At 42.3% G+C, this 57,671-nt stretch carries 50 protein-coding genes, 2 pseudogenes and 1 riboswitch; of the genes and pseudogenes, 17 read left to right on the forward strand and 35 right to left on the reverse strand.

The features are described 5' to 3' along the window. Window positions 1–155 precede the first annotated feature (155 nt). The 4 genes from msuE to FTU34_RS09405 all read left to right on the forward strand — a co-directional run bounded on the left by msuE (window position 156) and on the right by FTU34_RS09405 (window position 4,687). Window positions 156–887, forward strand: coding sequence for an FMN reductase (gene msuE / locus FTU34_RS09390; RefSeq protein ID WP_078190544.1), 732 nt, complete (start codon window positions 156–158; stop codon window positions 885–887). A 39-nt stretch (window positions 888–926) separates the two neighbouring features. Continuing rightward, window positions 927–2,033, forward strand: a complete 1,107-nt coding sequence (gene sfnG, locus FTU34_RS09395) for a dimethylsulfone monooxygenase SfnG (protein WP_180035442.1) — start codon at window positions 927–929, stop codon at window positions 2,031–2,033. Window positions 2,034–2,529: 496 nt separating this feature from the next. After that, window positions 2,530–3,948 carry a deoxyribodipyrimidine photo-lyase gene (locus FTU34_RS09400; RefSeq protein ID WP_180035441.1) on the forward strand — a complete coding sequence of 473 codons (1,419 nt, stop codon included), beginning with the start codon at window positions 2,530–2,532 and terminating at the stop codon, window positions 3,946–3,948. A gap of 124 nt (window positions 3,949–4,072) precedes the next feature. Next, complete coding sequence (locus FTU34_RS09405) at window positions 4,073–4,687, forward strand: riboflavin synthase subunit alpha (RefSeq protein WP_180035440.1); 615 nt, start codon at window positions 4,073–4,075, stop codon at window positions 4,685–4,687. Window positions 4,688–4,758: 71 nt separating this feature from the next. On the opposite strand, the gene FTU34_RS09410 is transcribed toward FTU34_RS09405, so the two are convergent. Together FTU34_RS09410 and acs are read right to left on the reverse strand one after the other, a co-directional pair. Beyond that, window positions 4,759–5,937, reverse strand: coding sequence for an acyl-CoA dehydrogenase family protein (locus FTU34_RS09410; RefSeq protein ID WP_180035439.1), 1,179 nt, complete (start codon window positions 5,935–5,937; stop codon window positions 4,759–4,761). 305 nt (window positions 5,938–6,242) lie between these two features. Then, window positions 6,243–8,186: an acetate--CoA ligase gene (gene acs / locus FTU34_RS09415; RefSeq protein ID WP_180022761.1), complete on the reverse strand. Its 1,944-nt coding sequence runs from the start codon at window positions 8,184–8,186 to the stop codon at window positions 6,243–6,245. 284 nt (window positions 8,187–8,470) lie between these two features. Here acs and FTU34_RS09420 point away from each other — a divergent pair, with 284 nt between their 5' ends. After that, window positions 8,471–9,049 carry a DUF805 domain-containing protein gene (locus FTU34_RS09420; RefSeq protein WP_078193199.1) on the forward strand — a complete coding sequence of 193 codons (579 nt, stop codon included), beginning with the start codon at window positions 8,471–8,473 and terminating at the stop codon, window positions 9,047–9,049. 123 nt (window positions 9,050–9,172) lie between these two features. Then, the gene (locus FTU34_RS09425; RefSeq protein ID WP_078193200.1) at window positions 9,173–10,144 is read left to right on the forward strand and encodes a mechanosensitive ion channel family protein; all 972 of its coding nucleotides are present in this window, start codon (window positions 9,173–9,175) and stop codon (window positions 10,142–10,144) included. Here FTU34_RS09425 and FTU34_RS09430 read toward each other — a convergent pair. From FTU34_RS09430 to prfB, 5 genes are all read right to left on the reverse strand, one after another. After that, on the reverse strand, window positions 10,130–10,840 hold the full coding sequence (locus FTU34_RS09430) for a 16S rRNA (uracil(1498)-N(3))-methyltransferase (RefSeq protein ID WP_180035438.1): 711 nt from the start codon (window positions 10,838–10,840) through the stop codon (window positions 10,130–10,132). The genes FTU34_RS09425 and FTU34_RS09430 overlap by 15 nt on opposite strands. Before the next feature lie 227 nt (window positions 10,841–11,067). Continuing rightward, window positions 11,068–12,348: a 3-deoxy-D-manno-octulosonic acid transferase gene (locus tag FTU34_RS09435; protein WP_180035437.1), complete on the reverse strand. Its 1,281-nt coding sequence runs from the start codon at window positions 12,346–12,348 to the stop codon at window positions 11,068–11,070. 87 nt (window positions 12,349–12,435) lie between these two features. Beyond that, on the reverse strand, window positions 12,436–13,524 hold the full coding sequence (locus FTU34_RS09440; protein WP_180035436.1) for an alkene reductase: 1,089 nt from the start codon (window positions 13,522–13,524) through the stop codon (window positions 12,436–12,438). 37 nt (window positions 13,525–13,561) lie between these two features. Continuing rightward, the gene (locus tag FTU34_RS09445; RefSeq protein WP_078190555.1) at window positions 13,562–13,861 is read right to left on the reverse strand and encodes a helix-turn-helix transcriptional regulator; all 300 of its coding nucleotides are present in this window, start codon (window positions 13,859–13,861) and stop codon (window positions 13,562–13,564) included. Window positions 13,862–14,015: 154 nt separating this feature from the next. Beyond that, a protein-coding gene (prfB, locus tag FTU34_RS09450) for a peptide chain release factor 2 (RefSeq protein WP_168379411.1) occupies window positions 14,016–15,111 on the reverse strand; the annotation gives its coding sequence in 2 pieces (ribosomal slippage) (window positions 14,016–15,038 and window positions 15,040–15,111; 1,095 coding nt in all). A 181-nt stretch (window positions 15,112–15,292) separates the two neighbouring features. Here prfB and FTU34_RS09455 point away from each other — a divergent pair. Together FTU34_RS09455 and FTU34_RS09460 are read left to right on the forward strand one after the other, a co-directional pair. Then, window positions 15,293–16,144 carry a putative porin gene (locus FTU34_RS09455; RefSeq protein ID WP_180035435.1) on the forward strand — a complete coding sequence of 284 codons (852 nt, stop codon included), beginning with the start codon at window positions 15,293–15,295 and terminating at the stop codon, window positions 16,142–16,144. A 325-nt stretch (window positions 16,145–16,469) separates the two neighbouring features. After that, the gene (locus tag FTU34_RS09460) at window positions 16,470–17,246 is read left to right on the forward strand and encodes a putative porin (protein ID WP_180035434.1); all 777 of its coding nucleotides are present in this window, start codon (window positions 16,470–16,472) and stop codon (window positions 17,244–17,246) included. Window positions 17,247–17,316: 70 nt separating this feature from the next. On the opposite strand, the gene recJ is transcribed toward FTU34_RS09460, so the two are convergent. From recJ to FTU34_RS09495, 7 genes are all read right to left on the reverse strand, one after another. Beyond that, entirely contained in the window at window positions 17,317–19,020 is a 1,704-nt protein-coding gene (recJ, locus tag FTU34_RS09465; RefSeq protein ID WP_180035433.1) for a single-stranded-DNA-specific exonuclease RecJ, read from the reverse strand. Beyond that, the gene (gene pdxH / locus FTU34_RS09470) at window positions 19,021–19,677 is read right to left on the reverse strand and encodes a pyridoxamine 5'-phosphate oxidase (RefSeq protein WP_180035432.1); all 657 of its coding nucleotides are present in this window, start codon (window positions 19,675–19,677) and stop codon (window positions 19,021–19,023) included. Between the two features lie 18 nt (window positions 19,678–19,695). Continuing rightward, complete coding sequence (gene glmM / locus FTU34_RS09475) at window positions 19,696–21,027, reverse strand: phosphoglucosamine mutase (RefSeq protein WP_180035431.1); 1,332 nt, start codon at window positions 21,025–21,027, stop codon at window positions 19,696–19,698. A gap of 118 nt (window positions 21,028–21,145) precedes the next feature. Beyond that, a complete protein-coding gene (gene guaB, locus FTU34_RS09480) occupies window positions 21,146–22,612 on the reverse strand; it encodes an IMP dehydrogenase (RefSeq protein WP_078190562.1) in 1,467 nt (488 codons plus the stop codon). A gap of 219 nt (window positions 22,613–22,831) precedes the next feature. Then, complete coding sequence (locus FTU34_RS09485) at window positions 22,832–23,197, reverse strand: YkgJ family cysteine cluster protein (protein ID WP_078193208.1); 366 nt, start codon at window positions 23,195–23,197, stop codon at window positions 22,832–22,834. 98 nt (window positions 23,198–23,295) lie between these two features. After that, the gene (locus tag FTU34_RS09490) at window positions 23,296–24,093 is read right to left on the reverse strand and encodes an MBL fold metallo-hydrolase (protein ID WP_078190564.1); all 798 of its coding nucleotides are present in this window, start codon (window positions 24,091–24,093) and stop codon (window positions 23,296–23,298) included. 194 nt (window positions 24,094–24,287) lie between these two features. Then, entirely contained in the window at window positions 24,288–24,866 is a 579-nt protein-coding gene (locus FTU34_RS09495) for a TMEM165/GDT1 family protein (protein WP_078193209.1), read from the reverse strand. A gap of 74 nt (window positions 24,867–24,940) precedes the next feature. Beyond that, window positions 24,941–25,083: riboswitch (yybP-ykoY riboswitch) on the reverse strand. A 58-nt stretch (window positions 25,084–25,141) separates the two neighbouring features. Here FTU34_RS09495 and FTU34_RS09500 point away from each other — a divergent pair. Next, window positions 25,142–25,852, forward strand: a complete 711-nt coding sequence (locus FTU34_RS09500; protein ID WP_180035430.1) for a methyltransferase type 11 — start codon at window positions 25,142–25,144, stop codon at window positions 25,850–25,852. A 48-nt stretch (window positions 25,853–25,900) separates the two neighbouring features. On the opposite strand, the gene FTU34_RS09505 is transcribed toward FTU34_RS09500, so the two are convergent. The 3 genes from FTU34_RS09505 to FTU34_RS09515 all read right to left on the reverse strand — a co-directional run bounded on the left by FTU34_RS09505 (window position 25,901) and on the right by FTU34_RS09515 (window position 31,568). Continuing rightward, window positions 25,901–27,886: a 2-oxo acid dehydrogenase subunit E2 gene (locus FTU34_RS09505; RefSeq protein ID WP_180035429.1), complete on the reverse strand. Its 1,986-nt coding sequence runs from the start codon at window positions 27,884–27,886 to the stop codon at window positions 25,901–25,903. 2 nt (window positions 27,887–27,888) lie between these two features. Then, window positions 27,889–30,591: a pyruvate dehydrogenase (acetyl-transferring), homodimeric type gene (aceE, locus tag FTU34_RS09510; RefSeq protein WP_180035428.1), complete on the reverse strand. Its 2,703-nt coding sequence runs from the start codon at window positions 30,589–30,591 to the stop codon at window positions 27,889–27,891. A gap of 281 nt (window positions 30,592–30,872) precedes the next feature. After that, complete coding sequence (locus tag FTU34_RS09515; protein ID WP_078193213.1) at window positions 30,873–31,568, reverse strand: M23 family metallopeptidase; 696 nt, start codon at window positions 31,566–31,568, stop codon at window positions 30,873–30,875. Window positions 31,569–31,674: 106 nt separating this feature from the next. On the opposite strand from FTU34_RS09515, the gene FTU34_RS09520 reads away from it, so the two are divergent. Then, window positions 31,675–32,115 (forward strand): DciA family protein, encoded by a 441-nt coding sequence (locus FTU34_RS09520; RefSeq protein ID WP_111884464.1) that lies wholly within the window; start codon window positions 31,675–31,677, stop codon window positions 32,113–32,115. 97 nt (window positions 32,116–32,212) lie between these two features. Here FTU34_RS09520 and lpxC read toward each other — a convergent pair whose 3' ends face one another. The 8 genes from lpxC to gshB all read right to left on the reverse strand — a co-directional run bounded on the left by lpxC (window position 32,213) and on the right by gshB (window position 41,576). Then, on the reverse strand, window positions 32,213–33,115 hold the full coding sequence (lpxC, locus tag FTU34_RS09525; RefSeq protein ID WP_078193215.1) for a UDP-3-O-acyl-N-acetylglucosamine deacetylase: 903 nt from the start codon (window positions 33,113–33,115) through the stop codon (window positions 32,213–32,215). Between the two features lie 125 nt (window positions 33,116–33,240). Then, window positions 33,241–34,431 (reverse strand): cell division protein FtsZ, encoded by a 1,191-nt coding sequence (ftsZ, locus tag FTU34_RS09530; RefSeq protein ID WP_111884463.1) that lies wholly within the window; start codon window positions 34,429–34,431, stop codon window positions 33,241–33,243. A gap of 159 nt (window positions 34,432–34,590) precedes the next feature. Continuing rightward, on the reverse strand, window positions 34,591–35,853 hold the full coding sequence (gene ftsA / locus FTU34_RS09535) for a cell division protein FtsA (RefSeq protein ID WP_111884462.1): 1,263 nt from the start codon (window positions 35,851–35,853) through the stop codon (window positions 34,591–34,593). Window positions 35,854–35,921: 68 nt separating this feature from the next. After that, window positions 35,922–36,776 (reverse strand): cell division protein FtsQ/DivIB, encoded by an 855-nt coding sequence (locus tag FTU34_RS09540; protein WP_078193218.1) that lies wholly within the window; start codon window positions 36,774–36,776, stop codon window positions 35,922–35,924. 3 nt (window positions 36,777–36,779) lie between these two features. After that, window positions 36,780–37,709 carry a D-alanine--D-alanine ligase gene (locus FTU34_RS09545; protein WP_180035427.1) on the reverse strand — a complete coding sequence of 310 codons (930 nt, stop codon included), beginning with the start codon at window positions 37,707–37,709 and terminating at the stop codon, window positions 36,780–36,782. 59 nt (window positions 37,710–37,768) lie between these two features. Beyond that, on the reverse strand, window positions 37,769–39,217 hold the full coding sequence (murC, locus tag FTU34_RS09550; RefSeq protein WP_078190576.1) for a UDP-N-acetylmuramate--L-alanine ligase: 1,449 nt from the start codon (window positions 39,215–39,217) through the stop codon (window positions 37,769–37,771). 14 nt (window positions 39,218–39,231) lie between these two features. Further along, complete coding sequence (gene murG, locus FTU34_RS09555; RefSeq protein ID WP_180035426.1) at window positions 39,232–40,329, reverse strand: undecaprenyldiphospho-muramoylpentapeptide beta-N-acetylglucosaminyltransferase; 1,098 nt, start codon at window positions 40,327–40,329, stop codon at window positions 39,232–39,234. Window positions 40,330–40,631: 302 nt separating this feature from the next. Then, a complete protein-coding gene (gene gshB, locus FTU34_RS09560) occupies window positions 40,632–41,576 on the reverse strand; it encodes a glutathione synthase (protein WP_078190578.1) in 945 nt (314 codons plus the stop codon). Between the two features lie 326 nt (window positions 41,577–41,902). On the opposite strand from gshB, the gene FTU34_RS09565 reads away from it, so the two are divergent. Both FTU34_RS09565 and FTU34_RS09570 read left to right on the forward strand, forming a co-directional pair. Continuing rightward, the gene (locus tag FTU34_RS09565; RefSeq protein ID WP_180035425.1) at window positions 41,903–42,805 is read left to right on the forward strand and encodes a sensor domain-containing diguanylate cyclase; all 903 of its coding nucleotides are present in this window, start codon (window positions 41,903–41,905) and stop codon (window positions 42,803–42,805) included. 126 nt (window positions 42,806–42,931) lie between these two features. Next, window positions 42,932–43,135, forward strand: a complete 204-nt coding sequence (locus FTU34_RS09570) for a DUF3565 domain-containing protein (RefSeq protein WP_180035424.1) — start codon at window positions 42,932–42,934, stop codon at window positions 43,133–43,135. Window positions 43,136–43,172: 37 nt separating this feature from the next. On the opposite strand, the pseudogene FTU34_RS09575 reads toward FTU34_RS09570, so the two are convergent. Both FTU34_RS09575 and FTU34_RS09580 read right to left on the reverse strand, forming a co-directional pair. After that, a pseudogene (locus FTU34_RS09575) lies at window positions 43,173–44,506 on the reverse strand (ISNCY family transposase). A 180-nt stretch (window positions 44,507–44,686) separates the two neighbouring features. Then, window positions 44,687–45,295 (reverse strand): FMN-dependent NADH-azoreductase, encoded by a 609-nt coding sequence (locus FTU34_RS09580; RefSeq protein ID WP_180035423.1) that lies wholly within the window; start codon window positions 45,293–45,295, stop codon window positions 44,687–44,689. Between the two features lie 98 nt (window positions 45,296–45,393). On the opposite strand from FTU34_RS09580, the gene FTU34_RS09585 reads away from it, so the two are divergent. Then, complete coding sequence (locus FTU34_RS09585) at window positions 45,394–46,305, forward strand: LysR family transcriptional regulator (protein WP_078194112.1); 912 nt, start codon at window positions 45,394–45,396, stop codon at window positions 46,303–46,305. A gap of 332 nt (window positions 46,306–46,637) precedes the next feature. Here the strand turns inward: FTU34_RS09585 and pyrE are convergent, their stop codons facing one another. Beyond that, a complete protein-coding gene (gene pyrE / locus FTU34_RS09590; RefSeq protein WP_078190583.1) occupies window positions 46,638–47,288 on the reverse strand; it encodes an orotate phosphoribosyltransferase in 651 nt (216 codons plus the stop codon). Between the two features lie 40 nt (window positions 47,289–47,328). Between pyrE and FTU34_RS09595 the strand changes: the two genes are divergently transcribed. After that, on the forward strand, window positions 47,329–48,147 hold the full coding sequence (locus FTU34_RS09595) for an exodeoxyribonuclease III (RefSeq protein WP_078193225.1): 819 nt from the start codon (window positions 47,329–47,331) through the stop codon (window positions 48,145–48,147). Window positions 48,148–48,775: 628 nt separating this feature from the next. Continuing rightward, window positions 48,776–49,123 (forward strand): Spx/MgsR family RNA polymerase-binding regulatory protein, encoded by a 348-nt coding sequence (locus FTU34_RS09600; protein WP_180035422.1) that lies wholly within the window; start codon window positions 48,776–48,778, stop codon window positions 49,121–49,123. 103 nt (window positions 49,124–49,226) lie between these two features. Here FTU34_RS09600 and FTU34_RS09605 read toward each other — a convergent pair whose 3' ends face one another. Continuing rightward, entirely contained in the window at window positions 49,227–49,664 is a 438-nt protein-coding gene (locus FTU34_RS09605; RefSeq protein WP_078193227.1) for a DUF2147 domain-containing protein, read from the reverse strand. A gap of 155 nt (window positions 49,665–49,819) precedes the next feature. On the opposite strand from FTU34_RS09605, the gene FTU34_RS09610 reads away from it, so the two are divergent. Then, window positions 49,820–50,731 (forward strand): alpha/beta hydrolase, encoded by a 912-nt coding sequence (locus FTU34_RS09610; protein WP_078190587.1) that lies wholly within the window; start codon window positions 49,820–49,822, stop codon window positions 50,729–50,731. Between the two features lie 85 nt (window positions 50,732–50,816). Here the strand turns inward: FTU34_RS09610 and FTU34_RS09615 are convergent, their stop codons facing one another. After that, complete coding sequence (locus FTU34_RS09615) at window positions 50,817–51,386, reverse strand: FMN-dependent NADH-azoreductase (protein WP_078190588.1); 570 nt, start codon at window positions 51,384–51,386, stop codon at window positions 50,817–50,819. Window positions 51,387–51,640: 254 nt separating this feature from the next. Between FTU34_RS09615 and FTU34_RS09620 the strand changes: the two genes are divergently transcribed. Further along, window positions 51,641–52,834, forward strand: a complete 1,194-nt coding sequence (locus tag FTU34_RS09620; protein ID WP_180035421.1) for a GGDEF domain-containing protein — start codon at window positions 51,641–51,643, stop codon at window positions 52,832–52,834. A 34-nt stretch (window positions 52,835–52,868) separates the two neighbouring features. Here FTU34_RS09620 and FTU34_RS09625 read toward each other — a convergent pair. From FTU34_RS09625 to FTU34_RS09645, 5 genes and pseudogenes are all read right to left on the reverse strand, one after another. Next, window positions 52,869–53,535 (reverse strand): annotated as a pseudogene (locus FTU34_RS09625) (glutathione S-transferase family protein). 2 nt (window positions 53,536–53,537) lie between these two features. Continuing rightward, window positions 53,538–55,334 (reverse strand): protein-disulfide reductase DsbD, encoded by a 1,797-nt coding sequence (dsbD, locus tag FTU34_RS09630; protein WP_180035420.1) that lies wholly within the window; start codon window positions 55,332–55,334, stop codon window positions 53,538–53,540. A gap of 54 nt (window positions 55,335–55,388) precedes the next feature. Next, window positions 55,389–56,159, reverse strand: a complete 771-nt coding sequence (locus FTU34_RS09635; RefSeq protein ID WP_180035419.1) for a transporter — start codon at window positions 56,157–56,159, stop codon at window positions 55,389–55,391. 14 nt (window positions 56,160–56,173) lie between these two features. Then, window positions 56,174–56,716 carry an ankyrin repeat domain-containing protein gene (locus FTU34_RS09640; protein WP_180035418.1) on the reverse strand — a complete coding sequence of 181 codons (543 nt, stop codon included), beginning with the start codon at window positions 56,714–56,716 and terminating at the stop codon, window positions 56,174–56,176. A gap of 128 nt (window positions 56,717–56,844) precedes the next feature. Further along, the gene (locus FTU34_RS09645; protein WP_111885127.1) at window positions 56,845–57,210 is read right to left on the reverse strand and encodes an HPF/RaiA family ribosome-associated protein; all 366 of its coding nucleotides are present in this window, start codon (window positions 57,208–57,210) and stop codon (window positions 56,845–56,847) included. Window positions 57,211–57,671 lie beyond the last annotated feature (461 nt).

Below are 57,671 nucleotides of genomic sequence, written 5' to 3' on the forward strand. Positions count from 1 at the left end.
ATCAACAGTTTAAAATTTGAAATTTCACGAATCTTGTGGTTTTTCCAACATATCTAAAAATCAGATAACTTTTCTGATTTTCGTTATTTTACAGTGATCCACCCATCGGGATTAATAAAAGGCATTCCGAGAAACCACACTTTTAGGTTTAAAAAATGTCTCAAGTTAATCTACAAAAACCCCTGAATATTGTTGCTGTGTCAGGTGGTCTAAACAATCCATCTAAAACTGAAGCTTTGGTGCAAGCCATTGTTGATGAACTCGGTGATGCAACTCCAATCAATGTGCATTTTATTAAGTTTAGTGAAATTGGCAATTTATTAGGTGGCGCGATTTACCGTAACCAATTGCCACAACGTGTACAAGATGACCTTGCTGCCGTTGAAGCTGCTGATGCACTGATTGTTGGAACGCCAGTTTACCGTGCTTCATTTACAGGCCTGTTTAAACACTTCTTTGACTTTGTCGAACAAACTGCATTGGTGGATGTACCTGTCTTGCTTGCAGCTTCAGGTGGTTCTGAACGCCATGCCTTAGTGCTTGAACATCAACTGCGTCCATTGTTCAGTTTCTTCCAAGCTCAAACATTGCCGATAGGGGTCTATGCAACAGATCGTGATTTCACCCCTGAATACACCATTCATAGTGAATTACTCCGTGACCGCATTACTTTAGCAGTAGCACGTGCACTGCCGATTTTGGAATGGGCTCCAGCCAAAGGTCAGCGTGCTGAAGTGGTGAAAGCCAAGTCTCAACAAGCCAACCAAAACTTGGGCATTAATAAGCAAATCGAGCAAGAAGAAGTCCTTCCTTCTGCAGCTGTTCCAAGTTTGGATGCCGCTGAAGCTCGACTGCATAGTAAAAAGCCAAAAACGCAAGTGGCCTAAACACCACAGCATAACAATTCGATCCCGAGGGTTTGCAAAATGTCAGTACAAGAAAAAAAGATTACATTTGCGTATTGGGTACCAAACGTCAGTGGTGGTTTGGTGGTCAGTAATATTGAACAGCGTACCGATTGGAGCTATGACTATAACGTGCGTTTGGCACAAGCTGCAGAAAAAAGCGGCTTTGATTATGCGCTGACTCAAATTCGTTTTACCGCAGGCTATAACGCCGAAAATCAACATGAATCGGTTAGTTTCAGTCATGGTATTTTAGCCAAAACCGAAAAGCTCAAAGTCATTGCAGCGATTTTACCCGGCCCTTGGAAACCAGCTCTGGCTGCGAAACAATTGGCGACCATCGATCATCTCACCAATGGCCGTATTGCGATTAATGTCGTGAGTGGTTGGTTCCGTGGTGAGTTTGATGCGATTGGAGAAGAATGGCCCGAGCATGATCAACGCTATGCGCGTTCTGAAGAATTCATTCGTAGCCTAAAAGGCGTTTGGACGCAGGATAACTTTAGTTTTGATGGTAAATACTATCAATTTAAAGACTACACTCTATCTCCGAAACCGGTGCAAAAACCGCATATTGAAATCTTCCAAGGTGGCAGTTCACGTGCAGCACGTGACATGGCATCACGTGTTTCCGATTGGTACTTCACCAACGGCAATACCCCTGCTGAGTTGAAAAAGCAGATCGATGATATTCGTGAAAAAGCCAAGGCCAATAACCATCAGGTCAAAATCGGGGTGAATGCCTTCATCATTGCCCGAGATACTGAGGAAGAAGCCCAAGCGGTGCTTCAAGCTATTATCGACAATGCCAATACTGAAGCGGTCAATGCCTTTGGCGATGCAACTCGTGAAGCAGGTGCATCCACAAAAGAAGGCGAAGGTAACTGGGCAAAATCTACTTTTGAAGATTTGGTTCAATACAACGACGGCTTTAAAACCAATCTGATTGGCACACCACAACAAATTGCCGAACGCATTGTGGAACTCAAAAGTGTAGGTGTCGATTTGGTTCTCTCAGGTTTTCTCCACTTCATTGAAGAAGTGGAATACTTTGGCGAAAAAGTGTTGCCACTGGTTCGTGAACTGGAAGCTCAACAGCAGCAAGTTGTGCAGGCTAAATCAGCATAATTGTTGATGCAGTCACAGCTCATGTAATCAGCATAATAATCACAACCGGCTCACTTCACTTTCCTCCCCTAAGGCTCGGCTTAGGGGATTTTTTATCTCGAGTACCATTTAAAGACATGCTCTGATTCTAGAAAAATGAGCTGACCTGTAGACAAAGAAAAAGCCCGACATCCTGTCGGGCTTTTTCTATATGGATACTTAAGCATGACTCCTGTCTTGCTTCACAGTCCTGATGGTGAACACTTTGTTATTGTTTTATGTTCCGGAACGTCCTGTTCCTGTATGAGTTCATCTTAGGTAAAATTTAAAAGTGCGCATAGCGTCTAAAAACTTCGTTACTTGTACGCTTAAGCTGATAGGATTGTGCGCAATCGGTTAAGTTAAACCATAGATATTATATGGTTTTTTTATAGAAATCTATTTTTTAGATAATTTCATTACCAATAGATACCCCCGTAATTCTGGTGTTATTTCCAACAAAAACGAGGCAATAAATATGCAACTGGTTTGGTTTCGACAAGATTTAAGACGACATGACCATAGCGCACTGTGGCAGGCGACACAGTCTGGTCCAACGATTGCCTTTATTGCGCTTTCTCCTGAACAATGGGCAAGGCATGACGATGCCCCCATTAAAATCCATCGCTATCTTGCCCAACTGGAACTTTTGCGACAGCAATTGGCTGAGCTAAATATTCCACTGATTATTCAGAATATTCCCCATTGGTCAGACATCGCCACTGAGCTATTAACCCTATGTACTCAGCTCAATATACACACTGTTCATGCACATATTGAACATGGTGTGAATGAACTTAAACGAGACCGCGAAGTACAACAGTTATTAGAACAGCAGCACATCTCTGTTGAGCTGTACCATGACCGCACCCTGTTTCCTGTTGGCAGTATTCGCAATCAATCTGGACATCCTTATCAAGTTTTCGGTGCATTTAAGAAAAATTGCTACGAAAAATTGAGCATCAGTCTGCCTACTTGTTATCCCACTATTGAAGCCCAAGCGGCTCTCGAACCGCATCCGCTGTGGCAAAATCAATTTGATTTACGTCCTTTTTATCCCGCAGGGCTGTTAGCTGCTCAAATCGAGCTTTGGCCGATTGGAGAAGATCACGCAATACAGTGCTTAGATGAATTTATTGAACAACATCTGCATCGTTATGCTGATGATCGGGACTTTCCTGCGCTCAATGGAACCAGTCGAATTGGTATGTATTTAAACTTGGGCATCTTGTCTATTCGCCAATGTCTGCAAGCCCTGTTTCGTGAACAAGGCGGCTATTTCCAGATCGACCACAGAGGACAACAAACTTGGCTCGATGAGCTGCTTTGGCGTGAATTTTACCAGCACATTTTATTTGACTACCCGCAAGTTTCTCAGCACCAGCCGTTTCAAACCAAAACCTTAAAAATAAAATGGCGCCATGCACCACAAGACTTTGCTGCGTGGCAATACGGCCAGACGGGCATTCCGATCGTCGATGCAGGGATGCGTCAACTACTGGCTACGGGTTGGATGCATAATCGGGTGCGGATGATTTGTGCCATGTTCCTTAGTAAGAATCTACTGATCGATTGGCGGTTGGGGGAGCAATGGTTTATGCAGCACCTTGTCGATGGCGACTTAGCGGCCAATAATGGCGGTTGGCAATGGTGCGCCTCGACGGGTACAGATGCTGTACCTTATTTTCGAATTTTTAACCCGATCAGCCAATCTCAGAAATTTGATCCGAACGGGGATTATTTACGTCAATGGCTACCTGAACTGGCAGATTTGGATGCCAAACAAATTCACCAACCCTTTGCCAAAAATCCTCAACTGGAATTGAACTACCCTCAGCCGATCGTTGATTTAAAGCAGTCTCGCCTAGCGGCAATTGAAACATTCCGAGCATTGTAGATATTGCCAAGATCGAACTGTTAGAGATCAAAACACTGTACTGAAATGGTCACTGTAAAGCATAGCCGAGCGTTCGTTTTGTCCCTACAATACAGAAAACGCAAATCATTTTAGAGACGCTCCCATGTATACAGGCATCGTGCAAGGTTTAGAAAAAGTCTTAGACATTCGTCAAGGCAATGGCTTCACAACCTTAGTGATTTCAAATCATCAAAATTTTTTTCATGATGTCTTTATCGGGGCAAGTGTGGCGATTAATGGCGTATGTTTAACGGCTACACATATTGATTTGGCAGCCAACCAAGTGCATTTTGATGTCTCTGATTTGACCAATCAACTCACCACGTTAAAAGCACTCAAGGCCGGTGATGAGGTCAATGTCGAACGCTCAGCCAAAGTTGGAGCAGAAAATGGTGGTCACAATCTATATGGTCATATCGAAGGCACAGCCACGATCAAAAACTTAGAGCATCGCGGGGAAACCTTTCATCTCGATATTCACATTCCGGCAGGCAATATTAAATATTTTTTTCTCAAAGGTTTTATTGGGCTCAATGGTTGTAGTTTGACTGTGAACCGTGTTGATCGTGCCAGCAGTGAAATTTCAATCGATCTTATTCCTGAAACACTGCGCCTCACTACATGGAAAGATGTCCAAGTCGGTGATGCCGTGAATTATGAAATTGATCAAACAACGCGAACCTTAGTCGATACCTTAGAAAATATTCATCAGCGTTAAATCGACTGACAGCACATTGCAAAAAAGCCTCCAAAACGGAGGCTTTTTATTGGCTCATTTGCAATATACGTTTAAGAATAAAAACTTGGATCTGGCACTTTGGCTGTGAGCACCCATTCACCGACCTCCTGATATTTATAATCAATCGGATCGTGTAAGGTTTGGGTACGTACATTGCGCCAGAAGCGATCTAAATTTAGTTTGGCAGTTGTGGCACGTGCGCCCATCACTTGGAAAATATTTTGCGTAATGTATAGCGAGCTATTGGTGGCTGCGATTTTGGCTGTTGCAATCGCAATAGAGACTTCTCCACGTTGTTCCGCCGTCAAAGCTTCACCAATCTCCCAAGCCCATTGCAAACGCTGAACCGCTTTATCTGCCAATAAACGTACACTTTCTAATTGCACATAAAACTCAGCAAAATGCTTTTGAATAAATGGGTCATTCACAGCATTTTCAACCAATGATTTTGACCATGCTTTTTGGCTTTGTACCGTCTGTTTTGCTGTTTCAAATGCCCCTTCGGCTACCCCCAAGAACATATGCACAAAGATCAACTGTGCAATCAAAGGGCGTAAACTCGAATACGGTGTACTCAAAGGCCCCGGGTTCAGTAGTAATTCATCTTTAGAAATTTTAACTTGTTCAAAATGGCTACTTCCACTGTCGGTTTGACGTTGTCCCATATTGTCCCAATCGCCGAGAAAACTGACGCCTTCACGTGCTGTAGGAATCACCCCGATCAATAATTTTCCATCTTCATTGAAGCCAGAACACAGCAAAATGTCTGAATCCATGGAACCCGAACAAAAACTTTTATCGCCATGAAACACATATTCATGTTCAGACAGTTGCGTCGCTGTAGTACGGCGGTCTAAAGGGTTTAGGGTGTTGCCCCAAAATAAATGCTCACGTGCAGTCTGTTCAAACCACGGGCCATATTGCTCTGGCTGCGCGAACAACTGTACCGTTGCAATCAATAAATGATGGAAACCATAAACATGCGCCAATGAGCTATCTACTTGAGCAATGGTTTGAATGGTTTTAAAAATCGTCAGCCAATCTGCACCCTGTCCACCGTATTGTTTTCCAATGGAAAGTGCAAGCAAACCACTTTGACGAATCAAATCACGTTCAGCTTTGGGATTTCCCCCCTGCTTATCACGCTGAGCAGCCGTCGTGGCAAATTCTGTCGCCAGTTTTTGGGCAATATCGATCGGATCTTGAGTCAATGGAGTTGAAGCATTCATATGTCTGTCTGATTATTCTGTTACCGTTTTAGCTTAACAAAGTAGAGGCATTCAGCTTATCTCAATGCCTGCAGTCTATATCTGTAAAATCTATATCTCATGAAATCTAAGTCACCAAGATTCAGGCGACTTATAATTTGATCATTTTATACGTCGTATTTAGGATGGATAAAATGCATCATGAACGTCCCTTCATCCTAATCAACTTTTATAGGAGAAAGGACGTTCATTATTGCTTTAATAATCCTTCATATAAGCCATAGTGAACTTTCATCAGAACGTGATCACTGACGCTCAAATTGTTCTTATGACTTCGGATAAACCGTAGCAATCAAATGTTCAACCACTTGAGGTTCTGCCAAGGTCGAGGTATCACCTAAAGAGTCCAACTCATTGGCCGCAATTTTTCTTAAAATACGGCGCATGATTTTACCAGAACGGGTTTTCGGTAAGGCCGGCGCCCAATGCAATGCATCTGGCGTTGCCACTGGTCCAAGGACTTTGCGTACCCAAGCCACCAGTTCCTGACGTAACTCATCCGTCTCTGCTGTCCCTGCTTGTAAGGTCACAAAGGCGCAAATCCCTTGTCCTTTAATATCATGTGGCATCCCCACCACAGCAGACTCTGCCACAGCATCATGTGCAACCAGCGCACTTTCAATTTCAGCCGTTCCCAATCGATGCCCTGAAACGTTCAAGACGTCATCCACACGACCCGTAATCCAATAATAGCCAGACTCGTCACGACGTGCGCCATCACCTGTAAAATACGTCCCCGGATAAGTGGAGAAATAGGCTTCAATAAAGCGCTCAGGATCACCCCAAATGGTTCGCATTTGTCCCGGCCAAGAATCCTTAATCACCAAATTGCCTTCTACGGCACCTTCAAGCTCATTGCCTTCAGCATCGACAATCGCAGGTTGAACACCAAAGAATGGGCGCGTCGCCGAACCCGGTTTTAAATCGGTTGCTCCCGGCAATGGCGTAATCATGAAACCACCCGTCTCTGTTTGCCACCATGTATCCACCACTGGGCAGCGGCTTTCACCTACCACGGTGTAGTACCAATTCCATGCCTCTGGGTTAATCGGTTCACCCACCGAACCTAGTAAACGCAGACTACTGCGGTCACTTTCTCGGACAAAGGCATCCCCTTCTCGCATCATGGCGCGAATTGCAGTCGGTGCCGTATATAAAATAGTGACGTTGTGTTTATCAACAATATGTCCCGTACGTGCCCAACTTGGATATTGCGGCACCCCTTCAAACATCACGGTCGTGGTGCCATTCGACAATGGCCCATACAACACATAAGAATGTCCCGTAATCCAACCAACATCGGCAGTACACCAAAACACATCATCTTGTTTTAAGTCAAAAACTTCACGGAAAGTACAATTCACATAGGTTAAATAGCCTCCCGTGGTATGCAATACACCTTTCGGTTTTCCTGTCGAACCTGATGTATACAAAATAAATAGCGGGTCCTCGGCATTCATAGGTTCAGGTGGACAAATATCATTGACCGACATGATTTCCATGTGATACCACAGGTCACGATCCGCTTTCATTTCGATCGGGTTACCTGTACGGTGCACCACAATGACATTTTGAACCGAAGATGTGCCTTCAATGTCGAGTGCAAGATCGACATTTTCTTTGAGTGGAATGGGCTTACCACCACGCATCCCACAATCCGCAGTAATCACGACTTTCGCCTGACTGTCATCGATACGACTTGCCAATGAGTCTGGTGAGAACCCGCCAAAAACTACGCAGTGTACTGCTCCAATTCGGGTACAGGCCAACATCGCAATTGCCGCTTCTGGCACCATTGGCATATACAGCACCACACGGTCGCCTTTGCCCACGCCATGTTTTTTCAGCACATTGGCAAAACGGCAAGTTTCATCATGCAGTTCTTCAAAAGAAATGATTTTATGCCGTGAAGGATGATCACCTTCCCAAATAATGGCCGGTTTATGTGGATGTTCTTTTAAATGTCGATCGAGACAGTTGGCACTGACATTCAGTTCACCATCAGCAAACCACTCGATCTTAAAATCATCTTGCTTAAAATTTGTATTTTTAACTTGGGTAAACGGTTTGATCCAATCGATCTTTTGCGCTTGCTCCGCCCAAAACTCATCTGGTTGTTCAATCGATTTTTGATAACGCTCAAAGTACTCCGACTCGTTGATGCGTGCGGTTTTTTTGAAACTTTCAGGTACTGGATAGATCTCTTTCATATTGTATTTTCCTTGATCTGATTCATCTCATCACGAGATGCCATGCCACATTTCTACTTTTATAATTCCTGCATCACAGCAGTATGACGATTAATTTTTAATCGCAGCAATCATGCTTTGGTCGTATTATTCTTTCCCATTTAAAGCACATCTATAAGCAAAATTTCAACAAAAACATGTTTTAATTCAGTATCTGACCAGTTCAATTAAACCTATACTGCAAAGGTAATTTTACTCAGCACTCCGCTTTTTTATTCTTTCATATACGTTGAGTTGATCCGATCATGAACACCAATGACTCTTCTTTCTTTTCCCGTCAGACGACCACTACATCGGATAATCCCCTGAAACCTGATGGACGTTTTGGTCGACTGAGCATGATTGGTTGGTATGGCTTTCTCAATATCATCAGCTTTTTTGCCATAATCGCTTTAAGCCTTGCCGTAGGTATTTTTAACATCAATACCATGGCGTTAAATGAGCAATTTGTTGGCATATTCACCGGGGTATCTGGCCTCGCCTATTTGGCAATTATTATTCTCTATATCTATTTCTATTGTGTCTTTGTCGTCCGTCGACTGCATGACCTCAATAAAGCCGGTTGGTTGCTACTGCTTTTATTTATCCCCGTGATCAATTTGTTCTTTATCCTGTATTTATTATTGGCCTCAGGCACACCGACCGTAAATCAATACGGCGCGCCACGCCCTGCTGCCGTTTGGGAAAAAATTCTGGCATGGTTGATGATTTTAATCAGTGTGTTGTCGCTCTTGGCTACAGGTAGCATCACCTCGTATATGATGGGTAGCGGTGAAATTGAATCGCCGACAGAAATCATTCAACAAGGCACTGAATATTTCTAAGCCACTGACCGAATCTGAGCCTGTCTGAATTTTGATACATCTGTTCACAAGCCTGTAAATGAGGGTTATTTTCGCCACTAATTTCAGGCAAAATAGCGAAAAACCGGAACATTTGGAAAACTCGTGGCTGAAAAAGAAAATGCCTTGAGTGATGTCACTCAAGGCACGACTCAACTTTTGCAAGAGGCAACAGAAAAAACCGCACAAACCGTGCTGGAACATACCTCTAAATATAATGACGCATACTCAACGATCGATAAATTTGTCGATGGATTTTGGGAACGCCTGCCATATATTTGTATCGCATTAATTGTTTTTACGATCTTCTATCTACTGTCTAAACTCTTTAGATTCTTTGTTCGTAAAGCGCTCACTGACCGTTCTTACTCAAAACAAAATCTAGTTTTGGTCCTGAACCGTGTGGGTAGCTCAGCCATTATGTTCTTCGGTTTCCTAATTGCAATGGTCATTGCGATCCCAGGTTTCACACCGGGTCAGCTCATGAGTGCATTAGGGATTGGTTCGGTCGCAATCGGTTTCGCGTTTAAAGATATTTTCCAGAACTTACTGTCGGGTATTTTGATTCTCCTCGGTGAACCGTTCAAAATCGGTGATGACATTATTGTGTCAGGCATGGAAGGTACGGTTGAAGATATTCAGATCCGTGCAACCTTCCTACGTTCTCCAGATGGTCGTCGTATCGTGATTCCAAACGCGACGGTTTACACCAGTGCGGTAACGGTGAATACCGCTTATCAACGTCGTCGTTGTGAATTTGTGGTGGGTATTGGTTATGAAGATGACATTCAAAAAGCTAAAAATATTGTTTTGGCTATTTTGGACAAAGACCCAACCATCTTGAGCCAACCTGCGTTTACCGTAAACGTAAATGCTTTGGCTGATTTCTCAGTCAATCTGAATGTACGTTGGTGGGTAGATACCACAGAAACCACCACTGCGAACTCAATTAGTGAAGTGCAAGAACACGTTATCCAAGCATTTAATCAAAATGGTATTTCAATTCCGTACCCTGTACAGGAAGTGAAAGTTTACCGTGGTGATCAAGCTGAGACAGAAGCTTCAACAGCTAAATAATCGCCCTAAAACGTACGGAATCACAGTTTCTGTACGGATAATTCGGTTGCCTAAGCTGACTGCTTGGCAGCCGTTTTTTATGAGTAAATCCACCTCATAAGGGATAAATCCACCTTCAGGTCCAATGATGATCGTACATCCATGTTGAATCCCTGCAGGCATCACATCTTCGACATAAGGATGCGCCACATAAGCCGGATAGTCCGAGGAGATCATGCTCGGTAAAACATCCTCCACAAAGGGTTTAAAGCGTTTATACAGTTCAATTTTGGGCGCAATGGTGTCACCTGCCTGCTCCAAACCCAATGTCACATAGTGATCGAGCTGCTGTAAAAATGGTGTCTGCCAATAGCTTTTATCCACGCGATAACTGTGCAGCAAAATGATTTTTTCTACACCTAAGGTGACGGCATCCATGATCAGACGGCGCAACACTTTCGGACGAGGCATTGCCACAATTAAAGTCACCGGATGCTTTGGAGGTACTTCTTCTTCTTGTAAGGGTTTAAGTTGAATGCGCTCATCACTGATACTGACGATTTGGGTTAAATAGCGTTTTCCTTCCCGAATACCGACTTTGAGTGTATCGCCCACCTGTATATTCACATGGTTTTTTAAATGCTCAATTTGACGTTTGGCGCTAATACTCCAAAGTTCAGATTCAGTTTGACGAGGATCAAGCAAGACGATGTTCATAAATAACCATATCAATTCACGCAAAGCATATGTCATTGAGGACAGGCGACATGGATGTCGCCTGTGCGCTGAGGTACAGGAAGTACCTTCAGCGTACAGAGGATTTTTGCTAATTTTAATCCTTTAAAAGTAGATTATGCCTACGAATAGGATGTTCAACGATCACCATAAAATAAGGCCGTGATAAAACTTGCCTAATAAAAATTAATGTATCGCAAAATTAAAACTTAAAGGTACTGATCAATCACCTGAATATGCTTTTGCAGCGACCCGGTATTCTTTTGCATAATCAGCTGAGCTGCATCATTTAAAGCCTGAGCTTTCGCAGTATTTTGAATGATGTCAACCAATGCACTGGCCGCCTGCTCAAAATCCTGCACAACCACAACCGCATGGGCCGCTACAAACTCATCCACAATGGTTTGGAAGTTAAAATAATGCTGACCTAATACTGTCGGGACATGCAGCGCGATAGGCTCCAAAATATTATGTCCACCACCAGGTTCATTTAAAGACCCGCCGACAAAGCACGCCTGACTCAGTGCCAGCCAAAGCCATAATTCACCCATACTATCTGCCAAATACACTTGCGTTTCAGGCTGAATCGTTTGCTTTAAACTGCGGCGCTGTGTACGTAAATTCAGTTTCTGCGCTTCTACAAAAACTTCATCAAAGCGTTCAGGATGCCGTGGTACGACGATACATAACAGCTCAGGCTGTTGTTGCAAAATCGGCTGCAGCGCTGCGAGTAGTTTTTGTTCCTCGGGCGCATGCGTACTGGCAATGGTGATGATTTTACGATCTTGCAAAGCCCAATCTTGACGCAACTGCGCTGCTTGTTGCACAAAGCTATCAGGCGCATGAATATCAAACTTGATACTACCGACGACCTGACTGGTATGCGGGTTTGCACCCAACCCAATAAATCGCGTTAAAGTTGCCTGATCTTGCGCCAATAATTGTTTTAAACTCTTTAGCATCGGCTGCGTCAAACTCGGGACTTTGCCATAACCCTTCGCCGATTTTTCAGATAATCTGGCATTAATCAATAAACACGGAACGTTGGCCTGATCGGCTTCAATCATCAAATTTGGCCAGAGTTCAGTTTCGACCAGAGCCAACATTTTCGGTTGATATTTTTCGATAAAACGACGGACTAATTTTTTTTGATCTGCCGGCAAATACACGGCCTGAAACAGTGATTCATACGGTGCTTTTAAAAATAATTGTTTCGCACGCGCTTGTCCGGTTTTGGTGGTATTGGTGACTAAGACCGGATGACCTGCTTTGAGATAATGTTCAATCAGCGGCTGTGCAGCGTTGGTTTCTCCTACGGAAACCACATGAAACCAAATTGCATTGCGGTTTTTAACCGGCTGAAATGGCCCAAAGCGCTCAAGACACTCTTGCTGATATAGTTGGAAATCTTCAGCACGTTTTTTGATGCGCCATTGATATAGCGGCTTAATCAGCGCCAAAGCTGCGTTATACCAAAAAGGAGTAGTCAAATTATTACGCTCAAAAACGGTTTGAATCGGCAGAATATATCAGAGCATTATCCACATGTTAATGGATAATGCGTATTCAAGTGTCGATTAATAGGTTGAACGACCTGAACCAAATTTATTTTTCATGCTTGGATAATCAATATAGCCTTCGGCAACATCTGTTCCAATCATATTTTCCAACTGCAATTCATTCAGTGCAGCATTCGCCAGCAAACGTTCAAACAAATCTGGATTGGCAATATAGGCTTTACCAAAAGACACCGCATCGGCTTTACCTGAGGCCAATAAATCTACAGCATCTTCACGGCTTAAACGCATATTGGCAATATATGGCACACCATTTGAGCGCTGTTTCAGATAATTACTAATACTGTCATCCGCCAGATATTCACGGGTAAAGAAAAATGCAATCTTCCTCTGCCCCAACTGCTCTAAAGCATAGCCAAAGGTTTCACGTGGATCATGATCGCCCATGTCGTGTTCATCACCACGCGGCGCAAGATGCACACCTACACGACCTGCCCCCCACACTTCAATCAGCGCATCCACCACTTCAAGCAATAAACGTGCGCGGTTTTCGACAGAACCACCATACTCATCTTCACGTAGGTTGGTTTTGCTTTGTAGGAATTGATCGATCAAATAACCATTGGCCGCATGCAATTCCACACCATCAAACCCCGCTTCTTTGGCTTTGATCGCAGACTGTTTGTATTGTTCTACAATGCTTTTGATTTCTGCAATCTCTAATGGACGTGGCACGACATATTCACGTTTTGGGCGAAGCAGACTGACATAACCCGCCTGTTGTACCGCACTGGCAGAAACTGGTGTATCACCATTCAAAAGATCGGGATGTGAGACACGTCCGACATGCCACAATTGTGCCACAATTAAACCTTGCTGTTCATGTACGGCTTGGGTCACCAATTTCCAGCCCTGAACTTGAGCATCGGTAAATAAACCCGGCGTCTGCAAATAGCCATTAGCTGCTTCTGAAATGACTGTTGCTTCTGAAATGATTAATCCAGCACTTGCACGCTGTGCATAATATTCAGCCATCATCGGCGTTGGAACACGGTCAATGGTTGCACGACTACGGGTTAGTGGCGCCATTACAACGCGATTTTTGAGGTGTAAATCACCCAAAATGAGAGGAGTATTAAGTTCAGCCATATATGTCTCGCCTGACACTTCAAATGCGAAAAATGATTTAAAGTGAGTTCTGCAGATAATCAATATATTGCTGAATGAGTTCTTCATTGCGCGAAAAATACGACCATTGACCATATTTCTCGGCTTGAATTAAGCCCGCCTGTTGTAACACAGACAAATGATTAGACATCGTAGACTGCGAAACATTACCGAGTTTTTCGATATTGCCAGCGCATACACCACGATTAAAGCCGCCACATTGTTCTTCTGACAAAAACTGTTCTGGTGTTTTCAACCATTCCAAGATTTGACGTCGAGTCGGATTGGCAAGTGCTTTAAAAATTAAATCAATATCCATAATTTAAACGGGTTTAATTAAATAAAAATTTGGACAACAAAGTTCTATTCAGCATCTTGAATACACTATATCGTATTTTTTCGATTTTTATATCGATTTTTATAGATATAAAAATCAAAAACAGATAGAACTTTGTTTTCTATATAAATTTAAATTACAAACCTTGTTTGAGGCTGGCTTCAATAAACTTATCTAAATCGCCATCAAGCACTGCACCAGTGTTTGAACTTTCCACACTGGTACGTAAGTCTTTAATACGCGAGTCATCTAAAACGTATGAACGAATTTGGCTGCCCCAACCGATATCGGACTTGGTGTCTTCCAACGCTTGTGCCGCATCATTACGTTTTTGCATCTCAAGTTCGTACAATTTTGCACGTAACTGTTTCCATGCATGGTCACGGTTGGCGTGCTGTGAACGTTGGTTCTGGCATGCCACCACAATCCCTGTTGGAGCGTGAGTTAAACGTACCGCAGAGTCTGTTTTGTTAATGTGCTGACCACCCGCACCAGATGCACGATAGGTATCAGTACGAACATCAGCAGGATTGATTTCAATTTCAATATTATCATCAATTTCAGGCGATACAAAAACCGCTGAGAATGAAGTATGGCGACGATTACCCGAGTCAAAAGGTGACTTACGGACTAAACGGTGTACGCCAGATTCTGTACGTAACCAACCATATGCATACTCACCTTCTACACGGATCGTTGCAGACTTGATCCCTGCCACATCACCATCAGACTCTTCCATCACTTCTGCTTTAAAGCCATGACGTTCAATCCAACGTAGATACATGCGCAGTAACATGGATGCCCAGTCCTGTGCTTCAGTACCACCAGAACCCGCTTGAATTTCGACATAGCATGGGTTCGGGTCCATCGGATTACTGAACATACGACGGAATTCTAATTTCGCAAGTTCTGCTTCCGCTGAAGTTAACTCTGCTTGCACATCCACAAGTAAGCTTTCTTCTTCTGCTTCAACCGCAAGATCGAGCATCGCTTGGGCATCTTCTAGTTGAGTTGAAAGCCCTTCGAGCACGTTAATGACGTTTTCGAGTTCACCTTTTTCTTTTGCCATTGCTTGCGCACGGCTTTGATCATTCCAAATTGCTGGGTCTTCCAGCTCACGTAGAACCTCTTCTAAACGCTCTTTTTTCAGATCGTAGTCAAAGATACCCCCGTAATGTTTGACCACGGTCGTTTAAGTCTTTTAGCTGTAATAGATACGGATTAATTTCCACGTGAATTACTCTCAATCAAAAAATTTGGCTTAAATAGCCGCCTATTATATCACAGAGCATTTGCACAGTTTCAGCCAGATTGATCATCCAAATCATTGACTTCAATGCACATAATATGAACAATACGCTCGCATTACTATTTATTACATTTTTTTTAAAACAATAATGTTTCGAGGGTTTTATGAAAAAGACATTACTTGCACTAGGATTAGCTGTTATCACTTCATCAACTTTTGCTTATGACGGCCAAATTGACGCTGGCTATACTTATACGGATTGGGATGATGATTATACAGATTCAGATCATGCATTTGATGTAAAAGGCACCTTGTACTTTGATTCAGTACAAACTGGTAAAGGGCCATTAAATGAAGCTGCTTTTCTTGGTCACAACAGCAATGTTTATGCTAGTTATGGCTACAATATTGTGAAAAGCAATGAATATGCAGCTTTACTTGATAATACAATATTAGGCACTGCAAAAGACGAAGACCAATACCATACGCTTAATGTGGGCGTAGAATATTTTGTTGAACAATTTTACTTAAATGGTTCAATCGGATATCAAAAATGGGAAGGCGAATCTGAATTTAAAGCCCCTGGAATTTCACTTCGTGCAGATGATGATGCTGACCGCACAACATATAAAGCTTTAGTAGGTTACCTACCTGTTTCTAACCTATTACTTGCTGCAGGGATTGATGGCTATACTGGCGATGGTGATGACGAAGACAACCGTTTTGCTGTAAAAGCAAAATATGTTGCGCCTTTGAACAATGGTCAATACATCAACCTTGAAGCAGATGGCGCTTTTGGCGACGTTGATTCTGCAACGATTGGTGCAGACTACTACTTCGACCAAGCATTTAGCGTTGGCGCTGCGTATAGCATCATCGATGATGGTACCGATGATACTGATTACTTCTTAGTTCGTTCAAAATACTTCCTTAACCCGAACTTAGCGATTGGTGGATATGTTGGTTTTGGTGATGACGTTCAAGCGTTCAACATCAATGCAACTTTCCGTTTCTAATTTCGTTTGAATTAGAAATTTGTATAAAAAAGCACCTCAATTTTGCGGTGCTTTTTTCTTTTGGATGTAATATTTACTTTAAAAAAAGTCCAGTTGTTGACCAAATAATCTACAAATTCATAATATCTACACAGTTTTAATAAAACAAAACATTATAAATAAATACATACTTTTCAATATTTTAAATAATTTTAATTACATAAAATTACCGAATTCACAGTTCCACAACTTTGCAGCGATTGACCATCTTTAAAATTTCTCTAGACTAAAACTTGTAACAAAAAATGTATTAAATTTAGCCAAACAATTTAGAGGGGTAGTTTCCATGAAAAAACTCGCAATTGCTTCAGCACTTCTTTCTGCACTTGCTATTACAGGTACAGCTCATGCTTATCAAGCAGAAGTGGGCGCTTCAGCTGGTTACATCGACCCAGATAATGGAAGCTCTGGCAGTGAATTTGGTGTAAACGGTACTTATTACTTCAACCCTGTTCAAACTCGTAACGCTCCTCTTGCAGAAGCTGCATTCTTAGACCGCGCAAGTAACGTAAGCGCACAATATCAATATGATGAAATTGGTGACGCTGAAGCACACAAATACGGTGTTGGTGCTGAGTACTTCGTACCAAATTCAGATTTCTATTTAAGTGGTAACGTGAACGGTCACGACTTAAAAGACAATGATGACCTAGACAACGACTTAACAACCTATGGCGCTGAAGTCGGTTATCTTCCAGCACCAGGCTTCTTAGTTGCAGTTGGTGTGAAAGGTTGGGATAACGATGATGATGACGGCGTAGATCCAACTTTACGTGCTAAATACGTAACAACTTTAAGCAATGGTAAAGACATCAACCTTGAAGCGGGTGCAGCATTCGGTGATCTAGATGAATTCAATCTAGCAGCGGATTACTTCATTGACAAAACATTCAGTGTTGGTGCTGACTACTACAACAACGATGTCACTGATCGTAACGAAGTTGGGATCAATGCACGTAAATTCTTTAACCAACAAGTAAGCCTTGAAGGTCGTGTTGGTTTCGGTGAAGTTGGCAACAATGACTACAATTCATTTGGTGTAGCAGCGAAATACCGCTTCTAATCCATTGAAGTCAAAACCATAAAAAACCGCTCTTCTGAGCGGTTTTTTTATTTGCCTGTAAAAATAGAATTTATTGAGCCAAGTGTAGAACTCTCAATTGAACACTGACATTTCCTCTAAATTCATTTTTATCGAGTTCGTAGACCAAGCGGATTTTATCTTGCATAGGATTAAATTCATATTTTTCTGCCGCATTAAATGCAATTGCGTCCACCATTAAGCCATTATCTAAAGCAAGTTTTAATTTCAGATGCACATCTTTCAACCAACGATAATCTAAAACTTTAAATAGGCCTTCATAGACCGGTGCAGGGAATTTTTGTCCCCATGGACTTAAATTTTGCAAAAGATCGACGGTTTCGACATTAATGGCCGAATCGGGCAATTCGCCATCTGTCCAAATAGTGGCCTGAAATAAATTTTCATCTTGCGCAGCGATGAGTGCTTCAAAAGCGGTTTTAAATTCAGAAAAATGCTGCTTTTGAATGGTTAGTCCTGCTGCAGCAGCATGTCCACCAAAATGACTCACCAAATGCGGATGTAATTCAGCAATACGCTCAATACTGTCTCGAATATGAATACCTTCGATAGAACGCGCAGAGCCTTTAATATGTACGCCATCCTCATCTGCGGCAAAGACGATTGCAGGTCTATGAAATTGTTCTTTCAAACGCCCTGCAACAATCCCAATCACCCCTTGATGCCAATGCTGTTCAAACATGATCAAGGCTGCAGGTAAGTTATCCTGATCAAGCTGAATATGTTCTAACTCAGCCAGAGCTTCCTGTTTAATCTGCCCTTCGACTTGGCGTCTTTCAATATTGAGTTGATTCAACTGCTGCGCAATCGGATAAGCTGTACTTAAATCTGCCGCAATCAGACACTCAATCCCAATATCCATAGTCTCCATACGCCCAGCAGCATTGAGTCGCGGGCCGACTACAAAGCCTAAGTCCTGTGCTTTTAACTGTGCAGGATCACGGCCGGCGATATCCAATAATGCACTGATTCCTGGACGACATAATCCTTGCTGTATCCGCTTCAAACCAGCATCGATCAAAATCCGATTATTCAGATCTAGACTTGCAACATCGGCATAAGTACCTAAGGCCACCAAGTCCAAATATTGGCTGAGGTTGGCTGTGGATTTAGCATTTTTTTTGCGCATACTGGCCAAATTTGCCAACACATAAAATGCAACACCCACGCCAGCCAAGGCTTTGCTTGGAAATTCACATCCCAGCTGATTGGGATTTACCACCGCTTCTGCTTGTGGTGTTTCCTTTGTGGTCAGGTGATGATCGGTAATGATCACCTGCATACCATGCGCCTGTGCCTGTGCTACACCAGCATGGCTCGAAATACCATTATCGACCGTAATCAGCACATCTGGAGTAAAGCTCACGAAGGCCAAATCGGCAATGGCAGGTGTCAGACCATAACCATATTTGAAACGATCTGGAACCAGATATTCAACATCCGCGCCCATATCACGCAGTGCCAAGACCATCAATGCAGTACTGGTCGCACCATCGGCATCATAGTCGCCCACAATGACGATTTTTTTCTGTGCATCAATGGCTTGGTCGATCAACTCTATGGCTTGCTGCATGCCTTTTAAGCTCGGGGCATGTAAATGCTTAAGCTTCAATTCCAGCTCTTGTGCGGAAGAAACCCCGCGACGTGCCAATAAATCAGCAATAAACGGGGCAACGCCCTGAATATCTTCAGGGCGCGTCAAATAGGGTCTTTGTTGAATTAAAAGTTTAGACATTTATGGCATCAGTCGCTGTAAAACCCATTGACCATCCTGTAGTTTATAACTCAAGCGGTCATGTAAACGATTCGGACGGCCTTGCCAAAATTCATAATAATCCGGAACTAAACGATAGCCGCCCCAAAACTCAGGTTTCTCCAAAACGTCTTTGCTTTCCACTTGATCATGCAAATTTTGGAATCGCTGTTGTAATTCTTCACGGCTGGCAATAACACCACTTTGTGGGGTGCTAATGTGCGCTGCAATTTGGCTATCACGCGGTCGCTTATGGTAATAATCTGTCGATTCTTCGAGAGATATCTTTTCCACACGACCACTGACCCGAATTTGACGTTCCTGCTCTTGCCAATAAAACAATAATTCTGCATAAGGATTATCGAGCAGATCATTGCCTTTTTGACTGTCATAGTTGGTGTAGAAGTCATAACCTGCATGGGTCGCACCGCGCAACAAGACCGTCCGCACGTGCGGACGACCTTGGGCATTTGCCGTAGCCAAAGACATAGCATAGGGTTCATGCAATTGTGCTTCTAAGGCATGGTTAAACCATAATAAAAACTGCTCATGTGGATCACGGTTCACCTGATCTTCATGCAACTCACCTTTTTGATAAGTTAAACGCAGTTCACTTAAGTCCTTAATCACATCATTCATGCAATTTCCCCTCTTGATTTAAGCTGCATTGGCACGAACAGCATCGGCCAAATGATTTGCCAATGCGGTGACTTCTTCAAGGTCATTACCTTCAACCATGACACGAATGACCGGCTCTGTGCCTGATTTACGAATCAAGATGCGACCACGCCCTTTAAGCTGAGCTTCAGCTTTTTCAAACTCGCTCACCAGTGCAGGTACGGCGTAGGGATCAAACATCGCAGCCAAGCGAACATTCACCAAGACATTTGGTAATAACTCAAACCCTTCCACCAATTCATGCAAAGCTTTACCTTGCTCAACCATCACAGTTAACACCTGAAGTGAAGCAATGATCGCATCACCTGTGGTGCTCTTGTCCAAAGTCAAGATATGACCTGATGGTTCACCGCCCGTTACCCAGCCCTTTTCTTCTAGGCCTTGTAGAACATAGCGGTCACCAACTTTGGCACGAAGCAACGGCACTTTGGCTTGATCTAAAGCAATTTCAAGCGCCATATTGCTCATTACCGTACCCACGATACCCGCAGGTTTTTGACTCGCTTGAGTGGCTAAAATATAAAGAATATGGTCACCAGTAATTTGCTGACCGTTTTTATCGACCATAATCACGCGGTCAGCATCACCGTCAAAGGCAATCCCTAAATCCGCCTGATGTTCAACCACTGCTTTTTGTAAAAACTCAGGATGCGTCGAACCACAGTCTTTATTGATGTTTAAACCATCCGGTTCGTTAAACAGCGCAATCACTTTTGCACCCAGTTCACGATATACCGATGGACCGACGCTATAGGCTGCACCATTGGCACAGTCCACCACAATTTTTAAGCCTGTCAGGTCAAAATGGTACGGGAAGGTTGATTTACAAAACTCGATATAACGACCATTGGCATCTTTTACACGCAGACTTTTACCTAAGTTTGCAGAGTCTTCGATCACCAAGTCATTTTCAAGTTCTTTGTTTATGGCTTCTTGAATTTCATCCGGCAATTTTTTACCTTCGCTCGAGAAGAACTTAATGCCATTATCAAAATAAGGGTTATGCGACGCCGAGATCACGATGCCTAAGCTGGCATGTAATGCACGAGTTAAATGGGCAATTGCGGGTGTAGGTAATGGACCCAACAAGTGAACATAAACACCTGCTGCGTTTAAACCGGCTTGTAATGCTGACTCTAAAATATAGCCCGATAATCGGGTATCTTTACCTAGTACAACGATGGGCTTTGCTTTTTTACTGTATTGTTTTAATACTTTACCTGCGGCAAATCCTAGTTTTAATGCAAATTCAGGGGTAATAGGTAATTCACCGAATTTGCCACGAATGCCATCTGTACCAAAATAACTCATGTTGTACTCACTTCTTAATGGTGATCTTAATCATCACTTTTTACTGCAAATACTTTACACCAAAAACAAAAAGGCCGTCATATTAATGACGGCCTTTTCGGCTAAAAGCTACTAAATATCAACCAACACGGTAGTTTGGTGCTTCTTTAGTAATAGTCACGTCATGTACGTGAGATTCAGACATACCTGCCGCAGTAATTTTGACAAACTGTGCATTTTTACGTAAGTCATCGATCACCGCAGAACCGGTATAACCCATAGATGAACGTAAACCACCCATCATTTGATGAACGATGTTACCCATTGGGCCTTTGTAAGGTACGCGACCCTCAATACCTTCTGGTACAAGTTTTTCAGCGCCTGCTTTTGAGTCTTGGAAATAACGGTCAGCAGAACCTGTTGCACCTGCCATCGCACCCAATGAACCCATACCACGATAGGCTTTGTAGTAACGACCTTGGAAGAATTCAACTTCGCCCGGTGCTTCTTCTGTACCCGCCATCAATGAACCTACCATGATGGTACTCGCGCCTGCACCAATCGCTTTTGCCATATCACCAGAGAAACGGATACCACCGTCTGCGATCAATGGAATTTGATCTTTTAGTGCATTGGCAACGCTGTCAATCGCAGAGATTTGCGGCATACCAATACCAGCCACAATACGTGTAGTACAGATTGAACCCGGGCCAATACCCACTTTCACTGCATCTGCGCCAGCATCTAATAATGCAAGAGCTGCATCACCAGTCGCGATGTTACCGCCAATCACTTGAACTTGTGGATAGTTGGCTTTAACCCAACGTACACGTTCAATTACACCTGCAGAGTGACCATGTGCTGTATCAACAACAATCGCATCAACACCCGCTTCTACCAATGCTTCTACACGGCTTGGTGTTTCTGCACCTGTACCAACTGCAGCACCAACGCGTAAACGACCTAAGTCATCTTTGCAGCTGTTTGGATAGTTTTCAGCTTTACGGAAATCAGTAACCGTGATTAAACCTTTCAGTTCGTTGTTGTCATTTACAACAAGGACTTTTTCAATACGGTGCTTTTGAAGTAATGCTTGGATGTTTTCTTTTGATTCGTTTTCACGAACAGTCACCAAACGATCATGACCTGTCATGATGTTACTAACAGGTTGCTCAAGATTGGTTTCAAAACGAGTGTCACGACCAGTAACAATACCCACCACTTGACCGTCTTTCACCACTGGTACACCGCTGATGTTATTTGCTTGAGTTAAAGCAATCAGCTCACGTACAGTCGTTTCTGGTGTAACGGTAATTGGGTCTTTCACCATACCTGCTTCAAATTTTTTCACGCGGCGAACTTCTGCAGCTTGTGCAGCAATATCCATGTTTTTATGCAGGATACCGATACCACCGTTTTGCGCCATTGCAATCGCCATACGTGATTCAGTCACAGTATCCATTGCAGCAGAAACAAGTGGAATATTCAAATTGATGCCACGTGTGAAACGTGTCTTAAGAGAGACATCTTTTGGGAGAACAGTAGAATAGGCAGGGAGTAATAAGACATCATCAAAGGTTAGGGCTTCTTGAACGATGGTCAACATAACAGTCTCGCTGGTAATTTCCGTGAGCCATTATATACAAATTTCCGTTCAATTTTCATTTTAATTGCGGCAATTCTTTACGGAGTTTTTAATATTAACCATCGAATATGCTGTTTTCAGCAAGAATACTCTGGGGGTTGGTCAGCATCCAGTGCAATATAGGCAGAATCCGAAGATTCTACCGCTTAATTTCAATAAATTTATTCTGGAAATAAAGCCTTAACTGACTTGATCGAAATCTTCGTCATTTTCAGCGTCATGCAGTGGAATACTGATCAATGGAATCATTTGATGCGCGATGCGTGCTTTATTACATTGCTCATCGGCGATTTGAACTTCTTTACAAGATGAACTACGTGCCTCATACATGTTACAACTCACCTGTTTGCCTACTTCTCCACCCAAAGCAATACAACGTGGATTTGCCTGATTCGTACCCACCATACATGAATACACCGATGTCACAGGTTCCGTATAATGTTCAGGCATATTTAGCCCTTCTGCCCAATAAAAAGAAACGCGATAGTGAGCACAACATGCTCCACAGGTTAAACATGCATCCTGAGTCGGTATTTGAGACAACATTTTTATCTATTCTCGTCATCTAAAAGCTTATTTTATGGACGAAAAATATTAAAAAATGTTATCTGCAAACTCAATTATTTTTTGAAATTTTCAAGTCATTATACTGGGCAAGTAAAGACTGTTTCATCCATTAAATCGACACCACACTGCAAGGTTTCGATCCAATCTAAGAATTGATTGATCTGTTCTTTACCAATAAATGGCGTGCCGTGCTGCGGTACGATCATTTCCACATCCATCGTCCGTACCATGTTGACCCAAAGACGGATCACTTTGTTTGAACACATGTAGCGCTGATGGAAGCCTTTCATTTTAGGAATATGAGCGGCAAAATTTTCTAAAGGTTTAGAGGCATCATCCACCATAGATGCGCCCATATCCCCTGAGAATAAAATTTTGGCAATCGGGTCATAAAATTGGAAGTTACCAACTGAATGTAGGAAGTGTGCAGGAACAGCCACCAAATGACTGTTGCCTAATGGAATCACCTGACCATGATCTGGCAGTTCGATCAGACGATCCAACCAGTTGCCTTTCATGCGGTCACTCATGAATGCAGAGTTTAAATGTGGTAAGAAACGCGCCCACAGTTTAGATGCCACCACTTTGGCGTCGGTATAAACCAACCAACGTGGCATCGAAGTAATAATGTCAGGGTCCTGATGCGAGGCCATCACATAGTCAAGATTGGTCAAACGGGTATATTTATTCAGTTCCATAGTCAGTGGGACATAGGTCAAGTCACCACCCGGATCGAGCACTGCTGCGCGCTCATTATCCAAAATCAGGAACTGGTTCGCCTGTACGCCCTCGCCTTTTACCAAGCTGGTAAAGCTAATACATTTATGCTTTCCATCATCATAAAGTACCTGTGATGTTGTGCGTTCGAAAGCCATTCCCATTCCCCAAATTTTTTATCAAAAAATATATATTCTATAGGTGAATAACATATATTTATTTAGGGAAACTTACAATAAATATTCAGTCAATATTATCTGAAATATCAGTGAATTGGGTCTCATTTATTGGCAAATAATCCTGAGTTTTTAACTCAGGATTTCATGTATTTTTAATATGGTGAGATCATTATTTAAAATAAATAGTGTTGTGCCAACGCAGCCAAACCAATCACCAAGAATACCAAGGCGCCAATTTTATGAATCAGTGAAATCGGTAGTTTTTCTGCTAGTTTGTTGCCAATAAATACCGCAGGCGCATTAACCAACATGATGCCTAATGTCGTCCCCAAAGTCACCCAGCCAATACTGTCAAAGCGTGCAGCCAGTGCAACAGTGGCAATTTGGGTTTTATCTCCAATTTCAGCCAAGAAGAACAAAACGAAAGTGGCGCCGAAAACCCCATATTTTTGCCACTTATTGATACTTTCAGATTCATCATCCAATTGATCGGGGATCAACATCCACACCGCCATGGCAATAAAGCCCAGAGAAACGATCCACAATAAAACGATTGGGCTTAAAACGGTGGTAATCCATTGACCCAGCACAGCAGAAACCCCGTGGTTCACCACAGTCGCGAGGAAAATTGCAATTAAGATCGGAACGGGTTTACGAAAACGTGCAGCAAGCAGTAAGGCAAGTAATTGTGTTTTATCACCCATTTCTGACAGGGCAACAACAGCAAGGGAAATGAAGAAAGCGGTTAACATGGTGCATTTCTCTGGCTAGCAATAACATATACCGATGACTTATCCCTCCTGCTAGCCAATGTGCAGAGTGATAAATCAAAGGTCTTGCCAACAAAAGAAAGCTACGAAGAGCTCATTTGGTTCTTTGCTATGATGACCATGCTCGTTTTAGAGCAAATATGTTGACCATCACCTTTTTACTTTGCGTAAAAAGCGGCTACTCCCCAATGAAGTAATGCTATTCTAGCGAGGAATGCATGTTTTCGCAATTTTAATTTTCGATGACTCAATTTGATATGCAAAGCAATAATCAAAAATTTCAAGAATTTATTCAACACTATATGCATGTGCAGGATGTATTAATCATTGCAGGTGGTCCATCTCAGCTCAATTTCGACTTAACCACCATTCAGCCCTCAAAAAAACTGCTGATCATTTGCTGTAATCAAAGTTTTCTTCAACTTCCTCAGGCTCAAATTGCCCATCATTCAGATTATGCGTGGTGGTTACACTATCAACCCATGCTCAAAGCCTGCTTTCAAGGTGACATCATTAGCGGATGTGGTTTAGGTCACAACCGTCCATATCCTGAACATGAAGTGATTAACCTTAAAACCGTGCGCATCGATACGCAAGCGGAGGTATTTCATTCACCGTACTTTGTGTATGGTAATAATTGCGGCCTTCAAGCCTATTCACTCGCACATCTCTTTCAACCGCAGCGTATTTGGCTGATGGGCTATGACTTCCAGCACCAACAGGGCCAAACACATGCGTATCAACATCAACATGTGCAAGAACTGGGGCATTATGAAAAGTTTTGGGGCTTATTTTTAAAAGACTTCCAACGCTTTGAACATTTACGACATAAGCTTTGGTCGACGGCGCACCCGCATCGTACGCTTCCACTTACCTACAACCTCAATGCCAACTCAGCATTAAAGCTCTACCCCTCACCCATTGAGCTTCCTGACTGGCTTTGTCAGCCCACCACCACGATGCCATAAAAAAACCCTGCCAACGCAGGGTTCATTTTGAAACTTAAACAGGTCAGATTAGATCAACAAAGTTCGGATATCTTTGAGCAGCTTCGTCAGTTTATTGACAAAACGTGCAGCGTCTGCACCATTAATTACACGGTGATCGTATGACAATGACAGCGGCAGCATCAAGCGTGGATCAAAGCCTTCACCATTCCATACCGGCTGCATGGTTGCAGGTGAAATACCTAAAATCGCCACCTGTGGCCAGTTGACCAACGGTGTAAATGCCGTACCACCAATTGAACCCAGACTGGTAATGGTAAAGTTCGCACCTTGTAGGTCTTTCGGCGACAACTTTTTGTCACGTGCTTTTTGACTCAGCTCACCCAGCTCAATTGCAATCTGCTTAATCGATTTTTGATCTGGATTACGCAGTACAGGCACGGTCAAACCATCAGGCGTGGCAACGGCAATCCCCATATGGATTTCATTACGTAACAATACTGACTTGCCATCATCAGACAAATGACCTGCAAATTCACGCTCTTCTTTCAACAAATAAGCCACTGCTTTGATGATGAAAGCCATAATGGTTAAGCCAATACCTTCTTTCTTAAAGTTAGCTTTTAAATCATTACGCCAAGCTTCAAGATCGGTAATATCCGCAGCATCGAATTGTGTCACTTGCGGGATAAAGTTGTTTAAAGACAATTGCGGGATCGACACTTGTTGTAAACGCGTCAAAACTTTCTCTTCGACCCCACCAAAAGCATCAAAACTTGGCAACTTCGGCAAACCTGAAACCTGTGCCACAGCTTGCGCTGCTGGTGCAGCTTGCGGAGTGGTCAAACGGGTTTTCACATAAGCGAATAAATCTTCTTTCATTAAACGCTCATGCGGGCCAGATGCTTTGACTTCTGCTAAAACCACACCCAATTCACGTGCAAGCTTACGAACGGCCGGACCTGCATACACTTTGGCATTGGCAGCATTTTGCTCTTTGGTGAGCTTATCTGCGCCTTGTGGTTGCGGTGCTGCTGCTTCAACTTTGCTTTCAGCTTTTGGAGCAACTGTCGCAGGCTGTGCTACAGCTGGTGCAGGTTTCGCTGCTGGCACGGGTGCTGCAACAGCTTGACCTTCAGCTGCAATCGTCACTAAAGCGACGCCTTCAGAGACACTTTGCCCTAACTGGACATGAATCGCGGTGATTTTACCAGCTGTAGAGCTTGGCACTTCTACCGTTGCTTTGTCTGATTCCACCACGATGATGCTTTGGTCTTTTTCAACCACATCACCCACAGCGACTAAAATTTCAGCCACTGCTGCTTTATCAACACCTAAGTCAGGCACTGCAATTTCAACAGGTCCAGACGCCGCAGCCGTAGACGGCGCTGGTGCTGCTTCTGCAACAACAGGTGCAGCAACAGGCTGTGCAGTTTCTTGCACAGGAGCCGATTCAACCGCAGCAGATGAAGCCGCCGTTTTCACCGTTAAAATCACTACACCTTCTTTCACTACATCGCCAGCGCTGATCGTGATCGATTCGACACGGCCTGATACAGTACTTGGGACTTCGACTGTCGCTTTATCTGATTCCACCACGATAATACTTTGATCAACATCAATCTCATCACCAACAGAGACCAAAATCTCACTTACAGTAGCTTTTTCTACGCCAATATCAGGGACTTGCACATCGACACTTTGCGACTGAGGAGCATTGGCTGCAACAGGTGCTGCTGCAGCTTGTTCTGCTTCCACAACCGGAGTTGGTTCTGCTGCTTGGTCTTCAGTTGCATTTTGTACTGGCTCAACGGTAGCAGTACTTTGACCTTCTGCTTCCAACTCGATCAGCACAGCACCTTCAGCAACACTGTCACCTAGATTGACTGCAATGCTTTTCACCACGCCTGCCGAAGTGCTTGGCACTTCAACAGAGGCTTTGTCAGACTCTAACAACACAATGCTGTCATCAACGCTAATGGTGTCGCCGACTTTCACTAAAATCTCAGCGACCGTTGCTTTATCTACACCAATATCAGGAGTCGTAATTTGCATGATTAGTTCTCCTCTTTGTAGTCAGCCACAGCATGCAGTTCCGGCGTTTCCTGCGGAGCCCATGCCACTGGACGGTCAGTATCTAGCTCAAAGCTTGAGATGGCATCTTTAACCAAACGTGCATCAACTTCGCCTTCATCCGCGAGTTTTTTCAATGTTGCTACCACAATATGTGCGGCATCAACACCAAAGTAGCTACGTAAGTTGCCACGTGTATCTGAACGACCATAACCATCTGTGCCTAATGCAACGAACGGACGATTGTCTGGAAGATAAGCACGGATTTGTTCGCTATAAGCACGCATGTGATCGGTTGCTGATACCACAATACCGTCTTTTTCACGAAGTAATTGAGAGATCCAAGCTTCTTTCGTATCTTCAGCCAATGGATGTAGGCGGTTGTATTCTTCACACGCCATACCATCACGAGCTAATTCGTTAAAGCTAGTGACGCTCCACACATTTGAATGAATTTGATATTCATCACGAAGGATTTTCGCTGCTTTAATCACTTCACGCAGAATCACACCTGAACCCATCAATTGAACCGTTGCTTTCTCATCTTCTTCGAAGAGATACATACCACGTTTAATGCCTTCTTCAGCACCTTCAGGAATAGCTGGATGTTCGTAGTTTTCATTCATTACTGTTAAGTAGTAGAACACACGCTCTTGGTTCACGTACATGCGTTTTAAACCATCATGTACGATTACTGCCAACTCATAACCAAAACATGGGTCATAAGAAATACAGTTTGGAATCGTATTTGCCAAGATATGTGAATGACCATCTTGGTGCTGTAAACCTTCACCGTTCAGTGTTGTACGACCCGCAGTTGCACCGAGCAAGAAACCTTGCGCCTGTGCATCACCTGCAGCCCATGCAATATCGCCAATACGCTGGAAACCGAACATCGAGTAGTACATATACATCGGAATCATTGGCAAGTTATTGGTTGAATAACTGGTTCCTAACGCAGCCCAAGCACTCATCGCACCCGCTTCGTTAATCCCTTCTTGTAACATGTGACCATCTTTGGCTTCACGGTAATGCATCAACTGTTCTTGGTCTTCAGGGGTATATTTTTGACCATGCGCAGCATAGATCCCCAACTGACGGAACATACCTTCCAAACCGAAAGTACGCGCTTCATCCGGTACGATTGGCACAACACGATCTTTAATCGCTTTTTCTTTAAGCAGTGCAGAGATCAAACGCACCATCACCATAGTGGTCGATTGCTCTTTACCATTTGAACCTTTCAATACTGTATCAAAGACAGAAAGTTCAGGAATAGCCAACTGTTCACTTTCTTTACGACGTGCAGGTAGGTAACCACCCAATGCTTCACGACGTGCTTTCATGTATTTAATTTCAGGTGAATTTTCACTTGGACGGTAGAATGGCACTTCTTCAAGCTGTTCATCGGTAAATGGCAAGTTGAAACGGTTACGCACGTATTTCAACGACTCAAGCTGCATTTTCTTGATTTGATGCGTCTTATTGACTGCTTCAATCTCTTCCGACAAACCATAACCTTTGACTGTTTTTGCCAAGATAACTGTTGGCTGACCCGTTTCCTTCATCGCTTCGGCATAAGCCGCATACACTTTGAATGGGTCATGACCACCACGGTTCAGGTTATCAATATCTTCATCGCTTAAGTTGCGCACCAACTCTTCAGCTTCAGGATACTTACCAAAGAAATGTGCACGCGTATACGCACCACCTTTCACTTGATAACGCTGGAAGTCACCATCGACCGCTTCTTCCATCACCGCTTTTAAGGCACCTGAATCATCTTTTGCTAGTAGCGGATCCCAATGACGACCCCATACCACCTTAATCACGCGCCAGCCTGCACCACGGAACAATGATTCAAGTTCTTGAATAATTTTACCGTTACCACGAACTGGGCCATCTAGACGCTGTAAGTTACAGTTCACGACCCAAATTAGGTTGTCGAGCTTTTCACGACCTGCAAGTGAAATGGCACCTGTACTTTCAGGCTCATCCATTTCACCATCACCGAGGTAAGCCCAAACTTTACGGTTTTCTTCTTTGATCAGGCCACGATTCATCAAGTACTTTTGGATGTGTGCTTGATAGATCGACATGATTGGACCTAGACCCATCGATACAGTTGGGAACTGCCAATAATCTGGCATCAAATATGGATGTGGGTATGACGGCAAACCTTTACCGCCAACTTCACGACGGAAATTATTTAAGTGCTCTTCAGTCAAACGACCTTCTAAGAACGAACGTGCATAGATACCTGGCGCACAGTGACCTTGATAATAGATCATGTCACCGCCAAAGCTGTCGCTATTGGCACGGAAGAAGTGGTTAAAACCCACGTCATATAAAGTGGCAGATGATGCAAAACTTGCCAAGTGACCACCTAAATCGTCACCGGTTTTATTGGCACGCAGTACCATTGCTAACGCATTCCAGCGGATCAGCGCACGAATACGGCGCTCCATATCCGAATCACCCGGCATAGGCGGTTGTTCTTCAACTGAAATGGTATTTAAGTAAGGAGTATTTAGTCGCTGAATGGGAACGTGCTTAGCAATCGCTTGTTGATAGAGTTTTTCAAGCAAAAATGCAGCGCGGTCAGTTCCCATGTGCTGTAAAACTGAATCAAATGCGTCCTGCCATTCTTGGGTTTCTTGCGCATCTGTATCGCCATAAAACGCCATACTTCACCTATCCTATGTGCTAAATATATGGCTCTATTAGTACCATATTTTGGCTAGGCTCAGTTATCGCCACAAATGAATACGAAATAGCTCTGTTATTTATTTACTAAATACTTATTGATTAACAATTACACAAATTTACATTTTTGGGTCAATTTTCGCCATTTTTCATACAGACAATATTTTTTAGAATGATAATTTTATAGTTATTAGCGATAAATAAAAAAGCCATTGTCTGTAGAGGTTCAGACAATGGCTTCGTATATAGATGTTATATGTGCTTATGGTAACATCGCTAAATACGTTGATGGGTTTTTACGTTGACCATCTTTCACTACTTCGTAATGCAAATGTGGGCCAGTACAACGACCAGTACAACCAACGTTAGCAATATGCTCACCCGCAGCAACACGGTCGCCTACACGTGCAATTAAGCGTGATGCATGTGCATAACGTGTCAGGTAACCATTACCATGGTTAATTTCAACATATTGACCATAACCTGTGCCCCAACCTGACTTTGTTACAATGCCTGGACCCGTTGCATAAATAGGTGTGCCACTAGCCGCAGAAAGATCTAAACCTGAATGATTCTCCGCACGGCCACCCATGGTACGACCACCATAGTTTGAACTTACACGCTTCATGTCTGGAAGTGGGTGGGCAATTAACCATGAATATGGATTATTTGAACTTGCTGAATAGTTTTTAGAGGAATTGCTTGAACCGTATTTTTTTGCGATTGTCGCATTGTTGAGTTCAATTGATTTTTCACGAATTTTAACATTCAACTTTGTTTCTGCTGGAATATCAATATCATTGCTTTCAGAGTAAGCACCTTGAGACAAAGTGCGAGTTAACTGTTCAATACGATCTGATGATGAATCTGCTTGATTTAATTCAACTAAATCTGCAAAAGCGACTGAAGCGGCCGAAGCAGCCAATGAAAACGCCAATAAAATACGTCGTAAATGCATAAAAAACCTCTATAAACTGTTCTCTTTTGTTCCTTGTGTGATTTCGTCCTTGATATCAGCCAAAAGGAGCGCATAAGATTAAGACATAAACATGTAGGAAATATGTATGTCAGAACCTGTCAACGTCTTTCAACCAACAAGAAAACACATAAAAACAGGAAACTTTTCGTTTCTCTCAACGCAAGTTGCTGCATGGCAGAAGCTTACGAAAATTGTCCAACCGCTATTACCCCAACCGGATCAATGGCAAGTCGTTTGTTATATAAACGGTGTACTTATATTAACTGGTGAAAATCAGGCACTGATAAGTCAGTTGGCCTATTTACAAAAGCAATATATTGCACAGTTATCACAAATATACGAATTCAAGGATTTACACAAGATTCAAGTTCGTCTGAGAACTCCGTCTCCAACGCCCCATTCCCCTGAAAAAATTTCAAGAACCCTCAGTACAGAAACTCAGGATTTACTCCGTAATGCTGCTGACTTTGTGAGCGACCCTAAGCTTAGCCAAGCAATGCTGCGTTTGGCAAGCAATAAAAAGTAACCACCGAGTTGTAACAGACAAATTTGAATATTCAGATTGTGACAGACTTAACACTTACAAATGATACAATATAACATCACTATTATAAGACAATGACTTATGTCACATTCACATAACTAATTGGGCAATCTTTAATGTCATCAAATGTTACAATTTCATAGCTGTCTGGATCACTTTTGACATTGCGTAATAACTGATTATTTAATGCATGACCTGACTTATAGGCATCATATTTCGCAATAATTTGATGACCGAGCAAGTATAAATCACCCACAGCATCTAATATTTTGTGACGAACAAACTCATCCGAGAAGCGTAAGCCCTCTTCATTGACCACACCATTGTCATCTACACCAATGGCATTTTCGAGACTCGCCCCTAAAGCCAAATTATTAGCTTTGAGGTAATCTAAATCTTTCATAAAGCCAAAAGTCCGCGCTTCACTAACTTCATAGACAAATGTTTCGGTTGAAAAGTCGATTGTTGCCGACTGAAATTCTTTCTTAAATGCAGGATGGTCAAAATCAATCGTAAAATTTAATTGGAAACCGTCATGGGGTTGGAAGGCAGCACGTTTATCATCGATCAGTGCTTCGACAGGTTTGCGTATTTTTATGAATTTTTTAGGTGCATTTTGTTCTTGTAGTTCACCTTGCATAAGCAAATAAATGAACGGGCCGGCACTCCCATCCATAATGGGCACTTCAGACGCCGACACTTCCACGATCAGGTTATCAATCCCTAAACCAGCAATCGCACTCATAATGTGCTCAATTGTGCCCACCTTGGCATTTTCTTGTACTAAGTTAGAACACATGAATGCTTCTTGAATCAGCATAGCATCGGCTGGAATATCAATCGGTGGATTTAAGTCGATACGACGAAACACAATCCCCCCATCGGCATGATGTGGTACAAAGTTTATCATCACTTTTTGCCCACTATGCAGTCCGATGCCACTCGCTTTCACGATGCGTTTCAGGGTACGTTGTTTCAACATGTGTCTTCTATCATCAGTTCACAAAACCGCTATACGTTAGCATATTTAGCCATTGATAAAAAACAAAAAGGTAGCTGATCAGCTACCTTTTGTAATCAATAGACATTTAAGTCATTGAATTTATGTTATTTACGTTGCTGATTTTTCAAATAGTCTTGAATACTCATTGGCGTAGGGCGTGAATTGGATGCTGACGCCGCTGCTGCAGCTGGAGCTGCTGCTTCATTGTGCTGACGTTGAATCGCTGGCACATCATCTTCATCTACAGGTACTTGTGCAGAAGCGACTGTACGCGTTGCTTGTGAGACAGGGCGTTTCACTGGCTCAGCAGAATCGGCAGAATTACGAGTTAAACCCGTTGCGATCACCGTTACGCTAATTTCATCACGTGCATCTGGATCAAATACCGTACCGTAGAACACTTGACCTTCATCAAGATCCACAATTTGGTTCACCACATCAGTGATTTCTTCAATTTCACCGAAGGTTACGTCATCGCCACCTGTAACGTTAATCAAAATGCCTTTTGCATTCATGATGGTCACGTTATCTAACAATGGGCTACGGATCGCTTGTTCAGCAGCTTGACGCGCACGGTTTTCACCACGACCAGAACCTGCACCCATCATTGCATAACCACGTGTACTCATGGCAGTTTTCAAATCGGCGAAGTCAAGGTTGATATGACCCGGACGCACGACAAGATCAAAGATACTACGTACCGCATTTAACAATACATCGTCTGCCTTTTTATAAGCATCTTTCATTGAAATATCGCGGAATACTTTAAGTAGACGTTGGTTCGGAATAATAATCAGAGAATCAACATGTTGCTCAAGTGCTTCAATACCTTTCTCAGCAGATTGCTGACGACGTTTACCTTCAAAGTTAAACGGAGTCGTCACCACACCTACAGTTAAGATACCCATTTCTTTGGCAATTTCAGCAACAACTGGCGCAGCACCGGTACCTGTACCACCACCCATACCTGCAGTCACGAACACCATGTCCGTACCTTCAAGGTGTTGGCGAATCAACTCACGGCTTTCTTCAGCAGCAGTTTGACCCACTTGTGGATTTGCACCTGCACCCAAACCACGCGTACTTTGCTCGCCGAGTTGGATTTTAAATTGTGCATTCATGCGGTCGAGTGCTTGTTTGTCTGTATTGGCACAAACAAATTTTACACCTTCGATATCTGATTCCAACATATGTTGCACAGCGTTGCCGCCAGCACCACCTACACCGAATACTGTGAAACGGGCTTGACCGTTGCTGTCGCTTTGATCATCTTCTAAAAATTCAAATGAGGCCATGCCTAAAAAATTCCTAATCCATAATTGGCAGACACTTCAGCCCGTATACTGCCTTGATCTTAATAAAAATTGTTTTTTAGAATGCTGTCCAAGTTCCAGCTTGTCAAGTACAAGCAATAATCCGTACAACTTCCCAACAATATTCCCAAATATTTCAACTTAAAAGATCGACTTCAAGGTGTCATTGAAGCCCGACCATGCACGTTTTACCCGATTCAATACTGAAAGTTTTTCCGTATCTTCTGGCTCAACGATCGTATCTTGTGTTTCACTTTGACTGAAAATTAACAGACCTGCGGCAGTCGCGTATTGTGAACGACGTAAAGCGGCTTGCTGTTGATCATCAGCATACACTTGCATAGGTGGATTACCTAAATGTGCAGAAACACCTAACATCCGACGCGCAAATGTCACCATCCCTTCAATTTGGCAGGCATCACCTGTGAGTACAACACCATGGTATAACCCATGAATCGCACCATGATCGACCAACTCATTACGCACTTGATTAAAGATTTCTTCATAGCGCGCAATAATGATTTCGGTAAGTTCAATACGGCTAATGGTTTGTGGACCATCAATACCTTGGAACTGAATCATACTTTCAGGTTTAACCACTTTCAGATCAACACAACCATACAACAGCTTAATGCGTTCAGCTTCTTCTGTTGTGGTTTGCAATACAGCAGCAATATCACGTGTTACATGCTCACCGCCACGTTGCAAGGTGTGTGTCATCGCCAAGCGACCATCTAAATACACCGCAATGTTGGTCGTACCAGCACCAATATCAACCAAGCACACACCATATTCTTTTTCATCTTTAAGCAAACTGGCTTCAGCTGTTGCTAATGATGAAATGACCATGCGTTCAACACCAATATTGGCACCTTTTAATGCGCGATCCAAATTCTGCATGGTGCTGATGGGCAACATCATCAAATGATAATGTCCTGTCATACTCCGTGCTGACATGCGAATCGGGTTTAGCACCCATTCAGGTTCATCATCTAGTTCAAAACCTAAAGGTACAGCACTCACCAAATAATGGTCAGACGTTAAATGACTGGCTTTAGCCAGTTCTAAAGCACGCACCACTTCATTGGTGGTAATCGCATGGTCATTATTTTCAATTGGAGTGCGACCAGAGGCATAAAAACTTTTTAGTTCAGCACTTGGAATGGAAATCCACGCAGAATGTACACGACATTCCGCCATATCTTCCGCTTCCTGCACTGCATTTTTAATTGCGGTAACAACTTTATCGAGACTGACAATTTTCCCTTTATTCATGCCGCGGTTACGAGCGGTCGCCATCCCTACCACTTGGATATTGTCTGGCGCGTGTACCTTACCAATCAAAACTGAAACTTTGTGTGTCCCAATGTCAATCGCAACAACCGAGGGAACAGCTTCATTCATTATTTACTACTACCATTCACATGTTTGTTTAATTTATGGCTTAAAGCCTCTACTTATAAAGCCGATCATTATGGCTTTACAGGCGCTGCATTCGCAATGCCTATGTCATCACTGGTTACAACAAACTGACCATTTACCGACTTTGCTGGCACAGAGTTTTTCCATTGAATCGCTAAACCATTTCGGTAGCGCAAATCGATGGCAGAAATTCGTGGCCAAACAGGTTTTAAGTCACTGTGTGCGAGATAACTTAAACGCTGCAACTTACTCATGGTCTGATCTTGATCGACAATCACGCGTAAGCCTGAATCAAACTGCATAAACCAAGTCATTCGTTCGGTTAAATATAATTCTTTTAAACGAATGCCAACAGGTATAAATAGTTGATTAATTTCATTATAGCGACGCATCATCATTTTGGACTGACTCGTCGGCCCATGCAATAACGGTAAATTCTGATGATTGGTCGGGGTTAATTCGGCAAATACATCACCACTGTCGCTTAACAGTCGCCCAGTTCCCCAACGTGCAATCGCTTGACGCGGCATCACCCGTACACGAATTGCATTCGGCCATGCACGCGATACCACCACGCGATCGACCCAAGAGATTTCTAAAGTACGGTCACGAATGACACGTAAATCAGAGGTAAAATAGTTTTCAGTCATCATCGGTGAAACGTATGATATGACTTGTTGTTTTTCTTGGGCGCTCCGCACACCCACCACATCAAGTTCAGCCACACGTGCATCCGTCATGACTTTATATAGCCCCCAAATTCCGGCAATCAAAACCACACATGCAATAAACAACAACAGCCATCCACCCACATTGGTAAGTTTTTCCTTACGTGTCGGTGGTTTGTCATGTATCGATGTCGTTGCTGCACGTTTACGGCGCATAGACGCAGGAAGTTGAGCCATAATTTAGTGTGCCGCACCTGTCAGGGTTTGTTCCAAAATTGCGACACAAAGATCATCAAAACTATAACCTACGGCATTGGCTGCTTTTGGTACTAGAGAATGACTGGTCATACCCGGAACGGTATTTACCTCAAGTAACCAGAAGTTTCCGTCTGCATCTTGCATCGCGTCAATACGGCCCCAACCACTCGCACCTACCGCTTGGAAAGCACGTAAAGATAAAGCTTGTAGACGCTTTTCTTCATCTTCAGTCAATCCACATGGAATACCATATTGCACATCGTTACGGTTATATTTCGCCTCGTAATCATAAAAAGCCACATCTGCAGGCGGTTCTAAACGAATCACCGGTAATGCCTGACCATTTAAAATCACAATGGTAAATTCACGTCCGGTAATCCATTTTTCAGCCATCACGACTGCATCATGCTGGGTCGCTTTTGCAATTGCGGTTGCAAAGTCTTCAATTTTTTCAACTTTGCTCATACCAATGCTCGAACCTTCATGCACGGGCTTGATGATAAATGGCAAACCAATTGAATCTACAATTTCTTGTAAATCTGAATCTTTACTGACAATACGATATGGTGCTGTCGGTAGTTCTGAACCTTGCCAAACTTGTTTAGTTTTGACTTTATCCATACCAATCGCCGAGCCTTGAACGCCCGTTCCAGTGTACGGAATGTTTAACCATTCCAAAGTACCCTGAATTTGACCATCTTCACCACCACGGCCATGAAGTACGATAAATGCACGGTCATAAGCCACCAACTCAGTCACACTGCGTTGCTGCGGATCGAATGCTTCGGCATTTACACCCGAACGCACCAATGCTTCAAGTACAGCTTTACCACTATCGAGAGAAACCTCACGTTCGGCAGATTTCCCACCTAATAACACGGCAACTTTGCCGAATTTTGAAGCATTTGACACGTTTATATCCTTAAACTTTTATCTACGGTCTAAACAAACTTTGGATCACCAAGCGATGATCATTTTACATAGAGATTGTTTTGAGCAAGTTCGATTGAGATTGCTCCAACATTACCTGCGCCCTGTGTTAATAACAAGTCATTTGCTTGTAACACTTTTTTCATTACTGCTTGTAAGTTGCCTTCTACTGGATCGATGAGAATCGGCTCAACTTCACCACGTAGACGAATGCTTCGAGCCAACGCACGACTATCCGCACCTACAATTGGTTTTTCACCTGCAGGATAAACTTCTAATAACAACAGTTGATCGACTTGAGACAAGACATCGACGAAGTCATCAAAACAGTCACGCGTACGACTAAAACGATGTGGCTGGAACATCATCACCAAACGACGATCTGGATGACTTGCACGTGCTGCTTTAATGGTCGCTTCCACTTCTTTTGGATGGTGACCATAGTCATCGACCAATTTCACCAAGCCATCTTCAACTTCAAATTCGCCTTGTACTTGGAAACGACGACCTACGCCACTAAAGCTTTCTAAGGCACGCGCAATCGCAGCATCAGAAACACCTTCATCCGTTGCAATACCAATCGCTGCCAAGGCATTTAAGATATTATGAAGACCCGGCAAGTTAATGGTTAAACGTAACGGCTCACGGTCTTTACGCAAAACGGTAAAGTGTGATTGCATGCCTTCTTGAGCCACATCAACAGCACGAATGTCATTGTCTTCATTGAAACCATAAGTCACGACAGGACGACCAATACGCGGCATAATTTCACGGATGTTGGCATCATCACCACACATCACGGCTAAACCATAAAATGGAAGACGCTGTAAGAATTGTACGAAGGTATCTTTCAATACATCAAAGCTACCGCCATAGGTATCCATATGGTCAGCATCGATATTGGTGACAATCGTTGCCATCGGCTGTAAATGCAGGAAAGATGCATCTGATTCATCCGCTTCGGCCACGATATAACGACTTGCACCCAATGCAGCATTCACACCAGTACGATTTAACAAACCACCAATGACATAAGTTGGGTCCAGATTTTCTTCTGCCAACATGCATGTCACAAGACTGGTTGTCGTGGTTTTACCATGCGTCCCCGCAACGGCAATACCATGACGGTAACGCATTAATTCACCCAACATTTCTGCACGACGCACGACAGGTGTACGGGTTTCAATCGCCGCTTTCACTTCCGGGTTTTCAGAATCAATAGCTGTTGATACCACGATTACATTGGCGCCTTGAATATTTTCAGCAGCATGACCAATGAAAACTTGAATGCCATTTTCTTCAAGCTGAGCCGTAGTTTTCGACGCTTTAATATCTGAACCTGAAACTTTATAGCCTTGGTTTTTCAATACTTCAGCAATACCGCACATGCCCGCACCACCAATCCCAATAAAATGGATGTGTTTAATACGGCGCATTTCTGGCACTTTAATGAGCTTTTTCGCTTGATCGGCAGGCGTTGATGGAGACATAGATTACTCGAATTTTACAAATCTTGAATTAAACCAACCACGTGCTGTGTCGCATCGGGTTGTGCCTGTTGTCGAGCCTTAACCGCCATTTCCATAAGTCGTTGGCGATTCATCAGCGGCTTCAACAACGCTGTTAAACTTTCTGCGGTCATGTCCGCTTGTGGGCAAATTTTTGCGGCATTGATATTGGCCAAGAATCCGGCATTTGCAGTTTGATGGTCATCCACTGCACTTGGCAGAGGAACAAACACGGCTGCCACACCCGCTGTCGCAATTTCAGTGACGGTTAGCGCACCAGCACGGCAGATAATCAAATCCGCTGCAGAATAGGCTGCTGCCATATCTTCAATAAACGGCTGAACTTCAACTTGCATATGTTCAGGTGCACTTGCATAACGAGCCAATGTGCTTTCAGCATTATTTTGACCACACTGATGATATACACTGAGGGGCTGTTCTAATTGCTGCAAAGCAGCCGGCACACATTCATTTAAGGCACGTGCGCCCAGTGAGCCACCTACAATTAATACCCGTAATGGCAACCCAGCTTTTTCACGCTCTTGGTAACGCCATGACGGATTTAAAATTTCTGTAATTTCTTTACGTACAGGATTACCTGTGGTCACGATTTTATCTTGTGCTGGAAAGGTATTTGGAAATGCCTGACAGACAATTTTGGCCACACGTGACAACTGCGTATTGGTAAAACCTGCTACCGCATTTTGTTCATGGATAATAACTGGTATGCCCAATGCACGAGCCGCCAAGCCACCTGGCCCAGCCACATACCCCCCAAAACCTGCAACTGCATCGACTTTGAGTTGTTTCATATAACGCATGGCACTCAATGTAGCTTTGAGAATTTTAAACGGTGCCATCAGCTTACGCACGACTCCATTGCCGCGCACGCCTTGGATATCAATTTGATAAATTGGAATATTATGATTTTTAAGCAGGCGATTTTCCATGCCTGTTGGCGTTGCGAGCCAAGAAACTTCACAGCCTTGTTGTTGCAACTCTTTGGCAACAGCGAGCGCTGGAAAGACGTGACCACCGGTTCCGGCAGCCATCATCATGACATGTTTCGGCTTTACTTGCGTTACTTCGGTCACTGTCTAATTCTTCAATTCTAAAAAGAGGCTAATGATATTCGATTTTAAGCAAACAATTGTAATCACAAACGCATGACCGTGAAAGGTAATTTACTTTTTTTCAACAGGCGTATGATTGTTTTTTTCTACTATTTTAAAAGTTTAAACTAGTTTTATTATTAATCTATGAGAATTGAAAAAAAATCAGACAATTTTTCACTTTAATTGCATTCACTTACAGTTTTTTGCTTTTTAAGCTCCCCTCCCCTTAGCGCAGGACAAAAAAAGAGCCCGTGGAGGACTCTTTTAAATCTAGTGCAAAATTAAGCTTTTAAACCTGCCTCAAGGACATCAAATAAATCATCGGCAATCGAGGTGCCAAATTGCGCATCAATTTCACGTACGCAGGTTGGACTGGTGACATTAATTTCAGTCACGTAATTACCAATCACATCCAGACCAACAAACACTAACCCTTTTTCACGAAGGAATGGCCCAACTTTGGCTGCAATGGCTTTATCATTTTCGGTCAATGGACGCGCCTCGCCCAAACCACCTGCCGCCAAGTTGCCACGCACTTCGCCATTTTGCGGAATACGCGCCAAACAATACGGTACGGGTTCGCCATTGATCATCAAGATGCGCTTGTCGCCATCCACAATTTCTGGGATGTAACGCTGCGCCATAATCGGCTGTGTGCCGTTATTGGTCAGGATTTCAATGGTTGAACCAATATTAACGCCATCTTGGTATAAACGGAAAATGCCCATACCGCCCATGCCATCTAATGGTTTCACGATCACATCGCCATGTTCTTGTAAAAATTCACGAATCAGACTTTGCTGTGAAGTCACCAAGGTCGGTACTTGAAGTTCAGGGAATTGCGTCGCGAACAATTTTTCATTGCAGTCACGTAGGCTTTGTGGCTTGTTAATAATCCATGCGCCTTCGCGTTCAGCCTGTTCCAAAATATAGGTGGTGTAGACAAAGTTCATATCAAACGGCGGATCTTTACGCATCAAAACCACGTCATAAGCTGCAATTGATTCTTTTTGTTTTTCGCCGAGTTCGTAATAGTGGTTGTAGTCTTCAAAAACTTTTAGCGGTGAAATCAAACCAAAGGCTTTGCCTTGATCGATATATAAATCTTGCTGTAATGCATAGCCTAGCTCATGTCCACGACGTGCTGCAGCCCATAGCATCGCCATTGAGGTATCTTTTTTTAGGTTTACATTTTCGATGGGATCCATCACAACAAGTACACGCATTATTCAGTGCTCTGTTCATTATCAATTTATGAACGAGTATAGCCGAGATTTTTCTTTTGTTTATTCTGATTTTGCATGTGTATGTATGGATTCGTGTGATGCAGGCGATAATTCAAAACATTTCTATCATCGGCTTTATCTCAATAATGGAAATAAGCCATGAAAGCATTATGGCGTTAGGCCTGTGTAAATCGACGCCAAGCAATTGAGACAGATATTCATCACATCTACATCTCGCCCATCACTATTTTTGGTGAAAAAACACGTGCTTTTTATTTTTTTAGCTATTGTGTTAATTATTGTAAATAAAAAAATAGAATTCATTGATGATCAACATTGAGCAGATGGCTATCATTCTTGATGCTTTACCAGACCCTGCATTTGTCATATCACGTAGTGGAAAATACGTTGCAGTTTTTGGCGGGCGCGATAATCGTTATTATCACAATGGTTCCGGTCTTGTTGGTACCTATATTTCAGATGTGATCAAGCCAGATAAAGCCAACTTGTTTATGCAACTGATCGACCAAGCTCTAGCGTCAGGAAATCTACTCATCGAAGAGTACGAATTGAGCAATAGGGATGTAAAAGGTCTGCCCGATTATGGTCCTGAAGAGTCCATTTGGTTTGAGGTGCGCATCCAAGCTCTCAGTTTTTCGGTAGATGAAGAAGACGTTGTACTTTGGGTCGCAAGTAATATTTCAGCGCGTCACAACCTGGAAATCAAGCTGAAAGAACTCAGCCATACAGATCAGTTAACCGGTCTTTTCAACCGAAGAAAATTAGAGCATGACTTAGCATTACATTATGAGTCATACCTACGGCATTCCATACAGACCTCGATCTTGATGTTCGATCTTGATAACCTCAAAAAGATCAACGACAGCAAAGGCCATCATGTTGGTGATGAGGCAATCCGAGCAGTCGCAAATATTCTTCGTTTAACGCTGCGTAAGACCGATTGCGCCTGCCACTTAGGTGGAGATGAGTTTGTGGTCGCCTTGCCCAACACGGGCTGCGAGCAGGCCATCCAGTTTGCAAAACGGATTCATGAACATTCCAGAAAAGAATTAAGTCGGTTTTCAATAGATAACGCGCATGTCACCGTGAGCATAGGAGTGACAACCATCATGCCTGAAGATTGCACCTACGAAGATACAATTAAACGTGCTGATCTAGCGCTGTATAAAGCCAAACATGGCGGGAAAAATAGAATTGTCGCGGCCTAAGCGTGCGGCAGAAATAAACCAAATTTCACAGTCTATTTTGCAATTTGATATTCAAACCGTTGTAATTGTTCAAGATGAACTCTTTTCCCTTTTTCAGCATCATTTTAATTTAGATAGGTGTTTGATATGCAGCAAGCCATTGTTGATTTTGCCTTGGATGATGAAAATCATTGGTATGCCATTTTAGCTTGTGGCCATACACAGCATGTCCGGCATGATCCGCCTTGGCAAAACCGTCCTTGGGTTTTGACGGAGCAAGGACGGAATGAAAAGTTAGGGGTGATGTTGGAATGTAAGAAGTGTGATGAAGAGATATTATTCCCCAATTAAAATGTCTATGCGATAAACCATTTAAAATGTCCTGTTTTTAACTACAAGAGTCAAGCACAGGATTTAAATTTCTTTGTTCAATAACAACTTTCTGAGCTTTACGACTCGGCATACTTTTCTTGAGACGGGAACGTTTATTCTGTTTCTCCAATTCCTCATGTTGCTGCTGGATATGGGCCAGGACCGAACCTAATCTTTTATTCTCAACCACATCATTCTGCTGTAGTCCAGCCAGTTTATTGAAGACGCTATAGTTGATCTTCCGTCCTTCATGCATGATTGCCACAGTACCATCCGGGTACTCCAGAAATGAAATGTATTGCCCAACAAGCTTATGATTCAGCTCTGTCGGTTCAAGTATATAAATACACTTGTCATAGGTCAGGGTCAGATTCTTGGTGACCTTACGCGGTTCCTGCCAGGTAAAAATATCATCCAGTTCAAGATCAGATTCGGTTAATGGCCGATGCAGGTTCTTTGAGTTTCGCGCACATTTGGCGAACTTCTGATTGAACTGCTCAATAAAGCAGGGTAACCATATATTGGCCTCTGCAATCGAACCGATGCCTTCCAGGCGCATCTCCTTGATCAGACGGTCCTGAAGGGTTCTGTTGGCACGTTCCACACGACCTTTGGCTTGGGGTGAGTTGGCAAAGATAATATCGATGTTCAAATTATTCAGAATCCGCCCAAATTGCGTAATCTGGCTGTCTTGCCTGGATTTCTGATTAACTCTGAATACCGAATGCTTGTCACTATAAAAGGCTAGAGGTTTGCCGTATTGTTCAATGTAGGCTCGGGTTGAAAGCATGTAGTCAAAGGTCGTTTCAGCCTCACAAAAGCGCAGATGCAACAGCTTTCCAGTGGCATCATCGATATAAACCAACAAGCAGCATTTTGCAGCTCGACCTTCAAACCAGTCATGATATGAGCCATCAATTTGGATCAGTTCACCGAAGCAATCCCGGTTATAACGTGGCTGATATGGACGCTTCAGGCGCTTGGATCGCGGAATCCACAGGTCATTGGCGTCATCCAGCGCCGAAGCGTTTCTACCGGGATATTCAGGTCAAACATGCTGCTGAGCTTCTCATGCGCCAAGGTGGGTCCAAAGCCCAGTAAATGTTCAGCAATAATGGAAAGGCACTTTGATTTTAACAAGTCATCATAGCGACGATGGCCAGGTTGACCACGACTGGCATGTGCCATACCTGAGACACCATCTTGATTGAGCTTCTGCAATAACCGGGTAATTTGACGGGTGGAAAGATTTAGGATTTCAGCAGCACGGACCTGGGTAATACGATGATCTCGAACGTCTTGCAGAACTGCAAGCCGTTGAATTTCTTTGTCAGACATAGTGATCAGCATCTATATTTATATCCAGTCCATGGTGATAAAAACCATCATAAACTAGACATTTTTATTGGTGAGAATATAGACACTTTAAATGGGTTCTAACACTCTCGTTTCGTATAATCGCCATTATGTTAAATAGGAACCTTAGAACAATAGAAAATTATAATTTCATTGCCATAAGGAAGAATATACTTACAATCCTACGTTCGTTTGTAAAGCAATTTGCTGTGAAGCTAATTCAAGTGCTTTAGATTTCCCTAATGGTTTAATATCAGTGCCTTCAGCATATATAAAATCTACCTTATCAATACCAATTAATCCTAATACTGCTATTAAATATGTTGTAACAGCATCTGTTGGAAGATCTTGATGAAAACCACCACGTGAACTAAAGATAATTGATTTAACACCTTTAATTAATCCTACGGGTGCGGTTTCTGTATATTGAAAAGTTACTCGTGCTCGTGCAATTAAGTCGAACCAGTTTTTTAATTGGGTTGGTACATTTAAGTTATACATTGGTGCTGCAATCAATAATAGATCACAATCTTTCAGCTCTTGAATAAATTGATCAGAGAGAGCTACTGCTGCTTTTACCTCAGGTTTTTCATTCGCCTCTCCACGTAAGGCATTAAATATCTCTAAGTTTAATACTGGTAAGTTCATAGCTCCTAGATCATGTTCAATTATTTGGTCAATATAACCACTTTGCTTACGTCTATATAAATATTTATTAATGAGCTGATTACTTAGAGATTTTTCCTGCATAAAACTAGATTTGATAACTAAAATTCTGTTCATAGTAAGGTTCCTAATATGAATTTTAATTAGATTATCATTGATAAATTGGATACAAAAGTGATAATAAATCAACTCATTGATTCCCAATTGGAACTAATATGCGTGTTAATGATCTGAAAAGTTTGATGGCATTTATTAGTGTTGTTGAACAAGGAAGTTTTACTAAAGCATCAGAAAAATTACATCTGACTCGTTCCGCTGTCAGTAAGATGATTTCAAAGCTTGAGGTACAGCTCGGAGTAGTACTTTTTAACAGAGATACACGTCATTTAGCTCTCACAGAAGAAGGTAGTATTTTCTATGAACATAGCCAGCGGGCTGTACAAGAATTATTAATAGCTGAGACATTATTTGAAAGTAATAATCAAAATATTCAGGGAATGATACGTATCTCTATGCCTGTATTATTTGGACAAAAGTTCATAGTTCCGATATTAAGAGACTTAGCAGATGAACATCAAAATTTGAATATGGTTCTTTCTTTTAATGATCGTTATATTGATTTAATTGAAGATAATTATGACCTAGTGATAAGAATTGGTAATTTAGAAGATAATAGTCAATTAATGGTTAAAAAGATTTCTGAGCATGCAATGTGGCTCTGTGCCACACCTGAATATTTAAAAAGATACCAGGTTCCTGAGAGCATCAAAGATTTAGATAACCATCAGACTATTGGATATTTGAAAAATGGGCAGCTTGAAAAGTGGATATTTCAAAGTTCTCATCATAAAACTATGAAATATTTGCCAAAAAATAAAGTTCAAATGGATGACATAAAAAGCATATTAGATTATGTACTAATGCATGGAGGAATTGGTTGGTTACCTTCCTGGTTGATTCAAGAATATATACAAAGTGGTCAATTAATACACCTACTTACTAACTATTCAAGTACTAACTATCCTATTCAAATTGTATGGAAAAGATCAAATTTCTTACCAATACGTGTTCGTACTACCATTGATAAAATAGCTTCATCAATACAAAAAGATAGCGTCATTAAATAAGATTTATAAGAGAAAAATTCTAAATTGATAGTAATACAAAATCTTTCTAGTTTAATTTTTAAACACGGATTTATTAAGCTTTCCTAAAATTAACATAATACACGTTATACGAAATTCTATTTTTATTTATTATAAATCATAGTGTTATACAATAGAGAAAAAACCCATCATCTCCGGTTGGGCTTTTTTAATGATTTTTCACGTTTCTTTACTACCAACCAATCAATTGTTCCACATTTTTGATTAGCTAAATTCAACATTCCTAATCTCAAAACTACACAAAAAAAGGAAGCTTCCGCTTCCTTTTTAACAACCTTAAAATCTAAAAAATCTTAGATCCCATACTTCACACGGTACGCTTCCATTTTCGCTAAAGCTTCAGTTTCACCTTTAGCCTCTAAGAAAGTCATTAAATCTTTCATAGTGATTAAAGCATGTACAGGAATTTCTAACTCTTTTTGTACTTCTTGAATCGCAGACAAATCGCCCTGACCTTTTTCTTGACGGTCTAGCGCCACCAATACGCCCGCAATTTGTGCACCGGCATTTTTCAGAATAGTCACTACTTCACGAATCGCTGTACCCGCAGTGATCACATCATCAATGATCCAGACTTTTTTACCTTCAACAGACGCACCAACCAATACACCGCCTTCGCCATGGTCTTTCGCTTCTTTACGGTTAAAGCCCCAAGGTACGCTCACACCATGGTTTTGTGACAGTGCGACAGCCGTAGCTGCTACAAATGGAATACCTTTATAAGCTGGGCCAAAGACTACTTCCACATTATCGCATTCTGTTAATTTAGCTGCATAGCCAGAAGCCAATAATGATAAGGCTTCACCATCGTTCAGTAGACCTGCATTAAAAAAATAAGGACTCACACGACCCGATTTTAAAGTAAACTCACCAAATTTAAGCACACCACGTGATAATGCCAGTTCGATAAAAGCTTGTGGATTAAATGCCGCTTGCGCTGTCATGAGGTGCTCCATTTTTTTAAGTTTGAGGTTAAACCTGAGCATGATACCAAAGAGTAGCTATCCAAGTGATCAAAAAATTTTACGTGTCGTTTCAATTAATGTGAATGGTCTGCGTTCCGCTGAAAAAAAAGGTATTTTTGACTGGATGGCAACTTCAGATGCCGATGTCATCTGCATGCAAGAAAGCCGCATTACCCATGAACAATGGACCGATAAATTTAAACCCGAAGGTTGGTTTACACACCTTTTCCCTGCAGAACGCCCAGGCTATGCCGGTACTGCGATTTATAGCCGCCTACCTTTTGTTTCAGTGACAGATGGTTTAGGTTTTGAATTGGCAGACACTCAAGGCCGCTTTATTTCTGCTGAGTTCGATTTAGGACTTGGACAAACTGCACATATTTGCTCGCTCTACCTGCCTTCTGGTTCATCGGGTGAAGAAGCTCAGGCGCGCAAAGACCTATTTTTAGGCGAATATCAACAAATTTTGAAGCAATGGCGTGCTGAAAATAAGTCAGTGATTGTTTGCGGTGACTACAACATCGTACACAAACGTATTGATATTAAAAATTGGTCTGGGAACCAAAAGGCTTCAGGCTGCTTACCACATGAACGTGCATGGCTCGATCATATTTATGATGAGCTTGGCTATGTCGACACCTTCCGTGAGGTACGTAAAGAAGCCGAGCTTTACTCTTGGTGGTCTAACCGAGGACAAGCGCGTGCCAAAAATGTGGGTTGGCGTATCGACTACCATGCATGTTCACCAGACTGGAAAGAACGTACAGTCAATGCTTGGATATTTAAAGATGAATGGTTTAGCGACCACGCCCCTGTCATTATTGATTATAAAATTTAAGCTTCCAACAATTAATTGAGTGAACGATTGTTTACTCAATTAGAGCTTATTTCTCACATTACATGACGAATTTGTGGATTTATCTCATAACTTGAACATAGCATTATGGTCGCACGGCAAAGGGACATGTCAGGATGACATAAAAGGATTGGACGCCGAAGGAAGTATAAAAACAAACTAAATGATTTAGCTTGTTTTCAAGGATGTGACAATGGACGTTGGATTGAGACCCGCATGATCAGGATGATTAAATGCGGGTTTTCTCTTATCTAGTCCCCACATCTATAGACTCAAAACATCCCCCAACTAAAACAGCTAAAAATTCGATCTGCACAGCATTTTCTTATTCTCGCTTTCTTTCTACTTTTGACTGTGCAACCTTAAGCTGAATTTTCTTGTTATCGCAGCGCTTTCTTTTCTGATTCGTTTTGTTCTGTAGGCTATTTTAAAACACCAAAATGTCGTTTTGATGACAATGCCTAATATTTACAGCATGCGACTTTTACAGCAAAACATTTATTTCTCAATCCACATCCAGATCGAGCTTTGAGCATTGATGAATTAGCCTGTAGGATAATGCTGAAGTGTATTTTTATCTTATTGTTTGAATAATTGAGGACACCTGTTCATGCTTAAAATTTATGGCATCAAAAACTGTAATACCATGAAAAAAGCTTTCGACTTGCTCAACAAATTAGGCCTGACCTACGAATTTCATGACTATAAAAAACAAGCGATTGATGCTGAAACCGTAAAAACATGGCTCGATGCCAAAGGTGCTGATGTGATTCTCAACAAAAAAGGCACCACATGGAAAAAACTCAGTGAAGAAGAGCAACAGACAGCCTTAGCCAGTGAAGAAAATTTGATTCAGTGTTTAACAGCGCATAGCAGCATGATTAAACGTCCTGTACTCGATACAGGTAGCGATTTATTGGTTGGCTTTGATGAAAGCGCTTACCGTGCATTGAAATAAATTTTTTATCACACTCATGCACGGCTCTAGTTCAATTGTGGCTGAAAATAGGCTATAAAAAAGCCTGACATTGTCAGGCTTTTTTTGTTTGAATCATGTCAAATTAGTTGGCACGAATCCATGTTTGATTACGACCTAAAGCAGCAACGCCAATAAAGCCGCGAAGCTCTAGTTTTTTGCCACCATCAGCCAATTGACCTTTTAACTTGTAAGTTTTACCTGATTGAGGATCCAAAATTGAACCATCTTCATAGCTTGTACCACCTACATTTTTAAGACCTGTCACAATACGTAAGCCTTTTAATGATTTATTGTGATATGGGCCTTCACATTTTTTACAAGCGTTCTCTTCACCTGGTGTCAAAACTGACTGAATGCTCGCAGAAAGCGTACCATTTTTTTGCTCGGTGAATTTTACAATCGCTTTTGGTTGCTTGGTTTTATCATCAATGGTTTTCCAAGTTGTACCATTTAGCGGATCTGCAGCATTTGCAAATGCGGCTAAACTCATCAATCCTAATGCTAGTGCAATTTTTTTCATTTTTGTTTATTTCCCTGGTCTGATATAGACGACATTAGTATCCAAAAGTCACAACAATTTATCAATTTTTGTATGTGACCGTTTAGTGTAACCTTGTAATTTGTGTTGGTAAATATGCTCACACGATTCCAAAAATAGAAAAAGATGGAAAGACAATGAAGATATCGCCACTGACGAAACAACTGATTACAGAAAGCATTTTAAAAACCACAATTCGTGGGCCGAGCCAGTTCAATTTACCGCCCAATACTTTACGTTTTGCTTTGGAACAAATGTGTCGTGCATTTCCCCAAAACCCGGATGTACAAATTCGTCCAATTCGCTTAGCTGGCTTAAAAGCCGAAGAAATCAAGCCGCAACAGGCATCGACCCAACTCATTTTTCATATTCATGGGGGCGCATTTTTCTTGGGTTCGATGAACACGCATCGGGCGTTTCTGACCCAAGTTGCCGCACGCACGCAAATGCAAGTGTTACATTTGGATTATCCTTTATCCCCAGAAGCGCAGTTTCCTGAAGCACTCGATGCCCTTTTTGATGTGTATGCGGTGTTATTAGATCAAGGGGTTCAAGCCAAAGATATTATTTTGTCAGGCGACTCTTGTGGTGCAAACTTGGCGCTCGCCTTAGCCCTTAAAATTCAACAGGAACAACTTCCACAAGTCAGTGGTTTGGTGTTGATGTCACCGTTTTTAGACTTGACGCTGAGTAGTGAGTCTTTGCGTTATAACCGTAAGCACGATGCGCTGTTAAGCATAGAAGCCCTCGAAACAGGCATTGATTATTATGTACCCCGCTCGGTCGATCGAGCTGATCCATTGGTCTCGCCTTTTTTTGCCGAACTCAAAGGACTGCCTCCGATTCATATTCAAGTGGGTTCTAAAGAAATTTTATTGGATGATGCGCAGCGCTTTAAAGTCAAAGCAGAAGAAGCCGGCCTAGATGTCGAATTCAAGTTATACACTGGCATGTGGCATAACTTCCAAATGTTTAGCCCATGGTTTGAAGAAGGACAGCGTGCGCTAAGTGATTTAGCCGATTTTGCACATCGACTGGATCAGGATTAATCGCTGAAAAATAATCCCTGAAATGGATCAAAGTCACCATAAAAAAGGTCAGCATGTGCTGACCTAAGAGGGAAATGTTAATCCATTAAATGGCTTGAATTTGAGCCTGAGCTGTCGCCATTGCTTGTGCTTTCATATCAGGTCCCATATTAACTCCTTCGGCACGAATCACATCAATATCGCTGACACCTGTGAAATTAAACACGGCTTTTAATAAACCTTCTTGATAATCTACAGGGCTGTTATCGCCATACACACCGCCACGACTGCTGGCAATATAGACTTTTTTGTCACCTGCCAAACCCACTGGACCTTGTTCTGTATATTTAAAGGTACGACCTGCAACACTGATACGGTCAATCCATGCTTTCAAAGTTGATGGCAAACCGAAGTTATACATAGCAGCACCAACCACAACCACATCGGCATCTAAATACTGTTGTAACAGTTGCTCGCCTAAAGCCGATTGTTCTGCATTTTGACCCATCAAAATTTCACTGCTGAGATGTGGAATCTGCTGTACAGCTAAATCGAGATGTTGAACCTGTGCCGCATCCCCATGTTTTTGCTGTAGCTGTTGTACAATTTCAGCGCTGAGTTGACGCGAAACTGAAGCGTCGCCCATGATGCTTGAATCAATATGCAAAATTTTCATGACTAAAACCTAAAGCTGTTGTTATTAACTTGAGCCTAGTGTAATCACTTTTCATAAATAGAATAATCCTGATCCTTATGACACTATGTTTTATTTTTAGAACAATCTTTTTAAACTCGTAAAAAATTTAAAATTACTGAGCGGTTCTTGACCGTTATCAAGTGTAAATTTTCATGCTAATGTAAGCCTATAAAATGATATCTATATAAACTTTAAGAAAAAAACTGATAACTCGAACAGGGCAATGACACAGGATGACGGTGAAATCAAGCATACGTGACATGATCCTTCGCAATAGAATCGCCCAGTATTTACTGGAAGATGAAGTGGTCATGAATTGGAGCATCCTGAAAAAGTGTATGCTCATGCTGATGCTTGGCTCAGCCATTCATCTGCTTTGGATCATTTGGAAATTTTATGTTTATGTCACGCCAGAACTTTGGCAGTGGGTTAACCTTGATCTAATCCATTCTCAATTATGGACTAATATCGTCTTTTTTAGCTTAATGGTGCTATTGATTTGGCCTTGCTATGCTGGAAAAGAAAACCCAAAAATTCAGCTTGTTTTACCTTATCTTTCAGTCGGTTTATTCGTCATTTCTTTATGTCGTGATGGTTATTTAATTGGTGTCATGAGCCCAGCCACCATGATCTCCTACGTGAGCCTAGTGACCGTTGGATTGGTGCTATTTACACGAAAAATCGTCTATAGCATGCTGATTCCAGCCACGATTTTTTTATCTATTTGCATGTATTTAAGTATTCGCGGCATTATTCCCTATGCCCCGATTTTTCAACCTCATACCTATGGCTATCAAAATAGTTTTTGGCTCTTCTCAATGATCTTTTTCATTGTTCCTATTTTATTAACCTGTCTGGCTTTATTTGAAATCTTACTGAGCCAATGGCGTCACCGTGAGCATTTGATTCAAAAACTCAGTCAAGTCGACCCACTGACCAATTTATTTAATCGACGCAGTATCAATCAGTGTTTGGAACAGCTCGATAGTGCTAAAACAGATACATATGCACTGGTCTTGTTGGACTTAGACCATTTCAAACGTATCAATGATGAATATGGACACGATAAAGGCGATGAAACCTTGATTCTCGTCAGCCAAGTATTAAACCAACATTTACGCGGTAGTGATGTAGTTGGGCGTTTTGGCGGGGAAGAGTTTATTTTGGTGTTAAAAAATTCTAACTTAGAACAAGCGATTTTCATTGCAGAGCGCTGTCGAAAAGCCATTGAACAGCTTGAAATTTGGGGGCATGACGGTCAGTCAATTCATGTGACAGCTAGTTTTGGCATTGCAATTTCTACGCCTGAATTGGTACCGCAACAATTGCTGACCCATGCTGATCAGGCGCTATATGCAGCTAAAGCTGGTGGTCGTAACATGGTCATGGCCTACACCGAACAACAAAGCTTTAGCCATTTGGTTTAAAACTTTTATATAGCTCAGATGCGGCATTAAGCTTTTAACGTGGATACTGTTCCATACGACGGACTGGCTGTTCCAGTTGAGCAGCCGTGATCCATGCCACCACAGAAGGATGCTGCAAAATCTTTTGCATATAACGCTGTGTGTTGTCACTCACAGGTAGCTGGAAGGTCTGTAAACGTCACCACGGGTGCAAAAAATGCATCGGCAATACTAAATTCACCGCATAGAAAGCCATCCACCGCAGGACGACTCGACCAAATCTGCTCGATTCGAGTCACTTCAGCACGCAATTCGGCATGTTCAGACCATAATCTCTGACCATGACGACCATAATCCGCCTGCAGATTCATACTACATAAGCTACGCAATTGCATAAAACTACTGTGCATTTCCGCGCAAATACTACGTGCCCATGCGCGTTGCGCGGGATCTTTAGGCCACAGTGGAAGATCTTGAAACTGCTCTGCCAAATATTCACAAATTGCCAATGAGTCCCAAATCATCACACCGTCATGTTGCAGTAGGGGCACTTTACCATTGGCATGTAGGGCTAACATTTGCTGCTTGAATGCTCCGCCATCTGCTTCTTCAGAAAAAGGAATCAAGATCTCTTGAAAGGGTAAATTAAACGCGTGTAACACCAACCACGGTCGCATAGACCACGTCGAATAGTTTTTATTGGCAATATATAATTGCATCATTTTTATTCTCCACGCGATTTAAATTTTTCCAATTGCGCTAGCAATTCTTCCTCACTAAAAGCACCCGTCAAACGCAGTCCACGTATCTCTTGATGTGCTGTATCTAAAAATAAATAGGTCGGTGGCCCTAAAATATCCCATTGATTGAGCAGTACTTGATGGGTTGCATCATACTGACTCAAATCTAACTTAATTAAGTAATACGGTGCCAAAGCCTGTTGTACCGCAGCCGATTTTAAAACTTTATGTTCAATCGGCTGACAGGCCACACACCAATCGGCATAGACATCAATAATCGCGGATTGACCTTGGGGAATTTCACTTAATAAATGTTGAAACTCTTCCGCTGTATGTGCCACATGCCAAGCACTTTGTTTTTGATTTTCTTCGACTAAAAAACGTTGGCTGTGTTGATATTGACTGTACACAATATAAGGTACAGCTGCACAGAACACCAAGATATATAACCATTTGAGCTGAGTACTGCGCCATAAAATGCGCCAAAGCACATAAGCGCTAAACACCAGCCCCAGAGCAAGGGATAACCACTGTAACCAAGCTTCACTGATCAATGGTCGAATAAAATACAAAGCCAATGCCAACATGATGAAAGCAAAAAGCACCTTGATTTGATTCATCCACAATCCCGCTTTAGGCAATACCCGTGAGCCAAGGACACTGGCCAACAATAGCGGGGTCCCCATGCCAAAGCCGAGGGTGAACAACAATAATGCACCTTGCCACTGACTTTGGGTTTGGGAAATGAATAATAATGCACCTGCCAACGGTGCTGTCATACAAGGACCGACTAGTAATGCTGAAATTATCCCCATGACCCCAGCGCCAACGAGACTACCGCCCTTTTGCATCGACTGAGCTTGGTCTAAGCAATTGACCCAACTGCGTGGCAATTTAAGTTCAAATAAACCAAATAAATTCAGGGCAAAAACCACAAAGAGTACGCTAAAGGCAATTAAAGTCGAAGGTTGTTGCAACCAACGCTGGAAATTCAAACCTGCAGACGACGCCACCAAGCCAAGAATGGCATACACCATCGCCATACTGGTGACAAAAGTCAGTGCAATCATCCACGCTTTTAAACCTCGGCTGTCGCGGACAATCAGCGAGGTTAAAATCGGCAGCATTGGCAATGAACAAGGGGTAAAAGCCAGCAAAAAACCCAGGCCAAAAAACAGCAAAAGTCCATAAAATATAGAGCTTTGTGCTAATTTTTCAGACCACATTTGGTCACTTGCGGTATAGCGTTCAGAAGCCAATGCAGCATTCTCTGCCCTTTGCTGATCTAAACGATTCGCCATAGGCTGTTCGACAGTATTTTCTGCTGCGAAGTCGAGTAAGCGTTTATTTGGGCTGGCAAGATTTTGCTGTGTGACCAAGCCAGAAGCATCTGTTTCAAAGCTGATGCTCTGTGGTGGATAACACACCCGATCCTTGGCACAGCCTTGCCAACTGACTTGATAGGTCTGCAGTTTTTGAGTCGGAATTTTAAAACTCAACTGTTGGTAATACACCTGCGTATGACCATAGTTATCGTCTTTTAAATCCTCAGCAGCAGGCAAATCCAAAGCTAAAACTTGATTGCCCTGCTTCACCTCTATTTTGTGCTGATACAGATAATAATGCGCTGGAATATCCCAACTCAGCTTCGCCTGATCTGCACGCTCAGAGACGACCGAGAAAGGAAAAGCATCTTCAGCTGAAAGTAATGCATCCTGAGCAGAGACGCCCATACTGAACGACAGCACAGCCGCTGCCGCAACATAAGTCCATTGTTTCATTCAGCTGAATTCATCCTCAGTCTGTATTTATACGTTTTAAAATTTAGGGTTCTTTTAGAACAGGTAAGATACGCCTAAACCTGACTGATAATTTTTATGACCGCCCGTGAGTTCTAGACCGACGCTCGCATCCAACTGCATACGATCCGAAACGGCATACGTCAAACCTGATGCTAATGACACTTCCTGATCGGTACTCTCTGCTTTACGATAAACCAGCTCAGAAAAACCCGATAAATTACCCGAAATTTGATATTCCATTCCCGGAATAGCATTCACAGCCCAATCACCATCTTGAACTTCATAACGCATGGTCATTGAAGTCCCAATTGTATCGCTATAATCATAAGCCACGGCTGAAGTCAGACTATAAATGTCATCTTCAGCACTAAAGCCTTGATTGCCTGTTGCAATAATGGCTTCTGCAAGAATGGCCATCGATAATTTCTCATCATTCAAATCGATGGCTTTTTTCAGGCCAATGCTGACATCACCCAAACCATCTTCTTCAACTGAGCGACCCGCAACTTTGGTTTTAGACCATGCAGGACCTTGCCAACCCAATTGCAATTCCAAATCTTTTGCCAAACCAGTACGGAATAACATGTCTGCATTTAAAGTAGTGTTTTTTACTTTTTCACCATTTTCATCACGACTTTCACTATAGCTCGCTGCCGGCAAACTTTGTTCCCACGCCAAACGACCTACAGGGGTAATGCCTGTGCCCATACCCGCGCCCGGACGGTCAAATGAAAAATCCGCCGCAAATGCAGACAGGCTCAAACCGGATAATGTTGCAATGCTTAAAACTTTAAATACAGTCATGTTTTTACTCACAATTATGCTAATTCTTTGCTCATTTTTGCGCCATGGCTACGCAAAAGCTCCAAGGTTTGTTTTTCTTCTTCCAATGCTTCCGACCAATTTACCGCGTCAAAATCACAGCCAAAAAATAATTCACTAATCGACGATAAAATGGTTAAACCATCGCTATCAATCATATTTGGATTCACTTTTTCATCCAATAAGCGCTGTACCGCAGGGACACATGCTGCACTCGCGGCGTCCCATAATGGACCATAAATTTCTTCAGCATCCCATAAATGCACATTGGCTTTGGCTTGAATCAGTGCTTCCAAGATTTGCATATGTACGTCTAAATGTTGTGCTTTCTGTTCTGCTGTTAAGGGTTGACCTGCTTCATATGCTTCGCAAACCATTTCCCACCATTTAAACAAACCATCAGACCATACAGAAACCGCAGGTCCTTTTTCAAAATCTATAAAATTTGGATTAAGACCATCTGCCAACAGGCGTTGCACCTGTGCAAGATCTTGTTCTTCTAACGCTTGCACAAAAAGCTGTTGTTGCGCTGTTAACATCGGGAAAGCTCACTTCAATTTATTTTGATCTATTATGCCGAATAAAGCTGCGTTTGTTTGAATTTCATGTAAAACAAAATACAAAACACACAAAAAAAGCCCCGCAGGGCTTTTTTAAATTTTGAGACTTATTCGTCATCTACGCTGTCATCTGCTTCAGCAAAAGCAGGTTGTGTACTGCGTGGGTTCTCTTTCTTTTCGAACACATGTTCAAGACTACGTTTAAGTCGATCAATTGCACCGTGAATAGCTGTATCTACATTATGACCACGATGGTTGACCACGACAGGCTTCAAACCAGCAGGACGCGCTTCAATCATACATTTAATGTCGTCGCTACCGCCCTTGTCCCCATTTTCATCACTTAAATGCACCGAAAAGTGAGTAATGCGTTCACTATGGCGCTGAAATTCTTCATTAAGTTCTGCACGAACGTATGTAATTAATCGATCACTATTAGGAATGTTTTTATCTGTACGGATTTCTATGTTCATAATATCATCCTCATATCTATCTGTAATATCTATAAATATTTGTGCAAAACTTATTATCTTGGCACGTTACATTTGCTGTAAATGTTACAGCAATGACCATCTTCAACTTTGTATGGAACGTCGTCCTCCACATTGAATGATGAACACTTTAGAGTCTGCAGATCCGTGTCCTTATACTTCGAATATCGGTCTTAAGTTAGAATTTTGCAAGTGCTATTTTGATATTTTTTTAATATCCATACAAAAAGTAAGACTTTATTGTAGATTTGCATTGTTTTAATTGATTTGGGTCATATTTTTGTGCATTTCCTCAACGCCCACCTTCTATTTGTACAATTCCACTCCAACTCAAAATCTCGCTTTTACCGTCATTGATCATTCACGGCATATTTCCCCTTCAAATTACAAAACAATTTCCCGTTGAGTAAAATTTGGCTTTATTTTTGCTTAATAATCTGTAT

The sequence above is a fragment of the Acinetobacter sp. YH12094 genome (genome assembly GCF_013419295.1).
GTDB classification, from domain to species: Bacteria; Pseudomonadota; Gammaproteobacteria; order Pseudomonadales; family Moraxellaceae; genus Acinetobacter; species Acinetobacter amyesii.

What these genes read in the sequence shown, in the direction of transcription:
- FTU34_RS09540 (WP_078193218.1), bottom strand. Translation starts at nt 36,776, where the DNA reads ATGGCTCAACTTCCTGCGTCTATGCGCCGTAAACGTGCAGCAACGACA.
- pyrE (WP_078190583.1), bottom strand. Translation starts at nt 47,288, where the DNA reads ATGACAGCGCAAGCGGCATTTAATCCACAAGCTTTTATCGAACTGGCA.
- FTU34_RS09645 (WP_111885127.1), bottom strand. Translation starts at nt 57,210, where the DNA reads ATGAACATAGAAATCCGTACAGATAAAAACATTCCTAATAGTGATCGA.
- dsbD (WP_180035420.1), bottom strand. Translation starts at nt 55,334, where the DNA reads ATGAAACAATGGACTTATGTTGCGGCAGCGGCTGTGCTGTCGTTCAGT.
- FTU34_RS09455 (WP_180035435.1), top strand. Translation starts at nt 15,293, where the DNA reads ATGAAAAAGACATTACTTGCACTAGGATTAGCTGTTATCACTTCATCA.
- FTU34_RS09515 (WP_078193213.1), bottom strand. Translation starts at nt 31,568, where the DNA reads ATGCATTTACGACGTATTTTATTGGCGTTTTCATTGGCTGCTTCGGCC.
- FTU34_RS09445 (WP_078190555.1), bottom strand. Translation starts at nt 13,861, where the DNA reads ATGGATATTGATTTAATTTTTAAAGCACTTGCCAATCCGACTCGACGT.
- FTU34_RS09565 (WP_180035425.1), top strand. Translation starts at nt 41,903, where the DNA reads ATGATCAACATTGAGCAGATGGCTATCATTCTTGATGCTTTACCAGAC.
- msuE (WP_078190544.1), top strand. Translation starts at nt 156, where the DNA reads ATGTCTCAAGTTAATCTACAAAAACCCCTGAATATTGTTGCTGTGTCA.
- FTU34_RS09600 (WP_180035422.1), top strand. Translation starts at nt 48,776, where the DNA reads ATGCTTAAAATTTATGGCATCAAAAACTGTAATACCATGAAAAAAGCT.
- FTU34_RS09640 (WP_180035418.1), bottom strand. Translation starts at nt 56,716, where the DNA reads ATGTTAACAGCGCAACAACAGCTTTTTGTGCAAGCGTTAGAAGAACAA.
- FTU34_RS09485 (WP_078193208.1), bottom strand. Translation starts at nt 23,197, where the DNA reads ATGTTGTCTCAAATACCGACTCAGGATGCATGTTTAACCTGTGGAGCA.
- FTU34_RS09585 (WP_078194112.1), top strand. Translation starts at nt 45,394, where the DNA reads ATGCGTGTTAATGATCTGAAAAGTTTGATGGCATTTATTAGTGTTGTT.
- FTU34_RS09430 (WP_180035438.1), bottom strand. Translation starts at nt 10,840, where the DNA reads ATGAACATCGTCTTGCTTGATCCTCGTCAAACTGAATCTGAACTTTGG.
- FTU34_RS09635 (WP_180035419.1), bottom strand. Translation starts at nt 56,159, where the DNA reads ATGACTGTATTTAAAGTTTTAAGCATTGCAACATTATCCGGTTTGAGC.
- FTU34_RS09570 (WP_180035424.1), top strand. Translation starts at nt 42,932, where the DNA reads ATGCAGCAAGCCATTGTTGATTTTGCCTTGGATGATGAAAATCATTGG.
- FTU34_RS09595 (WP_078193225.1), top strand. Translation starts at nt 47,329, where the DNA reads ATGATACCAAAGAGTAGCTATCCAAGTGATCAAAAAATTTTACGTGTC.
- gshB (WP_078190578.1), bottom strand. Translation starts at nt 41,576, where the DNA reads ATGCGTGTACTTGTTGTGATGGATCCCATCGAAAATGTAAACCTAAAA.
- acs (WP_180022761.1), bottom strand. Translation starts at nt 8,186, where the DNA reads ATGAAAGAGATCTATCCAGTACCTGAAAGTTTCAAAAAAACCGCACGC.
- aceE (WP_180035428.1), bottom strand. Translation starts at nt 30,591, where the DNA reads ATGGCGTTTTATGGCGATACAGATGCGCAAGAAACCCAAGAATGGCAG.
- FTU34_RS09400 (WP_180035441.1), top strand. Translation starts at nt 2,530, where the DNA reads ATGCAACTGGTTTGGTTTCGACAAGATTTAAGACGACATGACCATAGC.
- FTU34_RS09460 (WP_180035434.1), top strand. Translation starts at nt 16,470, where the DNA reads ATGAAAAAACTCGCAATTGCTTCAGCACTTCTTTCTGCACTTGCTATT.
- FTU34_RS09440 (WP_180035436.1), bottom strand. Translation starts at nt 13,524, where the DNA reads ATGGCTGAACTTAATACTCCTCTCATTTTGGGTGATTTACACCTCAAA.
- FTU34_RS09615 (WP_078190588.1), bottom strand. Translation starts at nt 51,386, where the DNA reads ATGAAAATTTTGCATATTGATTCAAGCATCATGGGCGACGCTTCAGTT.
- FTU34_RS09410 (WP_180035439.1), bottom strand. Translation starts at nt 5,937, where the DNA reads ATGAATGCTTCAACTCCATTGACTCAAGATCCGATCGATATTGCCCAA.
- FTU34_RS09620 (WP_180035421.1), top strand. Translation starts at nt 51,641, where the DNA reads ATGACGGTGAAATCAAGCATACGTGACATGATCCTTCGCAATAGAATC.
- FTU34_RS09420 (WP_078193199.1), top strand. Translation starts at nt 8,471, where the DNA reads ATGAACACCAATGACTCTTCTTTCTTTTCCCGTCAGACGACCACTACA.
- sfnG (WP_180035442.1), top strand. Translation starts at nt 927, where the DNA reads ATGTCAGTACAAGAAAAAAAGATTACATTTGCGTATTGGGTACCAAAC.
- FTU34_RS09580 (WP_180035423.1), bottom strand. Translation starts at nt 45,295, where the DNA reads ATGAACAGAATTTTAGTTATCAAATCTAGTTTTATGCAGGAAAAATCT.
- guaB (WP_078190562.1), bottom strand. Translation starts at nt 22,612, where the DNA reads ATGTTGACCATCGTTCAAGAAGCCCTAACCTTTGATGATGTCTTATTA.
- FTU34_RS09490 (WP_078190564.1), bottom strand. Translation starts at nt 24,093, where the DNA reads ATGGCTTTCGAACGCACAACATCACAGGTACTTTATGATGATGGAAAG.
- ftsA (WP_111884462.1), bottom strand. Translation starts at nt 35,853, where the DNA reads ATGAATGAAGCTGTTCCCTCGGTTGTTGCGATTGACATTGGGACACAC.
- glmM (WP_180035431.1), bottom strand. Translation starts at nt 21,027, where the DNA reads ATGAGTTATTTTGGTACAGATGGCATTCGTGGCAAATTCGGTGAATTA.
- FTU34_RS09500 (WP_180035430.1), top strand. Translation starts at nt 25,142, where the DNA reads ATGCAAAGCAATAATCAAAAATTTCAAGAATTTATTCAACACTATATG.
- FTU34_RS09505 (WP_180035429.1), bottom strand. Translation starts at nt 27,886, where the DNA reads ATGCAAATTACGACTCCTGATATTGGTGTAGATAAAGCAACGGTCGCT.
- FTU34_RS09520 (WP_111884464.1), top strand. Translation starts at nt 31,675, where the DNA reads ATGTCAGAACCTGTCAACGTCTTTCAACCAACAAGAAAACACATAAAA.
- FTU34_RS09610 (WP_078190587.1), top strand. Translation starts at nt 49,820, where the DNA reads ATGAAGATATCGCCACTGACGAAACAACTGATTACAGAAAGCATTTTA.
- ftsZ (WP_111884463.1), bottom strand. Translation starts at nt 34,431, where the DNA reads ATGGCCTCATTTGAATTTTTAGAAGATGATCAAAGCGACAGCAACGGT.
- FTU34_RS09495 (WP_078193209.1), bottom strand. Translation starts at nt 24,866, where the DNA reads ATGTTAACCGCTTTCTTCATTTCCCTTGCTGTTGTTGCCCTGTCAGAA.
- recJ (WP_180035433.1), bottom strand. Translation starts at nt 19,020, where the DNA reads ATGTCTAAACTTTTAATTCAACAAAGACCCTATTTGACGCGCCCTGAA.
- murC (WP_078190576.1), bottom strand. Translation starts at nt 39,217, where the DNA reads ATGTCTCCATCAACGCCTGCCGATCAAGCGAAAAAGCTCATTAAAGTG.
- FTU34_RS09405 (WP_180035440.1), top strand. Translation starts at nt 4,073, where the DNA reads ATGTATACAGGCATCGTGCAAGGTTTAGAAAAAGTCTTAGACATTCGT.
- pdxH (WP_180035432.1), bottom strand. Translation starts at nt 19,677, where the DNA reads ATGAATGATGTGATTAAGGACTTAAGTGAACTGCGTTTAACTTATCAA.
- lpxC (WP_078193215.1), bottom strand. Translation starts at nt 33,115, where the DNA reads ATGTTGAAACAACGTACCCTGAAACGCATCGTGAAAGCGAGTGGCATC.
- FTU34_RS09605 (WP_078193227.1), bottom strand. Translation starts at nt 49,664, where the DNA reads ATGAAAAAAATTGCACTAGCATTAGGATTGATGAGTTTAGCCGCATTT.